Here is a 56350-nt window from a genome sequence, read left to right as displayed (position 1 = left end):
TAGGCGAAAAACAGGGTGAAGGTGCTGAGCCGCTCGAGAACCGCAATCTGACGCGGCGGCGGCGTCTGTTCCAGCATCGGTTCGACCTGCATGATGTTGTACCGGACAGCACCGCCGATCATCCAGGCGAAGGCGCAGAGACCAGCAATGCCAAGGATGGCAAAGCCGCCAAGCTCGCGCCCGAGCAACGGTGCGGAGACCAGAAAGCCGCTGCCGATGATCGAGGCCAGGGGCGCCACCATTGCCCGCCAGACATCCGAACGGCCGATCCCGGTGAACAGGATGACGGCAAACAGTGCCAGCGCGACGATGGCAAAAGAGATTTCTATCATTTCCAAAACGATATCGGTTGCAGATTGGCGGCGAAGAATAGCCATCCGATACCGATGGCGCCACGGGTGAACGACGCATACCGGACAAGCTGAAACGCCCAACTCCCTGGCCTCCGGAGTGACGGCCGGACGACAGATTCGTAAACAGTGTCGCAATTGAGAGAAGTTGTGACGCGAGACAGCCATTGAATTCCCGCACCTGCCCTTAAATCCGAAGAACAGCGCGATCAGGCGCCAACGGGATCTGAGGAGAGGGCGATGACCGCGAGCATGACGGATATCCAGACTCTGGTGCGGGGCTTCTCGGTTGAGACCACCCCCGGCTCCGCGGCCAAGGTGGATGATTTCGGCGCGCTGCTGCCCGCCGGAACCACGGTCAACGTAACGCAGCTCCCCGGCTCCTCCGTTTCCGACACCGTCGCGGTCTGCCGCCGGCTCCGGGCCGAGGGCATGGAGCCCGTCCCCCATATCGCCGCGCGCAGCATCGAAAGCAAAGCCGCACTTGCCAACTATCTTGAAAGCCTGACCGAAGAGGCTGCCGTGACCGAGGTTCTGGTCATCGGCGGCGGTGTCGACACGCCGGTCGGCCCTTACGCTGAGACCATGGATGTGTTGCGGAGCGGCCGCCTCGAAGCCGCCGGCATCCGCAAGGTCGGTGTGGCCGGTCATCCCGAAGGCTCCCCCGATATTTCCGTGGACGGTCTCGCTACCGCCCTCAGGGCAAAGAACGACTGGGCCGCAGAGACCGGGATCGAGACCTATATCGAGACCCAGTTCTGCTTCGATGCCGGCGCTATCCTGAAATGGGAAAAAAGCATCCGCGATGCCGGTAACGCGCTGCCGATCCATATCGGCGTGCCCGGCCTCGCCAGCCTGAAGACGCTGCTGAAATTCGCCCAGGTCTCCGGCATCGGCCCGTCCATGCGAGTGCTGACCCGGCAGACCCGGAACATCGCCCGCCTGCTCACCGTGCAGGCCCCGGACAAACTGCTGGTCGGCCTCGCCGACGGCATCCAGGCCGATCCGGACTGCCTGATCCGGCACCTGCATTTCTATCCGTTCGGCGGCCTCGCCAAGACCGTTTCCTGGGTTGATCAGGTTGTCGCCGGTGAGTTCAACCTCAACAGCAAGGGCGGGTTCGACACCGCCCCTTTGGCCGAAAAGACGGCCGCGGCTTCCTGACCCGTCTCATCAGCCGCATCAAGGGAGAAAAACCGGAATGACCGATACCGTCATCAGCTCGGCGACCAAGGAAATCGTGATCGGTTTCGAGCGTCCGTTCTGCGTCATCGGCGAGCGCATCAACCCGACCGGCCGCAAGCTGCTGGCGGCGGAAATGGCCGCTGGCGACTATAGCCGGGTCCGCTCCGACGCCCTCGCCCAGGTCGAGGCCGGCGCCAATATGCTGGACGTCAATGCGGGTATCCCGATGGCGGACGAGCCGGCGATCCTCGCCGAGTCCATCAAGCTGGTGCAGTCCCTCACCGACACGCCGCTCTCCATCGACAGCTCTATTGTCGAGGCGCTGGAAGCCGGCCTTGCCGTCTATCAGGGCAAGGCGCTGGTGAACTCGGTGACAGGCGAGGAAGAACGGCTCGAGGTCGTCCTCCCGCTGGTGAAGAAATACGGTGCCGCCGTGGTCGCCATCTCGAATGACGAGACCGGTATCTCAGAAGACCCGAACGTGCGCTACGAAGTGGCCAAGAAGATCGTCGAGCATGCCGCCGATTACGGCATCCCGCGCGAGGATATCGTGGTCGATCCGCTGATCATGCCGGTCGGCGCGATCAACCTCGCCGGCCGCTCCGCCTTTGACCTGATCGGCCGGCTCCGCACGGAGCTGAAGGTGAATACCACCTGCGGCGCCTCCAACATCTCTTTCGGCCTGCCGAACCGGCACGCCATGAACGCCGCCTTCCTCTCCATGGCGATCCATGCCGGCATGACGTCCGCCATCATGAACCCGCTGCATGCGGAGGAAATGGGCGCGGTGCTGGGTGCGGACGTAATGATGGGGCACGACCCGGAATGCCGCCGCTGGATCAAGCGTTTCCGCGAGCAACCGGCGGAAGGCGAAGCGGTCGGCGCACGTGGCGGCCGTGAGCGCCGCCGCCGCAGGGCCTAGACGGCACCATGAAAGTGACGCCATGAACGCACCGGCTGACGCGGCCTCGGATATCCGGCAGGACGACACCCCCGAGGACGTCTATGTCGTCTTCACGCCCTCCGGACGGCGCGGTTTCGTGCCGCCCGAAACCACCGTGCTCGACGCCGCCCGCTCCCTCGGCGTCGATCTCGATTCCGTCTGTGGCGGGCGCTCCATGTGCGGGCGCTGCCAGATCCAGCTTTCCGAGGGTGAGTTCGCCAAGTTCCAGATCACCTCGCGCGCCAGCAGCATCAGCGAGACGACCAAGTCCGAGCAGCGCTACGCCGAGAAGCGCGGCCTGAAACCTGGCCGCCGCCTTGGCTGCAATGCCAAGGTGCTGGCCAATTGCGTCATCGACATTCCGCCGGAAAGCCAGGTCCACCGGCAGGTCGTGCGCAAGCGGGCCGAAGTCCGGGATATCGAGATCCGGCCGGTCACCCACCTGCATTATGTCGATGTGCGCGAGCCCGACCTGCATGATCAGTCGAGCGACTTCCGCCGGCTGTGCGAGAGCCTGCGCGAGCAATGGCCGAACTGGGGCATCGCCGACGATGTGAGTTGCGATTACGCGGTCATGACCAGTCTGCAGAAAGCCCTGCGCGACGGCGCCTGGAAGGTCACCGTCGCGCTTCGGGGCAATGACCGGGTGGTCGGCGTCTGGCCGGGCTTCCGGGAGAAGATCTACGGCCTCGCCGTCGATATCGGCTCCACCACCATGTCCGGCCATCTCTGCGATCTGGCGACCGGCAAGGTGCTGTCGTCCGCCGGCACCATGAACCCGCAGATCCGCTTCGGCGAGGATCTGATGAGCCGGGTTTCCTACGTCATGATGAATCCCGGCGGCGACGAGGAAATGACCCGCGTCGTGCGCGAGGCTGTGAATTATCTGGCAACCCAGACGGCGGCCGAGATCGGCGCCGGATCGGACGAGATCGTCGATCTGGTGTTCGTCGGCAACCCGGTGATGCATCATTTGATGCTCGGCATCGATCCGACGGAGCTGGGCGGCGCGCCCTTCGCGCTGACCGTCGATACCGCTGTCGAGCTAACCGCGGCCGAGATGGATCTTTATCTGCATCCCGGCGCCCGGGTCTATGCCCTGCCCTGCATCGCCGGCCATGTCGGCGCGGACACCGCCGCCGTGGTGCTGTCCGAAACGCCCTACAAGCGGGACGAGGTCACCCTGATCGTCGATGTCGGCACCAATGCGGAGATCGTGCTCGGCAACCGGGACCGGCTGCTCGCCTGTTCCAGCCCGACCGGCCCGGCCTTCGAGGGCGCCCAGATCTCCAGCGGCCAGCGCGCCGCCCCCGGCGCCATCGAGCGGGTGCGGATCGATCCCGAGACGCTGGAGCCGCGCTTCCAGATCATCGGCACCGACCGCTGGTCGGACGAGGACGGCTTCGAGGAGACAGTCGCCGAACTCGGCATCAGCGGCGTCTGCGGCTCCGGCATTATCGAGGCCATCGGCGAGATGTTCCTGGCCGGCATGATCACCACTGACGGCATGATCGACGGCGCGCTGGCGGCAAAGTCAGACCGCGTCTTCCCGGACGGCCGCACCTTCTCCTACCGGATCAGCGACACGGTTTCGGTGACGCAAGGCGACGTGCGGGCCATCCAGCTCGCCAAGGCGGCGCTCTATGCAGGCTCCCGCCTGCTGATGGACCGGCTCGGGGTGGACAGCGTCGACCGGGTGGTGCTGGCCGGCGCCTTCGGCAGCCATATCGACCCGAAATACGCCATGGTCCTCGGCATGATCCCGGATTGCGAGCTGGAAAACGTCGTGTCGGTCGGCAACGCGGCGGGCACCGGCGCCCGCATCGCCCTGCTGAACGGTCAGGCCCGCAAGGAAATCGAGTGGGTCGTACGGACCATCGAAAAGGTCGAGACCGCCGTCGAGCCTCGCTTCCAGGAACATTTCGTCGGCGCCATGGCCCTGCCGCACAAGACGGACCCGTATCCGAAACTGTCAGCGGCAGTGAAGATGCCGGCGCCAAGGGTGGCGGTGAAATCGGGAGAAGAAGGCGGACGGCGGAGACGGCGGCGGGGGTAGGTTTGCACCGGCGGCGCTCCATCCCACACGGTCGTCATCCCGGCCGGAGAGCCGGGACCCAGCTTTCGTGGACTGTGACAGCGGCGATATAGATCCCGGATCAGGCCCAAGGCGAAGGATTGCGGTAGGCGAATTGAGTGGCTCGCGCCCTCAACTCAACACTAAATATCGGAAGAACACTCCAATATACTATTGCCCTAAGACTATTTTTTGAATTTAGCGTAGAGACGACACATTTTTTTCCAGTTACTTAAGACATCTGGCAGAGTATCATCGAATGACTTAATCACTTCATCATCAAAATCTTCAGGAAATTCTGCACCGTCAAGATCATCTGAAGAAATAACCACAGAAGTACCATTGATATTGGCGTTAAATTCATGATGACTAATAAAAATGCCGTCCCTGGTATTCTTTAAGACCGGCCCAATAATTTCAATTTCGTCTCCCGTAGCGAGTACTAACTTCATGTCAATTTCCTTCCTTCATGATCAGACGCGAGGCCATTAGAAAATTAATTCCAGACGCGTCTATGGATCCCATATTTCCGTAAATTAGTACACTTAGAAACACGAGACTCCCACTCCCCTAAGGTAAAATCGGATGCGATTAAGGGGACCAGGGAATTTTGGGGACACGCGACTCAATTCGCCCGTTAACTCCGCAGCCACGGGATCCTGGCCAGGCTCAGGCCTGCGTTGCCCAATTCCTCATTCTCCTCCTCAACAGTAATCCCGGCCGGAGAGCGGGGACCCGGCTTTTCATAGAGCCGTGACAGTGGTCATATGGATCCCAAACCAAGCCTAGGATGACGGATTTCGGTCAGCGAGTTGCGTATCATGCCCCCCTCATTCCCCAAACAGCGGAGAACCCCATGGACTTCAACGCCCTGCCCTTCGACTCCGATGCCATGTGCACAGGCCTCCGCCCGTGGATCGAATGCGAGAGCCCGACCCATGACGCGGCGGCGGTGGACCGGATGATCGACCTTGCGAGCTATGACCTCGCTTCCATGGGCGCCAGGATCGAGCGCATTCCCGGGCGCATGGGCCTCGGCGGCTGCGTGCGCGCCACCTTCCCGCACCCGAAGGCGGGGGCGCCGGGCATCCTGATCGCCGGTCACATGGATACGGTGCATCCCGTCGGCACGCTCGCCCACCTCCCCTACCGGCGTGAGGGCGGGAAGTGCTGGGGGCCCGGCATTCAGGACATGAAGGGCGGCAACTACCTGTCGCTGGAGGCTATCCGGCAACTGGCTGCGGCGCAGATCGAGACGCCGCTGCCCGTGACCGTGCTGTTCACCCCGGACGAGGAGATCGGCACGCCCGCGACCCGGGAGCTGATCGAGGCCACGGCGAAGAGCCAGAAATACGTGCTCGTCCCCGAGCCGGCCCGCCCCGATGGCGGCCTCGTCTGGGGCCGCTATGCCATTGCGCGCTTCAACCTGAGGACGACCGGCACCCCGATCCATGCGGGCGTCGATCCGCGCCTCGGGCGCTCAGCGGTGCGGGAAATGGCCCGGCGCATCCTTGAGATCGAGGAGATGAGCACCGATAGCTGCACCTTTTCAGTCGGCTGCGTGGTCTCGGACCAGCTCCACGTCAATTGCGTGCCCTCGGGCTGCGCGGCCGAGGCGCTGTCCATGGCCAAGCGGCAGAATGATCTGGATGCGGGCGTCGAGAAGATGCTGGCTCTGCACGATCCGGACGGAGACGTCGGTTTTAACGTCGCGCGCGGCGTCACGCGTCCGATGTGGGAGCCGAGCGCCGCCGACAAGGCCCTGTTCGAGCATGCAAAGAGCCTCGCCGCGGGTCTGGGATTCGAGATCACGGCCCATATGGCGGGCGGCGGCTCGGACGGCAATTTCACCGGCGCGATGGGCATCCCGACTCTCGACTCCCTCGGCGTGCGCGGCGCCGGACTGCATACGCTGGATGAGCATATCGAGATTGAGAGCCTCGCCGAGAGGGGCAAACTGATGGCCGGCCTGCTGGCCACGCTGACCTGAGAGCACTTTCCTCGATCGTCATCCCGGCTGCAGAGCCGGGACCTTGCCGAACATCGGGCCGTACCCGCCGAAAGGTCCCGGATCGGGGTCCGGGATGACGACGGAGGGAGGGTTCGGGGTGACGGACTTTTTGCCGCCACATGGAACCGTGCATTGACCCATGATGCTGGCGGGGCGGACAGTGCACCCCAAGCGGCACCCCATGACCCGCACAGCAACAACCAAAATCGAGTTCCAGGGAGATCCACGGCCATGGCCCATGCAATTGTTATCCACGAACACGGTGGTCCCGAAGTGATGCGCTTCGAGGAGATCGCTGTCGGGGATCCGGGGCCGGGCGAGGTGCGCCTGCGCCAGACCGTTGTCGGGCTGAACTATATCGACGTTTATCAGCGGTCCGGCAGCTATAAACTCGATCTGCCCGCCTCAATCGGCATGGAGGCCGCCGGGGTCGTCGAAGCCGTCGGCGCGGGTGTCGAGACCGTCAAGGTGGGTGATCGTGTCGGCTATGTCATGGGCACACCCGGCGCCTATGCCGAGGAACGGATCTACCCGGCCGAACGGCTGATCCCCCTGCGGGACGATATCAGCGACGCGCAGGCCGCGGGGTCCATGCTGAAGGGGCTGACGGTGTCCTACCTTGTGCGCCGCACCTTTCCGGTACAGGCAGGCCAGACCGTCCTGCTGCATGCCGCTGCCGGCGGTGTCGGAACGATTGCCTGCCAATGGCTGAAAAAGATCGGCGCCACGGTGATCGGGACCGTCGGTTCCGACGAGAAGGCGGAGATTGCCAGGGCGCATGGCTGCGATCATCCGATTGTCTATACGCGTGACGACTTCCAGGCCCGGGTGATGGATATCACCGGCGGCGAGGGCGTTTCGGTGGTCTATGACGGCGTCGGCGCCGCTGTCTATGAGGGCTCGCTCGGGTCTCTGGCCCGCTTCGGCACGCTGGTGCATTTCGGCGCCGCCTCCGGACCCGCACCGGCGGTCGAGCCGAAACTGCTGGCCGGCAAGGCACTCTACTTCACCCGTCCGGGTCTTGCCCCGCACACGGCGACGCGGGAGCTGACCCTCGATATTGCGGGCGCCTTGTTCGACAAGATCCGTGAAGGCGTGAAGATCGAGATCAACCAGACCTACGCCCTGAAGGACGCCGCCGAGGCCCACCGCGCGCTTGAGGCACGGGAGACGACGGGGTCGACGATTTTGACGGTTTGATCCTGCCGAATAGAGGGGTGCACGACTGAATTTCCAGGTGGCGGGGATAAATCTCGCGCCTCTCTCAATCTCCGTCATCCCGGCCCGAGAGCCGGGACCTAGGGGATCGTGGGGCGAGGACCTTCATCAGGAGATCCCGGATCAAGTCCGGGATGACGAATTGCGGCGGGCGAATAAAGTGTCATGTCCCCTTAGTTCGTTATTTCGCAAGGAGAGGATTAAATGCCGACAGGAAATCGCGACGTCACCTGGGAGATCGCTCATGTCGGGCTTTGCGTGCATGACAGGGGCGCGGCGGCACGCTTCTATGCGGACATAGTCGGCCTGCCACCGGCGCCGGACGCAGCCCCCCACTCCTTCTCCAACGGCTTTCAGAGCCTGTCGCTGTTCCAGCCCGATCCTGGGTTCGCGCTGGAACGGCACCTCCTGCATAACCCCCTCATGGAAAAATCCGCGACCATTGCCGTGCCAGACCTGAACGCGGTGCAAGGCACGTTGGACAGTGCGGGCATTTCCAGCTCCCGGATCGATGGGCTTTTCCCCGGCCTCGACCGGCAGCTCTTCTGTTACGACCCGTCGATGAATCTGATCGGTTTCACCGAGCGGAACGACATGCAGAGCGTGACCGATGCCGATGGCTGGATCCTGCATCATGTCAATCTTCAGGCGCACGACGTTCGGGCGACAGTTGGTTTCTTTACCAGGACGGCTGCAATGATCGAAGGCACCTGGAAAGCGCCGACGGACATGGGGAATTTCAGCATCGACCCGGACGAACTCGCGGTTCTTGATCTCGGCAGAGAGAACAGGGGCCTGCACGTCATCCGGCCGGACGCCGGGTTCGGTCAGCGCAACGGTTTCGCCCACAACCCCTCGATAGGCGGCCACCCTGCTTTCCGCGTCCAGGACATCCACGCCGTGATGCAGCGACTGCAGGAAGCCGGGATCGTTTATTCCGACGCGGGAACCTATGCGATGACCGGCTATCATCAGGTCTACGTCTACGACCCGTCGTTCAACCTGATCGAGATCAACCAGCGTCTGTGATGCGGCATCTGCGGACGGGAACAGGGATTCAGGTGACACACCGTCCATCAACCGGCCAGGCAAAACTCCGTGCCGTTCCCGCTTCCGGCAGACCCGCAACCGGGCGATACTCCCGCCCATCAGCGGCGAACAACCCGCTTCAACGCGAATGCCGGAAAAACGGCACTGACCGGGAGGAAACACACACATGACAGACGCGGTGATGGCGGTATGGGGCGACACGACGCCTGAATGCGATGCCGAGTTCAGCGAGTGGTACCACCGCGAGCATATTCCGGAGCGGGTCGGCATGCCGGGGTGGCGGAACGGGCGGCGGTATCGCAAGCTCGGCCGGGGCAAGCACAGGTATCTCGCGGCCTACGATGTCGAGGGCCTGGCCTGTTTCGACGATCCGGTCTATCGCCACGCGCTCGACAATCCGACGGAATGGACGTCCCGGATGATGCAGGAATTCCGTAATTTCGTGCGCGCGACCAACCGGGTGCGGTTCTGCAGCGGTGAGGTTCTCGGCTCGGTCGTCGCGACCGTGCGCTACGATCCGAGCACGGGGGATCCGGAGGCGATTGCCCGCTGGCTCGCCGGTGCCGCCCTGCATGACCTGCGCAATCGCGAAGGCATCACAAGGGTGCAGCACTGGCAGGCCGATATGGGCCGCTCGCTGGCCGGGACCGGCGAGCAGTCGATCCGCAAGAGCAAAGACGGCGAGGCGCCGTTCACAGCGGTGATCGAAGGCACCGACCGGGTCTTCGTCGAAGCCGCCCTCAAGGAAGCGGGGATCGTCGACGGCCTTGCCGAGCGCGGCGCGAAGCACGTGGATGCCGGGCTCTACGCGATGATGTTCGCGCTGCACGACTGACGGGGCTTTCTCCGGGAATTAGGGGAAGAAGGAAACTTGGGCGTTAAGTCGCCCGTCCCTTTAGTTCCTGTTTCTTCAATTCCGCATAGGCAGCCTGATGGGCCATCTCGTTGCTCTTCAAGCGAATTTCGAGAATCCACTCCTTATCGGTCCGCACAATCTTCTTGGTGCCGCTGCGCGGGATGATGATGTTGGTTTCAATGCAGAATCTTACAAAAGCCTCGACCACATGCTGCTGCTCAAGAATAAAGCTGTCATTGCGGATGTTCGGGCCAAACTTCATCTCTATGGCGATCAGAATGCTGCCATCCGGCTGCGCTTCAATCCCATGCACGGTGCCGGGCGGCAGAAGCTCCTTGTGGACTCGCCGGAAAGAATCGATCGCACCCTTCAGTTCGGCGTCGCTCAGGATGATCGTTCGGATTTCACGTGGCATTGGATCGGTTCTTCTGACTCTGACTGGTCGTCGGGAAGCCGAACTTAGGCCAGACTTCATTAATACGGAGTAAAAGGCCCGAATTTACCGATAACCATACCTCCGGTCAGATGACTGTGTGATCGCATTGCCCAGCCCTCGACCGCCGTCACACCCTCGTCTCTGGACCTCCTCCCACCAACACGCCTAGAGTCTCCTGGAAAAGCGATGCAGCCGTGCGGCCCTGTTGGCCGCACCAGATCTGGAGTGAGACGATGAAGCGTTTGGGAATCATTGTGGGGGCCGTTATCGCGGTCCTGTTGGTGGCGGTGGTTGCCGTCGTCGTCTTCGTGTTCGGCAATCTCGATTCCCTCGTCAAGGACGTGATCGAGGAGCAAGGCACGCGCGTCGCCGGGGTACCGGTCACCGTCTCCGGTGTGAAGATCGAGGTGCTGGACGGCCGGGCCGGGATCAACGGGCTGACGGTCGGTAATCCATCCGGCTTCAAGAGCGACAGCGCGATCTCGCTCGGCGGGATCAGTGTTGCTCTGGATACCGCGAGCGTCAGCCAGCCGGTGATCGTGATCAAGGAGATCTCCGTCGACGGGCCTGAGGTGACCTATGAGCTGATGCCCGGCGGCAACAATATCGGCACCATCGCGGACAACGTGAAGAAGAACAGCGGCGGTGGTGGTTCATCCAGCGCACCCTCCTCCGGTGAAAGCGGCGGCACAGACAAGAAGCTCATCATCGAAACCCTCAAAGTGCGCGGCGGCAAGGTGACAGTCGCCGCCTCCCTGCTCGATCAGGGCAAGGCACTGGAAGCAAGGCTGCCGGATATCACCCTCCGGAATATCGGCAAGGAGTCCGGCGGGGCGACACCGGAAGAAGTGGCTGCTGAAGTGATGGCCGCCCTGACCGACGCCGCCAGCCGGGCCGCCGCCAGCATCGGTGTCGGCAAGACCCTGGAAGCGCTGAAGCAGAACCTCGGCAAGATCAACGGCGGCAAGCTGCCAACCGATGTGGAAGGCGCCAAGAAGGCCGTCGACGATACGAAGAAGGTTATCGAAGACACCGGCAAGGAGCTGGAGAAGGCCGGCGAAGGGCTGAAGAAACTGTTCGGGAACTGAGTGGGGCGTCGGTTTGGCTGAACACGCCCCCAACCGTCATTCCCGCGCACGCGGGACCCCAGGGGAAGGTGGACGCAGCCCAATGATTGCCTAGGTCCCGGCTCTCCGGCCGGGATGACGACCAAGGAAATGAGAACGGTTGTTTTCCAGAACCGCGTTTCTCACCCAGCCGGAAAAACCCTCTGCGCCGCCTTGGTCAGGCCTTTCGCCACCGCCGTGAAAGGATCGGACGGGACGATCCGGGCGGCGGGGACGCAGCCGGTGATGACCCGGCGCATGTCGGGCAACAGGGTGGAGCCGCCGGTCAGTACAATATGGCCGACCTGCTCCGGACGCACTCCGGCCATGGCGAGGGTCTCCCCGGCAGCCTTGGCGACCTGCTGCTCCAGTGGTGCGAAATGATGCGCCAGGGCGGCCTGGTCCACCGTGATGGCTGGCAGATCTTCGATATCCGGGAAATCCAGCGTCGCCGCCTCACTGTCGCTAAGGGCGATCTTCACCCCTTCCACGGCATTCGCAAGCCGGTGGCCGAGCTGCCGTTCCAACAGCTCCAGCAACAGCTCGATCTTCTCCGGCTCGACCGCCTGGCGCATGACCGAACGAACATCCCGCTTCATCGCGTAGCTGTAGCAGAAATGGATCTTCTGCCAGGTGGCGAGATCGTTGTAGTAGCTGGGCGGGACCGGCAGCAGGACATCGGAGGTCAGCGCCTTCATCTCCGTGCCGTACCCGAAGGCGGGCATGACGGCCTTCAGCGACAGCCGCTTGTCGAGGTCCGTGCCGCCGATATGCACACCGTGATTGGCCAGGATCTCGAACCCGGCGACCTCTTTGGAAGCGCCGTCCACTGACCGGTGGGCCAGCGTGAAATCCGAGGTGCCGCCGCCGATATCGGCAACCAGCACATAATCCGCATTCGGCATGCTGTCTTCGGCGTCGATCAGGGCCGCGACCGGCTCATAGACGAACTGTACCGGGCCGAAACCTACTTCTTCCAGCACCTCGCGCAGCAAAGCCTCCGCCCGTCTGTCGCGCGTCTCGTCCTCGTCGACGAAGCGCACCGGCCGGCCGGCGACCAGTCCGGAAATCTCCCCGTCGGCCGCCTGCTCGACGCTCTTCTTCACCGCAGTCAGGAAGCTGGTCAGCAGGGAACGGAATGGCCAGGACCGGGCGCCCATCCGGGTCGCGTCATCGGCCAGGCTGGTGCCGAGGATGCTTTTGAGCGCCCGCAGGTAACGGCCCTCATACCCCTGCAGGAACCGCGCCTCGGCGTCATGCCCGCTGACCAGCACGCCCTCTTCCTCGTCATAGAACAGGGCCGTCGGGACGGACTGACCGCCATGCTCGAACCTGTGGAGATCGAGGGCGTTGCCGGACGCGTATCCGATGGCGGAATTCGAGGTGCCGAAATCCAGCCCGGCGACAATCGGTTTCATGGGATGCGGGCTCTCTCGGATTGGAAATACAGTTTCCCGTCTCAGCGGAGCCGACCTGTTTACAGCCACTCCCCCGTATGGGGTCAAGATGAAAGTGGCGTGGCAACGAAAGCGTCATATGGCGAGATCACTCAATACGTCATTCCGGCCGGAGAGCCGGGACCCAGATGATCATAGGGCCCTGCCTGCCTTCACTGGGTTCCCGCGTGGCGCGGGAATGACGAGGAGATAATCCCGGTCAGTTCCGAACGCGCTCCAGATCGGTCCAGCCGCCTCTGCGGTTTTCGACACTCACGCCGGTGACCTCGCCTGCATCGTTCGCCGTGAACACCGCCTCGCGCTCAAGATCCTCAATCAGAAACCTTGTGTCCGATTGTGCCAGCAGGCGGAACTGGCCGAGCCGCGGATCGGCGATCTCGAGACCGTCTTTCGTCTCCACCACATGGATCGTTGCCCGGCGCCCCTTATATGCGCCGGTAAACCGGGATTGTTGTTCCGGCCCCAGTTCGACCGTCGCGCCAGGAATAACCGGTTGCACCGCCGGGACCAGTTTCGGCGTGGCGGCGGGAGGGCCGGTACGGGCTTTCAGGATCGCGACCAGAACCTCGACGATATCCCCCGTCTCGACCCGATGGCCGTCTGCGGTATTCGCTTTATGCACCAGCACCAGCCGGGCGGCGGGTACCACGATGATAGTCTGCCCGCGGTTGCCCAGCGCTGCATAGGTGCCGAGTTCCTTGAGACGGCGGGCGAAGGTCCACCACATATAACCGTAGCCGCCGCCGCGCTCCCGCTGCACATGCGCGCGCGTGCTCTCCGCCACCCAGTCCGCCGGGATGAGTTGGCTGTCCCGCCAGCGGCCCTCGTTCAGGAACAGCAGCCCGAACCGGGCCATGTCCCGTGCGGTCAGGCGGTAAAGATAGGCCGGATGGTGCGAGACGTCAGGGTCCCCGCGGTAGAATGTGTGCCGGAGGGAGAAGTCCTGCATGCCGGTCGGCTGGGCCAGCCGGGTCTCGAAATCGCGGAACAGGTCGCTGCCGGTTTGCTGGTTGTAGATCGTGCCCAGCGCGTTGAAATCCCAGTTATTATAGTACCAGAAACTGCCCGGTGCGTGGCTGCCGCGCTCGGGACGGCCGCGCTTCATGCTTCTCGACTCATAGGCGGCGGGCAGATAGATGCCCGAGCGGGATTCCAGCAGGTCGGCGACGGTTGCGCTTTTCTCGGTTTCTGTCAGCGGTGTGATCTCGTCGATGCCGAGGGCTCCGACGCTGGCGGAAAGATCGATCTTCCCTTCCCCGACGGCGATGCCGTAAAGCGCGCTCATCAGCGACTTACGGACGGAATGCACATTCATCCGCCGGGCGGTCTGCCCCCATTCGGCCAGAACAGCGCCGTTATAGACCACGAAAAGCGCATCACCGCCGAGTTGAGAGCCAGCTTCCATGGCGGCATCCAGCGAGGCGGAAGACCAACCGGCTTCTTCAGGAGAGGCATAGCGCTGCCAGGTTTCCCCCGGGAATATCGGCGGTGAGGCCGCATTCCAGGCTGGCCAATCCACCGTCATGTCGCTGGCATGCGCGCTTGAGACCGCCGCGAAAGTTGCAAGCAGGCCAAGCGCGAGGGCTGCCTTTCGCATGCGTGATGTGAAAGCAGCCATCCCGTTCTCCCGCCCAAATTGAGTACCCGGATTGGACATGGGGAGTTTGGCTGGGGCTTCAATCAGTCCTGACGATTATTATACCTCCCACAACCGTCATTCCCGCGCACGCGGGAACCCGGAGATGGCACGCGCCGCACCATGATCGGTGGATCCCGACCTGCGTCGGGATGACGATGGTGGGGAATGACAGCGATGAAAACGCGAGAGGTTGCCACGCGGCTCCCCCCTGCGATCCGCTGAGTCCCGGCTCTCCGGCCGGAATGACGGTTCGGGAGGGTAGCAGGATTAACCGTTCCGGTAGGTGTAGCTGTAGCCGTTCAGCGCGGGCGCGCCGCCGAGATGGGCGTAGAGGACCTTCGAGCCTTCCGGAAAATAGCCCTTCTTCACCAGATCCATCATGCCCTGCATGGATTTGCCCTCGTAGACAGGGTCGGTGATCATCGCCTCGGTCTGGGCGGCGAAGCGGATGGCATCGTTGGTCTCCGCACTCGGCACGCCGTAGGCCGGATAGGCATAGTCTTCGAGGATGACGATCTCGTCGTCGCGGACCGTGCGGCCAAGCTCGACCAGCTCCGCCGTATTGTCGACGATCTCGCGGACCTGCTCCCGGGTCTGCACCGGCGTCGCCGAGGCATCGATACCGATCACCCGGTCCGCCCGGTCATCGGCCGCGAAGCCGACGATCATCCCGGCCTGGGTGGAGCCGGTGACGACGCAAACGACGATATAGTCGAACTTGATCCCCATTTCGGCTTCCTGGGCGCGGACTTCTTCGGCGAAACCGACATAACCAAGACCGCCGAACTTGTGCACCGAGGCGCCGGCCGGAATGCCGTAGGGCTTGCCGCCCGCGTCCCGGACATCCTGCATGGCGTCTTCCCAGCTCTGCCGGATACCGATATCGAAGCCCTCGTCGACGAGGCGGCTGTCTGCCCCCATCAGCCGGGTCATCAGGATGTTGCCGACCCGGTCATAAACGGCGTCCTCGTGCGGAACCCAGCTTTCCTGCACCAGCCTGCACTTCATCCCGAGCTTGGCGGCAACGGCGGCGACCATGCGGGTGTGGTTCGACTGCACGCCACCGATGGACACCAGCGTGTCCGCGTTCGAGGCGATGGCGTCGGGGACGATATATTCCAGTTTGCGCAGCTTGTTGCCGCCCATGGCGAGGCCGGAATTGCAATCGTCCCGCTTGGCATAGATCTCCACCTTGCCGCCGAGCGCCTCGGTCATGCGGGGCAGATGTTCGATCGGGGTCGGGCCGAAAGTGAGCGGGTAGCGCTCGAATTTCTGAAGGTTCATGGGCTGGCTCCTTGCGCTTGAAATGGCGCCGGAACGCTAGCAAAGAGACAACGGAAGGTGCTTCCGTTTTGCGATGGTTGATTTCGAGAAAGACGGCATGATTTCTAATGGATAATATTATTCTCTCAATCATGAGCATTAAAATGAGAGAAATGATCATGCCCGCAGAGCTCGACCGAACGGATCGCAATATCCTGCGCCATTTGCAACAGAATGGGCGATTGAGCAATGCGGAGCTCGCCTCCCTGACCAACACCAGCCCGGCCACCTGTCATCGCAGGACCCAGCGCCTGTTTGAGGACGGCTACATCTCTTCCGTCCGGGCCCTGATCGCACCGGAGAAGGTCGAGCGCGGCACACTGGTGATGGTCGGTGTGGTGCTGGATCGCTCGACGCCGGAGAGCTTCGGCGAATTCGAGGCGGCGGTAACCAAGCTGCCCTTCATTCTCGACTGCCATCTGGTAGCTGGCGATTTCGACTATTTCCTGAAGATCCGGGTCAGCGACATTGCCGACTTCAACAGCATGCATGGCTCCAAACTCATCGCTTTGCCCGGCGTCCGGCAGACCCGGACCTTTTTCGTGATGAAGGAAGTGACGGACAACGCGCCGCTACTGTTCTGAACACCATGGCATCTTCACTCACTTAGGTCGTCATCCCGGCCGGAGAGCCGGGACCCAGGCGATCATCGAGCAGGGCGTTCCATCCCTGGGTCCCGGGTCAAGCCCGGGATGACGATGTTGGGAGAGAGTTGCAGGAATATCCGGCACAAGAATTTGGTCCTACCGCCGCCCCATGCATAATGATCTCTCCGGCCCCTCCAGAGTACCCGCCCCCATGCTGCCAGACCGCTCAACCATCCTGCCCGAGCCAGATCTGCCGAACGGCGCGGGCCTGCTTGCTGACGGCGCGAAGCTGGCGGCGGACTGGGGCGTCGGCCCCTCCGCCTTCCTGAAAGAAGCCGGCACCACCTCGGAGCACGACTACAAGCTGCGCCGGATGGCCGAGGGCGCCATCATGCAGCATGCGCAGATCGGCTACCGCGATCCGGCGAAAAGCATCCGGGCCTATCGGGAGATCTGGGAGGCCTGCCGGCTGCGCGGGATCAATGTCGACCGCTACGGGCTCTGCCTCGACTGGTCCATGGCCCTGCCGCAAGCCGCGCGGGAGAAAGCGACGCGCGGCACCGGGATGATCCTGCGCGGGGTCGAGGATTTCGTGGACCTGGCCAACGCGGCACCGGTGGCGCCGCATTTCGGCGATTTCGTGCTCGGCTTTCCGGCCGCGCTGGAGAACACACAGGCGGCTCTGGCGGCGGGCAGCACCGCCATCGGCAATCTCGGCCAGTATTTCACCTTCCGCATTCCAGGCCATGACGACGATATCGCCGCGACGCGAGAGACCGTGCGCGCCCTCGGTCTAATCGCCGCCCAGCCTGTGCCGGTCCTAGTGCATTCCAACATCGATGACGGCTTCGGCGCCCATCTGACAGACCTCGCCTCCTGCCTTGGCCTGATCCTGATCGAGCGCGAGATCGGGCGGCTAGCCGGGGTGCCGGTCGTGCATTGCTACGGCCATCATTTCTCCGATCCGCTGGCCCGCCTCGCCTTCCAGCGGGCCCTTGCTCTCTCCGGGCCCGCTGCGCCGGGCTCGATGATCTACGGCAACACCACAAGCTACCGGGGCACGCCGGCAGAGAATGCCGCCAGCCTCTCCAGCTACCTGCTGGTCGACGCGCTCGGCCAGGCGACCCGGCCCACAGGCCACGCCATCAACCCGGTGCCCGTAACCGAGAACGAGCGCATTCCGGAAATCGACGAGGTGATCGAGGCTCAGCTTCATGCCGGACGGCTGAAGGAACATGCGCTGGACTGGCTTCCGCTTGTAGGGGAAGAGGAAGCAGGCGCCATTGCCGTCAAAATACTGGACGGCGGACGGGTCTTCGAGAAAGCCGTGCTGAAAGGGTTGGCTGAGGTCGGCATCGATACAAGCGATGTGTTCGAGCTGCTGCTGGCCCTCCGCCGTATCGGCGCCCGCACACTGGAAGCCGCCTTCGGACCCGGCACGCCCGATCCCGACATTATCGGCGGCCGCGCGCCGCTGGTGCCCGCGACTATCGTGTCGGAGATTGCGGAGATGGCCGAGGCGGCGCTGGCGGAGATGCCTGACGACGTGCCCACAACGCTATCTGGCAGCGGCCTGAAAGTGATGGTCGCAGCGGGAGACGTGCATGAGCACGGCAAGATGGTGGTGGAAGAGCTGGTCCGCCAGCTCGGCCTCACCGCGCTCGACGGCGGCGTCTCGACTGACCCGGAGGTGCTCGCCGCCCGCGCAGCGCAAACCCGGCCTGACGCCATCGCCATCAGTACCTATAACGGCGTCGCGCTGGGCTATTATCAGACACTGAAAGAGGCCCTGTCGGAACAGGGCCTCGATATCCCGGTACTCATGGGCGGGCGGCTGAACCAGATCCCGGAGGCGTCGAACTCCAGCCTGCCGGTCGATGTCGGTGCGGAGCTTGAAGAAGCAGGCGCCCTGCTCTGCCGTTCAGCGGCGGAAATGGGCCCCGCGCTGGTGCGGCTCCTGAGGACGTCCTAGCCGGCGCGCACTTCCGCGAGGAAGCCGTTGACCGCCTGGGTTAGCTCTCCCGCCTGCCCGCCGAGATGGTTCGCCTTATCCTTCACCCCGACGGAGACCGAGCGGGTTTCGGCGGAGGCGGAGACGACCTCGCCGATATTGACGGTGACATCCTGCACATTTGCCGAAGTGGATTCGACACTGCGCGCGATTTCGTTCGTCGCGGCCGACTGCTCCTCCGCGGCGGCGGCGATGGTCCCGGCGACCTGGTCGATATCGTTCACGGTGCCGGCCAGCGCCTCGATCGCCTCGACGGTGCTGCGCACCGCTTCCTGCACTTTCTGAATCTGACCGCCGATCTCGTCCGTCGCCTTGCCTGTCTGGGAAGCAAGAGACTTGACCTCGTTGGCCACCACCGCGAAACCCTTGCCCGCCTCGCCTGCGCGCGCCGCCTCGATGGTAGCGTTGAGTGCCAGCAGATTGGTCTGCTCGGCAATATCGGTGATCAGCCCGACGACCTCGCCGATCTTGTCCGCAGCCTCCGAGAGTTCTCGGACCTTACTGGAGGTCTCCTCCGCCCGCTGGGCGCCGTCCCGGGACATCCGGCTGGTATTCTGCAACTGCTCGGTAATCTCGCGGATTGAGGCCGCGAGTTCCTCGGCGGCTGCCGACACGGTCTGCACGCTGCTCTCACTCTCCCGCGCTGCGCTCTCGACGGTGCTGGCCCGCGAGGAGGCGTTATCCGCGACGCTCATCAGCGTGTCGGCGGTTGTGCCGAAGTCGGCGGCGGAGCCTGCCACAGCATCAACGATGCCCTTCACCTGATCCTCAAACTTCTGGGCCAGCGCGAGCACCGCCCGGCGCCGCTCCTCCTCGGCGCGGGCCTTGTTCGCCTCTTCCTCTTCTTTCAGCCGTTCCGCCTCGACCAAACCGTCCCGGCACTCGGCCATAGCGCGGGCCATGATCCCGATGTCGTCGGAACGGTCCAGGTTGGCGATCTTCGTCGTGAAATCCTTCTGGCTGAGACGACGGAGGACATCGATGGCGTTCTGTAGCGGTGCCGAGATCAGACGGCTTATGAAAAGCAGCAGAACGAGAAGAATGACGATACTTAGCGCCAGAAGCACTCCGGCCGAGATATAGGCATTATCGATGGCACGGTCGAAGCTCGCCCTGTCGACTGCCACCAGCGCGGTACCGATGACGGTGCCGGCAAAGTCTGTCACCGGCTTCGCAGCCAGTGCGTAGGAATGACCCTCGGCCTTGACGTTCAAATCGAACGCTTCCCCCTGAAGCCCCTCCTGCAGCAACGCAGGGTCGATCACAACGCCTTCAGGAAAGGTCGAGGCCAGCGGTTCCAATCCGCTCTCCCGAGAGACGAAAAGTGCTGCGTGCGCCTCATGCTTCTCCCGAAACGCGTCGAAGAAGCTTTGTCCGAAGGAGAGGCCGAACTCAACGGAGCCGATATGGCCCTCGGCGTCCGCAATCGGCGCGACTCCGCGCATGCCGAGGCCGGCGACCCCGACCTCAAGTCCCTTGGTCGAAACCTTCTCGTTATTGACCTTCAGTACCGTGTTTCGGAAGCCGGAGAGGTCATCGCCGAATTTTTCCGGCTTGTGAACCCGCAGGAAAGACGTCGCTGGCGGCAGATGAAACTGGAACTGGCGAACGCCATAGTCTGCCTTCAGTTCCTTGAACCCCGGAACGAAGATCCCAGAGAGCTTTTCTCGGTCGCCAGCGCGCATTGCCTCGATCACGTTCGATTGCAACGCGATCAGACGCGCCATCGAAAGGGCCCGCAGCCCTTCCTGCTCGATTTCCTGGGTCAGTGTCGTCGTGTTGGCCGTCAGCCGGTTCTTCAGTGCCGTATTCGTCAGCTCAAGAGAATTGTAGAGGCCGGACACAGTGGCAATCGCAATTGCGATCAACAAACCCGCTGCAACCAGCAGCGCGAGCTTGGTCTTTACCTGGAGCTTCCGAAACATTGCTTCATTCCATAAAAATTCCGCCGCATGAGCGGGAATTTAAAAGACCGGAATTAATCAACCATTAATATAAAAATTAAATCAGAATTTCTGAATGTAATGATGAAGCTTTACCGGAACCCCGAAACGTCTCACGTATGCGACCAGTTATCCGGATCGTCCGACTCGTTCGGTGAAAGGCCGATGATGTCCCCGGCCGTGCTGATCCCCAGCCCCAGAACCGTTCTGTTTGCGTAACAAAAGTAACTGACAACCTGGTTCACCTCCAGAATACGCCCGTCATCCAGACCGGCCGCGCGCAGGGCCTCGATTTCGGCCTCGTTCACCATGGCGGGATCGCGGGTCAGTTTTTCGGCATAGCGGCACATTTCCAGCTCGGCGCCGTCGAAGGCCTGCTCCGGCGCGTCGGCCTCGAAAGCCGCCCGGATAGCATCGGCGCGGGCATCGTCGGCCAGCAGACGCTTCATGCCCTGGAAATGGTGTTCAACGCAGTAGCCGCACTGATTGATCTGGCTGACATAAACGCCCAGTGCCTCCAGCATCCATTTCGGCACCTTGTTGCCTGTGTGGTGCAGGACGTACTTGTAGAGGTGCATGTGTCCTTCCATGGAATGGGGGCGCAGGCTGTGAGCCATCATGATGTTGTCGACATTGTCGTCCGGTCCCTTGACCCGGTCATAGAGCGTCTTCAGCCGGCCTGTTGCCTCTGCATAGGGCACGGTCGCGATCCAGGTCATGGGGTTCCTCCGGTTCGATTTTTTTTCGAAGTGCAGCTTCGGCGCCTCGGCACAAGCGGTCAAGGCATGCCGCATACAGCAGCCAATCGACCTCACGCGCCCGTGAGATGCGCTTACAGGAAAGATGCGCCATGTCACTCTGGACTATGTTTGGGGGACCGTGATGAACACCGTTTCGCTTGCCGACTGGCGCCGCCGGGTTGCCGAGCTTTATACCGATATCCGCCGGGCCGACGATCCGGAGACCGCCTGGGCGCTCTGGCGCGACACGCGCGATGCATTGTTCTGCGAGCATGAGCAATCCCCCATTAGCGAAGACCGCCGGGCGGACTACGGCGCGATCCCACTATTTGATTACGATCCCGAAATGCGTTTCGAGGTCGCGCTGGACGCCCCGGCAAACGAAGACGTGCTGGCAGGTGAAATCGGCAATGACGGGCACATCTCCCTACACCCCGCCGCGCGCACCCGCGGTCTTGCCTCGAAGCTGGGCCGCGAGCTGACCGTCTACTGGATCGAGGGCTATGGAGGCGGCACCTTCCTGCCCTTCACCGACGCCACCAGCGGGAAAGAGACTTACGGCGGCGGCCGCTACCTGCTGGACAGCATCAAGAGCGCCGATCTCGGCCAGACGCCGGACGGCAAGCTGATCCTTGATTTCAACTTCGCCTATCACCCGTCCTGCTATCACTCGCCGGACTGGGTCTGCCCCCTTGCCCCGCCGGAAAACCGCCTGCCGGAGCCGGTCCGCGCCGGGGAACGCATGGGCTGAACCTGCCTGCGCGATCGCCATTGACCCATTGAAAATGCGGGAAAATCAGAACCGCAATCATTTATTCACCGAATTGATATGATGGAGTCGCGGTTCTGATCCGCTGGCACGCTTACCCTCAATTCCGCTACGCAACCGGGATGAGGGTCAGCTCATGGCGACGATCGAACTTCGGCAGGTCCGCAAATCTTACGGCGAGACGCAGGTGGTACACGGGCTAGACGCCCGGTTTGAGCCGGGAGAGTTCGTCGTCATTGTCGGCCCGTCGGGCTGCGGCAAGTCCACACTGCTCAGGATGATCGCCGGGCTGGAAAGCATCACCGGCGGCGAGATAGATATTGCCGGAACCGTGGTCAATGAGCTGGCGCCACGCCAGCGCGATGTCGCCATGGTGTTCCAGAACTACGCGCTCTACCCGCACATGACCGTGTTCGACAACATGGCCTATTCCCTGAAGCTGGCGAAGCTGCCAAAGCCGGAGATCAAGGAGCGGGTCGGCAACACCGCTGAAATTCTCGGCCTGACCGAGATGCTGACACGGCGCCCGAGCCAGCTTTCCGGCGGCCAGCGCCAGCGCGTCGCCATGGGGCGGGCCATCGTCCGAGAGCCAAAGGTCTTCCTGTTCGACGAGCCGCTCTCCAACCTCGACGCCACACTGCGGGTGCAGATGCGGGTCGAGATCAAGCAGCTGCACCGCGAACTCGGTGCCACCAGCGTCTTCGTCACCCACGATCAGGTCGAGGCCATGACCATGGCCGACCGGCTGGTGGTGATGAATGGCGGGCTGGTCGAGCAGGTCGGCCGCCCGGTCGACGTCTATAACCGGCCGGCAACCCGGTTCGTCGCCAGCTTCATCGGCTCCCCCGCGATGAACTTCCTGCACGGTACGCTGAGCGAACACGGCGATAGCCATGCAGTGATTCTGAAAGACGGAACTGTCATCAATACCGGGCCGCTCGAAGGCGCGCGCGACGCGGAGAAGGTCACGCTGGGCCTGCGCCCCGAGCATCTGCGCCCGGTACCGCTTACGGGTGCCCATCTCGCCGGAAGCATTGTTCTGATCGAGGAGCTGGGCGCAAGCCGTCTGGTCCATCTCGATACCGCCAATGGCCGCTTGGTCAGCAACGTGGCGGTGGAAGACGCTGGCGACTGGCAGATGGGCGACGATATCGGCCTCGCCATCGCCCCGAAACACACACATTTGTTCGACCGCGTCAGCGGTTTCCGCCTTGATCGTCCCGAGGTTCAGGAAACCGCAACCGAAGAGAGCATCGCCGCCGCATAGAGTCCCCGAACTGACACGCTATGGACTCCAGCTCTTCAAATTCCCTCAACCACAGATACACGGCGCTCTGCGATCTTCATTCTGGGACACGCTCTGTGCGCCCTCGGATTCCAAGGAGATAGAGTCATGAAGCGGAATAAATTCTGGGTCGCCGGCCTGCTGGCCGCGGCCGTTACCTTCGGCGCCACGGATGCGTCCGCCGAGAAGATCAAGATCAACTGGTGGCACGCCATGAGCGGCGGCCTCGGCGAGGGCGTGGACGAGATCGTCAAGCGCTTCAACGAAAGCCAGGACAAGTATGAAGTGGTCGCCACCTGGAAGGGCCGGTACCGGCACCTGATGACCCAGACCATCGCCGCCATCCGGGCGGACGAGCAGCCGCACTTCTTCCAGAATAACGAGACCGGCGTGATCACCCTGATGCTCTCGGGCGCCATCATTCCGGCGGAAGACCTGCTGGCGAAAAACGGCGTGATGCTGGACAAGAGCGAGTATCTGGCGCCGGTGGTGAACACCTATACCGACCCGAACGGCAAGCTGCTGGCGATGCCTTTCAACAGCTCGACCCCAATCCTCTATGTGAACAAGGATCTGCATGACGCAGCCGGCCTCGGCGCGCTGCCGAAGACCTATCAGGAAATGGAAGAGCAGATCCGCAAGCTGCAAGCTTCCGATGTCACGGTCCCGCGTGGCGGCAAGGCCTGCGGGTATGCCTTCTATGCCGGCATGTGGGCCGACATGGAAAACCCGATGGCCCAGCAGAAGCAGTTCTATGCCAGCAAGAATAACGGTGTGGACGGTCTTGGCGCGCGTCTCGTTTTCGACAATGAGGATGGCTGGGCGTTCAACCACATGACCCGCCTGAAACGCTGGCTCGACGAGGGCCTCGCGGAGTTCGGCGCGGAATCCCAAACCGATTGGGGTAGCGGGGCGCTGAAAGACTTCCAGGCTGGCAACTGCCTGTTCCACATCCGCTCCACCGCCAGCCATGCCCGGATGGAGAGCAACAAGTTCAACTGGACCGCCGCCCACCTGCCGTATGAAGCCGGCACCACGCCCGTGAACACCACCATCGGCGGCGCCGCGCTGTACGTCCTCAAAGGCTTTTCCGACGAGGAATATGCCGGCGTGACCGAGTTCTTCAAATCTCTGACCTCGGTCGAGATCCAGAAGTACTGGCACAAGAAGACCGGCTACGTGCCGATCACCAAGCAGGCCTACAACGAGCTGAAGTCCGACGGGTACTACAACGAGTACCCGACCAAAGAATTGGCCGTGATCCAGCTTCTGCGCGGTGGCGATACACCGCATCCGGCAGCCCGCGTGCCGCGGCTCGGAAATTTCGACAACATTCACGTCGCGATCGAGAGCGAGCTGCGCAAGGTCTGGGCCAACGAGCAGACCGTGAAGCAGGCCTTCGCCAACGCCGTGCGCCGGGGTGACGAGATCCTGCGCCGGTTCGAGAAGCAGAACTCGCGTCAGGCCGAGGCGACCTACCCGATGCTGGTGGAATAACCGCCGACACCAAGTCCCGGGGCGGCCTCCATGGCCGCCCCGGTCCCTTCTTCCAATTATCCGGATAAGAGACCATGAGACGGGTCACATTCGACGGCCATTGGCTGCCCTATCTGCTGCTCTTCCCGCAGCTTCTGATCCTGGTCTGGTTTTTCTTCTGGCCGGCCGGACAGGCGCTCTACCAGGCCTTCACCCTCTCCTCGCCTTTCGGCGGATATGCGGAGTGGGTCGGGTTCGAGAACTTCGTCGATATGGTGACCCAGCCGGAATATCACAAAGCCATCCGGGTAACGGTCGTCTTCAGTCTTGCGACCACCGCTCTCTCGCTCGGTCTCGGCTTGCTCTTCGCCCTCTTCGCCGACCGGGTGCTGCGCGCGACCGACTTCTACCGGACCCTGCTGATCTGGCCCTATGCCGTGGCCCCCGCCATCGCCGGTGCGCTCTGGAGCTTTACGCTGGACCCGCATTCCGGTGTCGTCGCCTTCGCGCTGAAACAGCTCTTCAACTGGGGCTGGAACCCGGAACTCAGCAGCTTCGACGCTATGGTGCTGGTGGTCTTCGCCGCCGCCTGGAAGCAGGTCGCCTACAATTTCGTCTTCTTCCTCGCCGGCCTGCAGTCGATTCCGCGCGCGGTCATCGAATCCGCCGCCATGGACGGGGCCGGGCCGTTGCGCCGGGTGCGCGACATCATCCTGCCGCTGCTCTCGCCGACCACCTTCTTCCTGGTGGTGCTGAACATCGTCTACGCCTTCTTCGACACCTTCGGGATCATTCACGTGACCACCGGCGGCGGGCCCGGCGATGCTACCACAATCCTCGTCTACAAGGTGTTCCAGGACGGTTTCATCGGCCTCGACCTCAGTGCCTCTGCGGCCCAGTCGATCATCCTGATGATCGTCGTCATGGGGCTGACCATTTTCCAGTTCCGCTTCCTTGAGCGGCGCGTCCATTACGCGGATTGAGCCGATGACCGAACGCACCCCGATCCTCGACATCCTGACCCATGTCTTCCTGATCCTCGGCATACTGGTCACCGGCTTCCCGATCTATGTCGCCCTGGTCGCGGCCACACTGACGCCGGAACAGGTAAACGGCTTGCCTATGCCGCTCTTTTTCGGAGATCAGTTCCTGGTGAACATCCAGGAAGCCTGGAGCCGAGCCGATCTTGGCCTGCAATTGTTCAATTCGGCAGTGCAGGCCATCGGCATCACGGTCGGCAAAGTGGCAATCTCCATCATCTCCGCCTTCGCCATCGTCTATTTCGACTTCCGCTTCAAGATGACCGCCTTCTGGATCATCTTCATGTCGCTGATGCTGCCGATCGAGGTCCGCATCGTGCCGACTTACGAGGTGGCGGCGAACGCGCTGACCCCGTTTCTCTGGCTCGGTGAGCTGTTGCGGCTGGACGATCTCGCCTCCTGGATCACGGGCGAAAAGGTGCGCTTTGACATCAAGGTCAGCCTGCTGAATTCCTATGCCGGGCTGATTTTCCCGCTGATCGCGTCGGCAACCGCCACCTTCCTGTTCCGCCAGTTCTTCATGACCATCCCGAACGAGATGACGGAAGCGGCGAAGATCGACGGAGCCGGGCCAATGCGGTTCCTGCTGGATATCCTGCTGCCGCTCTCGCGTACCAACATCGCCGCGCTCTGCGTCATCCTCTTTATCTATGGCTGGAACCAGTATCTCTGGCCGCTGCTGGTGACCACCGACCCGTCCTATTCGACGGTCGTGATCGGCATTGCCAAGCTGATGCCGCAGCCGGAAGCGGTGCCGGAATGGAACCTCGCCATGACCGCCGCACTCATCGCCATGGCACCTCCGGTGCTGGTGGTGGTGTTCCTGCAACGACTGTTCGTGCGCGGATTGGTCGAGAGCGAGAAATAACGGCCGAGACTTCCCAGCCGTCCCGCAGGGCGGATTTCGCCTTGCCAGGCGCCCCCCGCCATTGTGCAGTTCATGAAAACCGGTGGGGGGATTTCGATGGCGGCGATGACGGCGGTGGTGCTGGGCGCGAGTGGGATGCTAGGCGGCGCGATCTGCCGCCAACTGATCGAGGACGGCCAAAAGGTTATCGGTGTCAGCCGCAGACCGCCCCGCGAGCCGCTGCCGATCCCCTATCTCTCGATGGATCTGCTCGATCCGGCGGATTGCCGGGCCAAGGCAGCGGAACTCTCCGACATCACGCATATCTTCTATGCCGGACGCGCCCCGCACGGCGAAGGCGGTAACGAGTCCGTTGAAGACAATCTCGCCATGCTGGTCAACGCGGTCGACGCCATCTCTGCCGCCGCGCCGGGCTTGCGCCATGTCAATCTGATGCACGGCACCAAATATTACGGCAATCATCTCGGCCCCTATAAAACACCCGCCGAGGAAGACGATCCCCGGCCCGGCGTGCCGAACTTCTATTACGATCAGCAGGACTGGATATCCGGACTCGATGTGCCGTGGAGCTGGAGCGTCGTGCGGCCGCCGCTGGTCTTCGGCTTCACCCCCGGCAAGCCGCGCAACCTGGTCTCGGTGATCGCCGCCTATGCCGAGATCATGCGGGAACTCGGCCGCCCTTTCAGTTTTCCGGGAACGGAGACGGCTTACGACTGCCTCGCCGAGTGCGCGCATGCCCACCACATCGCCCGCGCAGCCGTCTGGATGGCTGGCACACCCGCCGCCGCCAACCAGGCCTTCAACATCACCAACGGCGACATCTTCCGCTGGAGCACTTTATGGCCGCGGTTCGCCGCCTATTTCGGCCTTGAAGTCGGCCCGCCGCTTGGCATTTCCCTGGCCGAGACCATGCCGGAACATGCCCCGGTCTGGGACCGCATCGTCGCCAAGCACGATCTCGTCCCAACGCCCTACAGCGACATCGCCCTGTGGGACTATGGCGATTACGTCTTCGCGCCGACTTACGACATCATCGCTGATACGACCAAGGCACGGCTCGCAGGCTTCCATGATGTGATCAAGTCGGACCAGATGTTCACCGACCTGTTCGACAGCTATCGGACGGCGCGCCTGATCCCCTGATCCGGTGAAAGACTGACAAACGGGAGGAATGCATGACCGATGCGGATCGCGCCCGCTTCGCCGACATTGAGGCGATCAAGCGGCTGAAGGCGCAATATTGCCGCTATATCGACACCAAGCAGTGGGAGCGGCTCGCGGGGCTGTTCGTCTCCGGAACCGTGTTCGAGGGGTTCGGCTCCGCGCCGACCGGGTCCGACGAGCGTGCCTTCGTCGCGGGCATTTCCACGCGCATGAAAGATGCCGTCTCGGTCCACCATGTGCACAATCCGGAAATCACCTTCTACGGCCCGGACCGGGCGCGCGGCATCTGGGCGATGATGGACCTCGTCGAACTCGGCCCCGGTATTCCTTTGAAAGAGTTTCCAGGCGGACGCGGGTACCGCGGCTACGGTCACTATGAAGAGGAATATCTCCGGGCGGACGGCATCTGGAGGTTCAGCTTCCTCCGCCTGACCCGGCTGCGCCTCGACCCGATGGCAGCGGACCACCCGCCGATCCGGCACGACCTGCTAGCCCATTCTCCAGACTGGCTGGACGGCTGAAACACCGCACTCAGGCGTTGCCGCCATTCGCGATCAACGCTTTCAGCTTCGCGCCGTCATATTCCCTCTCAAGCGCCTCAGCCGCCGCCTGCGCCTCTGCTTCGAGATCGTCCCCGCACTCCACCGGATCGGCCCGGCGCCAGCCCTCAAGATAAGCGCCCTCGTCTTCCGAGCCGTCCCTCATGGCCGCCATGTCGATGGCGTGGATAAAGCGCACGGGCAGCTCGACCTTCGCCTGCTCGCGCTTGCGGCCCCGGCCGCGTTCGGCGATGACCTGGGCCGGGATGTCGCGCCAATAGACGATGATGAGATGGGCCATGCCGGCTCTCCGTTAGTTTGTCCGGCCGTTACTGTCCGGCATGCACGGGATGTGCGGTTTCAATGAAGCTCTGCAGCTCGCCATAGCCGCGATAGCGATACTCGAAGGCGAGGCCGAGCCGCTCGGCGGCCTGCTCCGCCTTTACCTTCAGGCGCGGGTCTTCTGTCTGGGCGATATAGACCAGCGCCGTGTAATTGCCGAAATACATGTCGCGCAGTTCCGGGAAACGGTCGAGTCCGAGGCCCTTGACGATCAGCCGGTCGAAATGCCGGACCAGGTAATCGGTCAGGAAAAAGCAGGCAGGATCTTCGTTGGTCAGTGCCGTAAACGCGTCCGTGCCCATGAAGAACTGGTAGCAGTGCGGCCCGGCGATGCGCTCGACGCCAAACTCCTCGATCACTTGATCGACCTCTCCGCCGGTTCCGCAATCGCCATAGGCGACGAAAACCCTCTCATAGCCATGCGCCGCTTGGAGCTTGCGCCGCAAACCGGGAGCGATCTTTTCCGGATGATTGTGCCAGATGGCCGGCAGGCAGGTGATATCGAGCGCGTCCCAGCCGGTGCTCTCTTTCAGAGCGACCAGTTCCCGGCCAAGAGCACCGCAGGCAACCACAAGCGCCCGCGGTCTCTCAGGACTTGTCGAGGCGGCCATCGCCGCCCCCGCTCACTCGACGCCCATGGCCGCCGAGTTGGAGCGTTCCCGCTCGGCGATCATCTTCTTCGCGGTCTCGACCGCAACGGCGGCATCGCGGCAATAGGCATCGGCGCCGACACTCTCGGCAAAGGCCTCGTTCAGCGGCGCGCCGCCGACCAGGACGATGTAATCGTCGCGGATACCCTTTTCCTTCATCGTGTCGATGACGACCTTCATGTAAGGCATGGTCGTGGTCAGCAGAGCCGACATTCCGAGAATGTCCGGCTTGTGCTCCTCGATCGCAGCCAGATAATTCTCGACCGGGTTGTTGATCCCGATATCGATCACCTCATAGCCCGCGCCCTCCATCATCATGGAGACGAGGTTCTTGCCGATATCGTGGATATCGCCCTTCACCGTGCCGATCACCATCTTGCCCATGCGCGGCGCACCGGTCTCGGCGAGCAGCGGGCGCAGGATAACCATCCCGGCCTTCATGGAGTTGGCGGCCATCAGCACTTCCGGCACGAACAGGATGCCGTCGCGGAAATCGATACCGACGATGCGCATGCCCTCGACCAGGGCTTCGGTCAGAACCTTGTAAGGTGTCCAGCCGCGCCCCAGCAGGATGTTGACGCCCTCTTCGACCTCGTCTTTCAGACCGTCATAGAGATCGTCGTGCATCTGCTGCACGAGTTCTTCATCGTCCAGTTCGGACAGAACGATATCGTCTTCCTCGGCCATGCCGCCTCCACAAGAAAAGCGCTTGAATTCTTTTTGCTATCACAACACTTACGCGGGACGCGTCTGAACTCCATACCCCGGGCGACATCAAGTATCGGCAGCACGACGAAAAATCGACAATCGAAAGCCGGCCACATTCGTCGCAGGGTTGCAATTGCGCTAGTAATTCTCCCTTCTAGGAAATCTTGGAGGCTGCCATGCTGCTCGTCACAGCCGTAGACGGACCGGAAACCGCGGAAGTCGGCTCTGTTGCCCATTATGAGGCGTCAGCGTTCAACCAGCCCAACCCCGAACCGGCGGATCTGGCGCGGATCAACTGGGAGGTCCAGTGCGACGGTGTCCGCGTCTCCCGTTCCATGGCCGCCGGCCCGGCACTCGATGTCGCCATCGCGCCGGAATATGCGGGGCGCACCCTGCTTGCCATGCCATTCGCCAACAGCCCGACCGAACGGGTCTCCGCCAAAACGGCCGTTTCCGGCCCGGAGCAGCAGATTACCGAGCCGGCGACCGTATCCATCAGTACCGACGGACAGCGCTATTCGGCGCAGATCAATGACGGGCCCACATTCTTTGTCGGCAGCGACGTCCGCTTCCAGAGCCTCCGGGGCCTGATGAACACCACCCCCGGCACCGACATCTACACGCCTGAGGCCTACCGGGAAAACTTCGGGATCTGGGCCGATCTTATCGCCCCGACAGTGATGTGCGAGAGCAAGGGCAGCTTCCACTGCCTCAACACCTATGACCGTGCCGCCTTCACCTTCGGCTTCATGCAGGATGCCGCTCACGAGCCCGATGAAAACTTCGTCCTGCTGCTACGCCGGTTCCTGTTGCTCAAAGACGCACAATTCTATTTCCCCGACCTGATCCTGCAAAACGGCCACATCTTCCAGAAAACACCCGGCGGCAGTGTCCAGCTCGAAAACGACGCCAGCAGCCAGGGCCTGATGAATTATCTCAACCCGGACCCCGATGCCGTCGGCCAGCAGGAGGCCGAGGTCGCAGCGAAGTTCGTGCACTGGGCGGAGAACAATCCAGAGCATCGCAAAACCCAGGTTTCTTTCACCATCGAGCAGCAGCGGCAGAAATATGCGAGCTATGCCCAGCGTTACAATCTCGACGGAGCGAAGGATTCCGTCTGTATCGTAGTCGCCGATATCCGCCATCAGGGACGCGCCAAAAGCAGCGTGATCGAAGACGCTCTCAAGGCTTCCGACCCCCTGAACGCCCTGCTCGATATCGGCAGCACGACATACGCGTCCCGCATCGAGACATTGCGTCAGGAGATCGAAAAGATGACGGCGGCCGGATTTCTCGGCAAACACGTCTATAGCCTGGAGAAACAGGATTTCGTGGCCGTCTGACGTCAGGCCACGGCGTCCAGCCGAACCTCCCCGTCATGCAGAAAGCAGCTCTTGGTGAAGAGGGTCAGGTCCACCGGGTTTGGCAGGCGGACATCGGACAGGTCCGGCAGCGGCTTTTCTCCCGGATCGTAAGCCCGGTCGATCTGCGAGATCAGGACGACGATATGGCCGGCCGTCTGCGCAAAAGCCTTCAGCGCAGCCACCTGCTCGGCAAGTTCGGGATTCCGCCGCCTCTGGTCCAGCAACTGCAGATAATCGACCACAGCGATGCTGTGCGGTGGCGCGGCGCCCATTTCGGAGATGATGTGCTCCGCGCAAATGCCGTCGGACGTATCCAGCGTGACGCTGGAAGAGATCTCCCCCGGCTCGATGCCGAGCGCACGGACACGGTCGATGACGTCCGTGTCGCTGTAATCCAGCGTGAAGAAGAAACCGTGCCGCCCGGCCTTCGCCGCTTCAGCCAGCAATTCGAGCCCGAGCAAGGTCTTGCCATGACCCGGCCGCGCACCCAGCAGAACGAGATCGCCGGGTGCGAGCTGCGCCAGCATCTCTCCGGCCGGACTCCCGGTGGATGCATTGGCGGCCAGATGGCCCCAGCTCTTGTAGCCTTCGCTGGCCGCGATACGGTCGAGCGCCTTGTTGAGCGGAATGCCAGCCTCGCGGGACAGCAGACGGGCCTGGCGTTTGAGACGGAAAACAGGATGAGAGAACCTCATCGGGAACCTCCTGATGCGAGCGTCTGTCGCAATCCCTCCTTATGCGCATGCCCGAACAGTGGGTTCGAAAAGCTCAAAGCCCAACATGTCGGATGCTTTCCCTGCGGAGGGGGGAGGCTCGGGCGTGCCTAGCGACGAGTCTAGGCAGCGCACGGGCAAAACTCAAGCGCGCTTCAGACTTCCGGGCGAAGCGTATGGGCATGGTTCAGCGGCCCGTGGCCGTGGCCATAGCCCGGCGCGGTCAGGATCGCCATGCGCACATAATCCCGCGCCCGGCTGACGGCATCCTCGACGGAAAGCCCCTGTGCAATGCCAGCGGCGATCGCCGAGGCCGTAGTGCAGCCCGTGCCATGGGTATGAACGGTATCGATTCGCGCGCTCCGGAACTCGACAGGCTTCGCATCTGCGGAAACCAGAATATCGACCAACTCGTCGCCATCCATATGCCCGCCCTTCATCAGAACGTACTTCGGGCCAAGTTTGAGAAGGGTTTCGCCGACCCGGAGCATGTCGTCACGGTTCGCGATCTTCTTTGCCGTCAGCAACTCCGCCTCCGGAATGTTCGGGGTCAGGATGGTTGCCCGCGCCACCATCCGATGCTTCATCGCGTTCAGCGCCTGGGGTTCCAGCAATGGATGTCCGCCCTTGGCCACCATGACAGGATCGACCACAAGCGGGATATCCGGTGCCTGTTCTTCCAGCGCCTTGTGCACGGTCTCGATCACCGGGATCGAGTGCAGCATGCCCGTCTTGATACAGTCCGCGCCAAGGTCCTTCAGCACGAGCTCTATCTGCTTGGCGATGAATTCCTCATGCACATCGTAAACGTCGTGAACGCCTTCGGTGTTCTGCGCGGTCAGAGCGGTGATCGCCGTCATGGCAAAACCGCCGAGACAGGTGACCGCCTTGATATCGGCCTGGATGCCCGCGCCGCCACCGGAATCGGACCCGGCGCAGATCAGCACCCGGCCCTGCATCGGGTGTAAGTCGCCGGTCTCTGTCATATCAGCCTGCGGCACGTTCGATCTCCCGTACGATATCGTCCACGACATTGGCGACGAGCTTTTCGTCCGCGCCTTCGGCCATGACCCGGATCAGAGGCTCGGTGCCTGATTTGCGGATCAGGACCCGTCCCGTCCCGGCCAGACGCGCCTCGCCCTCACGGATAGCCGTCTTCACGGACTCGCCTTCCAGCGGCGGTGCACCCGTGTAGCGCACATTCTTCAGCAACTGCGGCAAGGGAGTGAAAACCGAGGCAACCTCGCTCATCGGCTTTTCGGACGAGATCAGCACGGCCAGCACCTGGAGTGCAGCAATCAGCCCGTCTCCCGTGGTCGCGTGATCGCTCATGATCATGTGGCCGGACTGCTCACCGCCAAGATTGAAGCCGCCGGACTGCATATGCTCCAGCACATAGCGATCGCCCACCTTGGTGCGGTGCATGGCAACGCCGATGCCCTCAAGGTATTGCTCCAGCCCGAGATTGCTCATCACGGTGGTGACCAACGCCTTGCCGCGCAGCAGCCCCGCTTCCGCCCAGGAGGCCGCGATCAGCCCCATGATCTGGTCTCCGTCGATGATCCGCCCGTGCTCGTCCGCCATGATCAGCCGGTCGGCGTCACCGTCGAGGGCGATACCGAGATGCGCACCGGTTTCCGTCACCGCATTACACATGGCATCCGGTGCTGTAGCACCACAGCCGGCATTGATATTCGTACCGTTCGGAGTGACGCCGATCTCGATGACCTCGGCACCAAGCTCGAACAATACGCGCGGGGCGACCTTGTAGGCGGCGCCGTTGGCGCAATCGACGACAAGCTTCAAACCGTCGAGCCGCATGCCCTTCGGGAAGGTGTTCTTGGCGATCTCGATATAGCGGCCCTGGGCATCCTCCAGCCGCCGGACCTTGCCGAGTCGGTCGGCCGATGCCCTGTCCTCGGCGCCCAGCGTATCGATCCGGTTCTCGATCTCGTGCTCGACCTCGTCCGACAGCTTGAAGCCGTCCGGACCAAACAGCTTGATGCCGTTATCCTGATAGGGATTGTGCGAGGCGGAGAGCATGACACCGAGATCGGCGCGCAGGGAGCGGGTCAGGCTCGCCACGGCCGGGGTGGGAAGCGGGCCAAGCAGCACCACATCCATCCCGATCGAGGTGAACCCCGCCACCATCGCCGGCTCCAGCATGTAACCGGAGAGCCGCGTGTCCTTGCCGATCACCGCCAACGGCCGGTGTCCGGTCTTTGGACTGCCGTTGCTGTTCACGAAGTGACGGCCAGCCGCCATGGCCACGCGAAGCGCTGTCTCGGCTGTCATCGGCTCGGCATTTGCGGTGCCTCTGATGCCGTCGGTTCCGAAGAGATTTCTGGTCATGAAGTTCCAAGCAATATCAGAATGACTGGAGCGAGCACCGCAGCTTACCGCCGAGCGGCGATTCCCGCCCAGACTTTTAGCGCCTGCACGGTCTCGGCAACATCGTGCACCCGGAGGATCTGGACGCCCTGCTCCACACCGGCAAGGGCAATGGCGAGCGAGCCCGGCACTCGTTCCTTCGCCGGCTCGTCCCGGCTGATATTGGCGATCATCTTCTTGCGCGACGCGCCGAGAAGAACGGTGCAGCCAAACCCGTGCAACAGGCCAAGCCGGGCCAGCACTTCAAGGTTCTGGTCCGTGTTCTTGGCGAATCCGATACCGGGGTCAACGACGATACGCTCACGCGGGATGCCGGCCTGCTCGGCCTCAAATACCCGTTGCTCCAGCTCCTCAAGCATCTGCAGAGGGGTGAAATCGTACTGAGCCTCGCTCTGCATGGTCTGCGGCTGACCCCGCATATGCATCAGCATTACCGGGACCTTGGCGTCCGCGACAATGCGGCGGCTCATAGGATCAGCCAGCCCGGTCACATCGTTGACGATATCCGCCCCGGCATCGAGCGCCGCCCGCATTACGTCCGGACGCCGCGTGTCGACGCTGATCACCGGCCGCTTCGCCCCGGCCCGGTGACGGATACCCTCGATCACGGGGACAACCCGGCGTAGTTCTTCCTCGACCGGCACCGGATCGGCACCGGGCCGGGTGGATTCCCCGCCGATATCCAGAATATCCGCGCCCTGCATCAGCAGCTCAAAGGCATGGTTGACTGCATCGCCGGTCGCCGCGAAGTCGCCGCCGTCGGAAAAACTGTCCGGCGTCACATTGACGATGCCCATGACCAGGGGACGGTCAGCCGGCAATCCGGCAAACAGCGGGCGCGGCGCAGAGATCAGATCGATTTGCTGATCGAACAGAGCGCCAATTCCTTCGCCCGCGGCCCAGGTAACGGCCGTATCGAGCGGCGCGGGGCCCAGTAGGTGAATGGCATCGGCGGAGCGGGCAATAATCTCGACGGCGGAGAACGCGGCGGGGCCACCGGCCAGAGGACGGGCAAGCCCGGCCTTCAAGAGCCGGTCCGCCATCTCTCCCCAGACGATACCGGTCGGTGCAAGGTGAATGCTGGCGCCGGACGGCAAAAGGCCGCGCATGAGCGCGGCCTCTTTCAAAATGTCGGTCATGAATTACTCGCCGGGCTGCGGATCGGGCTCAAGGCCCCCACCGGTCTTACCGGTATCTTCCTTGCCGCCGGTCGGCACCGATGAACGGCGTCCGGCACCGGGCTTCGGTCCGTCTTCCTTGTTATTCTTCACCAGACTTTCGCCAGCGAGCAGGGCTTTGATCTCGTCACCAGAGAGGGTCTCGTATTCGAGCAGTCCCTTGGCCAGCGTTTCCAGCTCGTTGTAATTATCTTCCAGGATCTTGCGAGCGTCTTTATAGGCGCCATCCACGATCCGGCGGATTTCCTCATCGATCACCTTGGCGGTCGCATCGGAAACGTTCTTCTGCTGGGTCACGGAATGACCGAGGAAAACCTCCTGCTGATCCTGCGAATAGGCCAGGAAGCCGAGTTTGTCGCTGAGGCCCCACTCGGTGACCATGCGGCGGGCCATGTCGGAGACCATCCGGATATCGGAGGAGGCACCGGTCGTAACCCGTTCTTCCCCGAACACAAGTTCCTCGGCAAGACGGCCGCCACAGGCTACCTGCAGGTCCGCATAGAGCTTTGCACGAGAAAGCGAGATCCGGTCGCCTTCCGGCAGACGCATGACCATGCCGAGGGCGCGGCCGCGCGGGATGATCGTCGCCTTGTGGATCGGGTCGCTGTCCGGGCAATGCAGCGCAACCACGGCGTGGCCGGCTTCATGATAGGCGGTCAGCGCCTTTTCTTCGTCGGTCATGACCATGGAGCGGCGTTCCGCGCCCATCATGACCTTGTCCTTGGCTTCCTCGAACTCGGCCATGCCGACCACGCGCTTGCCCTTACGGGCCGCCAGCAGGGCGCCTTCGTTCACCAGGTTCGCAAGATCCGCACCGGAGAAGCCCGGTGTACCGCGCGCAATAACCTTGGCGTCCACGTCCGGACCCAGCGGCACCTTGCGCATATGAACTTTCAGGATGCGCTCGCGGCCCAGGATGTCCGGGTTCGGCACCACGACCTGACGGTCGAAGCGGCCGGGACGCAGCAGAGCCGGGTCAAGCACGTCCGGACGGTTGGTGGCGGCGATCAGGATGACACCCTCGTTCGCCTCGAAACCGTCCATCTCGACCAGCAACTGGTTCAGGGTCTGCTCACGCTCGTCATTGCCGCCGCCGAGACCGGCGCCGCGATGACGGCCGACCGCATCGATTTCATCAATGAAGATGATGCATGGCGCGTTCTTCTTGCCCTGCTCGAACATGTCGCGGACACGGCTGGCGCCGACGCCAACGAACATCTCGACGAAGTCGGAACCGGAAATGGTGAAGAACGGCACATTGGCTTCGCCGGCGATGGCGCGGGCCAGCAGCGTCTTACCGGTACCCGGAGGGCCCACCAGCAGACAGCCCTTGGGAATCTTGCCGCCGAGACGCTGGAAGCGCTGCGGGTCCTTCAGGAACTCGACGATCTCTTCAAGCTCGGTCTTGGCTTCGTCGATACCGGCGACATCGTCGAAGGTGACCCGTCCGACTTTCTCTGTGAGCAGCCGGGCGCGGCTCTTGCCGAAGCCCATGGCCTTGCCGCCACCGCCCTGCATCTGGCGCATGAAGAAGATCCAGACACCGATGAAAAGCAGCATCGGGAACCAGGAGATCAGGATACCGAGTAGGCCGGACATGCCCTCTTCCGGCGGCGCTGCGGCAATCCGCACGCCCCCTTCCTTGAGCCGGTCCACAAGGCCGGGATCGTTCGGAGCGTAGGTCGCAAAGGTGCGCCCATCGCTGAAGTGTCCCTTGATGGTATTGCCCTGGATCACGACGTCGGTCACCCGACCGGATTCAACCGAGCTAAGGAAATCCGAAAACGCGAAATTCGGATATCCACCAGGTTTGTTCGAACTTTGGAATAGATTGAACAGCGCCACGAGGAGGACGCCTACGATAATCCAGAGTGCGAGATTCTTGCCGAAATTGTTCACGCCGATTATGCCTCGGTAGGGTTCTTATTCAGCCGGACGCCCATTCTTAGTCGTTCATCGCGGCCCTGTCATCCCTGCTTGCCCGGAAAGCGTCGGCTACCCATGGCACGGCGGGACGAAATTCAATTTGGAACAGGCCGGCTTCCAGGGGCCGCTGACTTGTCCATGTCTCGGAAAGGTGGGGGGCAAACAGACGCCCGTCAAGGTCAGTTAAAGCAGGAAGTGATGCGCGGATGCTGACCGGGAGCGCCTTTGAAGCCTTCACGACTGTCCCTGTCAGCCGCAATCGGCGCTCGCCCTTGCCTGTCAGCATGTGAATCCAGACCGGTTGCGCCCCCGACCAGGTGACGTCGAAACGCCCGTCCCAGCGGCTCAAACGCTGGCCGCACAACATTTCCGGGCCGGTCTTCCGCGGTGTCTCCCTGGCAATCCAGAGCCTGTCATCCCGGCCGCGCCAGACAAGGCAGCCTCCGAGTGTGACCTGATCGCTGGTGCCGTCATCCAGCCACGTCAAAAAACGCGTCATATTTTCTGCGCGCGGCGGATAATCCAGCCCACCGATCGATTGCAGCAATCCGGAGAGAAGCTTGGTACGCAGCGGCAGCGGCAAACTCAGCACAGCGGAAAGATCGAGCGCGGCAAAACCGCGCGGGTCCAGCTCACCGGAAGCCGTCAGGAAATCGGCCAGTCGTTTTTCGCTCCAGTCCCGCAAGCGCCCGAATGCCTGCGCGAGACGATCGAGACGGCCCGCGTCCAGACCAGCTTCCGTCATAGCGTTCGCCTGCCGACGGATCCGGACCCGTTCGAAACGTCGGTCACGATTGCTCGGGTCCTCGACCCAGACTTGCGCCTCAGCGAGACAATTGGCGCGAAGCCGGGCCGGCGGCAGGGAAAGCAACGGACGCAGAACGGGGATGCTTCCATGCATCTGCCTGGGCCGGATGCCGGCCAGCCCGTCAGGCCCGCTCCCCCGCGCCAGACGCATCGCCATGGTTTCGGCCTGATCCTGCACATGATGGGCGAGGAAAAGCCCGCTCGCGCCCAAGGACGCCGCACAGTCGGTCAAGAGCTTGAACCTTGCGGAACGGGCCGCTGCCTGCAGGCCGGTGCCTGGTTTCGCACCCTGCCATTTGAGGATCTTATGCTCGATCCCGCGCGCGGCGAGCCAAGCCGATACCCGCCCGGCCTCCTCCGCGGAGTCCGGACGCAGCGCGTGATCGACAGTTACGGCAAGGAGGCGGTGTCCATGGGCATGACACCAGCGCGCCAGCAGGAGACAAAGCGCCATGCTGTCCGCACCGCCAGACACTCCGGCGAGAAAAACAGAAGGCGGGGCCGAGGCAAGATCCGGGTCGGCGCGTTGCAGAAGCGCCTCGAATTCACAGTCCGAAACCGGCTTGACGTCGGACAGTCGCTGTCTCCCGTGATCCAAGGCCGGATCAGCAGCCGATCCGTTGCCGTTCCGTCTCCATCCGGCGTTTGATATTGGCGGAAGCGTTCGGGAAGTCGGTTTTTAACTGATCGAAGGTGACGCAGGCATCTTCCTTCCGGTCCATCCGGGCGAGAGAGAAGCCGAGCTTCAGCAGATTATCCGCGGTCTTGGAGCTGCCCGGATAATCCGTATAGCCCGTGGCGAAGGTTTTGGCCGCATTGGCAAAATCCTTGCGCACGTAATAGGTCTCGCCGAGCCAGTACATTGCATTTCCGGCCAGCGGATTCTTCGGGTGGCGCTCCAGGAATGCGCTCAGCGCCTGTTCCGCGGAAGCGAAATCCTGCTTCTGCAGATAGGTGAAGGCGTGCTTGTACTGCTCTTCGGGAGTGCCTTCGGGCAGGATCTGCTGCGGGCCGGCCGAAGGCGTGCTGGCAACGGTTTCGGGGGCACTCGCAGGCGCGGGGACCTGTCCGGCTTCTGCGGCAGGGGCCGGCGCAGCATCAAGAGCCTTGGCCTCCGACTCCTTGAGATATCCCAGAACGCCCTGCCCCTGTCCCGCGACCGGAGCCTCTGCCGGCGCCGGCTCGGCTACGGGACGATTGAGGCTGCCCTGCACGGCGGAGTCAGGCTGCGTAGCAACGCCGCCCCGTTCAAGAGCCTGGAGCCTGAAATCGATATCGCGCACCAGCCGGTCAAGACGGCCGGAATTCTGCTCCACCTTGAACTCGACTTCCTCGATCTTGCCGGTGAGAGAGCGGATCAGGGTTTCGAGCTGTTGCAGCCGGACTTCCACCCGGGCGGCATAGCTCGTATCGAAACCGGCGCTCTGATTGCCCGCAGTGGCCGAGGTCGTTGACGTGCCAGAGGTGATCGGTGCCGGGGTGACTGGCGTCGCCGTGATCCCCGTGCCGCCACCGCGATAGAGCTGGCGCTGCAGGTCCTGCATCTCGCGCTCCATCCGGTCGAGACGGTTCAGCAGGTTCTGGACGTCCTGCGCGGCCGCGGGCAGTGCCGCCGCCGAGATAAACATCAGGGCCACAGCACCGGCAAACAAACGCGCGCCGCCAAATACGAACCGGCTCGTCATCTCTCGAACTCCCAGTCTCACAATCGTCACGACCGTTAAATCTAACCTGCCAATCGAGCAGGAATAAGGCATGTCCGCCAACGGAGCGCCGTCAATTCCTCTGCCACAAATGACAACGCGCCGGTCTGGCTAACCAGACCGGCGCGGTCTAACTCAGGCGGTCAGGCCGAAGCCTTAGTTGATGGTGGTCACACCACGACGGTTCTGGGCCCAGGCTTCCTCATTGCTGCCGAAAGCAACCGGGCGCTCCTTGCCGTAGCTGATGGTGTTGACGCGGCCGGCATCGATGCCAAGCGCAATCAGGTAATCTTTTGCCGCACTGGCACGGCGCTCGCCGAGGCCCAGGTTGTATTCCCGGGTGCCGCGCTCATCGCAATGTCCTTCGATGGTCACGGTCGCGCTCGGGTACTTGCGCAGCCAGAATGCCTGACGCTCAAGCGTCGTGCGGGCTTCTGGTGTCAGGTCGTACTTGTCGAACCCGAAGAAGACCCGGTCGCCAACCTCGGCGACGAACTCTTCGCGCGACCCCGGAGCAGCGGTAACAGCCCCGGTAGAGGCCGACGATGTCGAGGGCTGGTTCGCAGCCGGTACAGTCGATCCCGCGCCGCCCGACTGGGACGCCGTTTCCTGGTCGGTCGAGCACGCGGCGACGAGCAGACCCGCAGCCACGATGGAAAGAAACTTCATTGTCATTCTTTAACCCCCACAGAAGTGAGCCTTCGATCCAAGTTTTCGGTCGTGCCCCTTAGACTCTAACCGGACGCGCCAATCCTTTGTGTTCTCTAACAGATTTCTACGCATGGCGATAGCCGCTCATTACCGGAGAAGGCTTGTCGCGCGAAATATATTTCTATGACACTAAGGAATCAAGGGCGACCATGCGGGATCGGAAGCATCCACGGGAGTGACAATCTCGCGCTCGTTATATCCAGTGAGGTCAACGGAGTAGAGTTTGGTCTTGCCGCCTCGACCGGAAGAATCCGACGGGAACTGCTTGAAATATATCAAAACACGCCCGTTTGGCGCCCAAGTCGGAGCCTCCACGAGATAGCCTTGGGAGAGCAGCCGCTCGCCGGTTCCGTCAGGCCGCATGACCCCGATATAGAACTGACCGCCAACTATTTTCGTGAAGGCGATCAGGTCCCCGCGCGGAGACCAGACAGGCGTCGCATAACGTCCTTTGCCAAAGCTGATTCGCCGCACATTGCTGCCGTTCGCATCCATCACATAGATCTGCTGACTGCCGCCACGGTCGGAGTTGAAGGTAACCTGACCGCCATCCGGCGCGAAGGTCGGCGATGTATCGATCGACGGGCTGTCTGTCAGGCGCCGGACGCGGCGGGTGGCAAGATCCATCGTGTAAATGTCGGTGATACCGTTTCGGGCCATGCTCATGATCACCCGGTTGCCGTCTGGCGAGAAACGCGGCGCGAAGGTCATGCCCGGGAAATCGCCCAGCACTTCCTGCTGACCGGTTTCGATGTTGAAGATATAGACCCGCGGCTTGTCGTTATAATACGCGAGATAGGTGATTTCCTGGAGTGTCGGCGAGAAGCGTGGTGTCAGCACGAGGTCCTTGCCGTCCGTCAGAAAACGGTGGTTCGCACCGTCCTGATCCATGATCGCCAGCCGCTTGGTCCGCCGATCCGGAGGGCCGCTTTCGGCAATATAGACGACACGGGTATCGAAATAGCCGGATTCACCTGTCATGCGCTGATAGATCGCGTCGGAGATGATGTGGGCGACCCGGCGCCAATTCGCCGGGACCGTGGTGTAGGCATTCGCCACCATCTGTTGCTCGGCGAAGACGTCCCAGAGGCGGAACTCGACCTTCACCGCGCCACTCGCCTCGAAACTCACCGCGCCGTGCACCAGTGCCTGCGCATTGATCAGGCGCCAGTCGCCAAACCGGGGCAATGCGCTGAGAGACACATTGCGCTGGATAAAGGCGGCGTTGTCGATCGGGGCGAACAGGCCGGAACGCTCAAGGTTGGCGGCAATCACGGCCGCAATATCCCGGCCGATCTGCGCACTCTCGGCATTGTTGCCAGTAAATTCGGAGACCGCCACAGGCAGCGGGTCGACCTTGCCCTGGGTGATGTCGATCCTCAACTCGGCACGGGATGAGCCTGTTGCAAGAAGCACCAGCAGCAGAGCCGGCAACACCCATCGCCAAAGCATTGCGACAGGCGAAATCTCCATAGTGCGGGACAGTCCAGCGAACCTCATGATCGGCCTCTCAAGTCGGTCGTGATCGCGGATCTTCACAGCAGATCCCTCGGATTGAAAGTCATGGTGATGTTTTTCCATGACTCGTATTTTTCAGGCGGCAACGGAAGTTTGCCACAGCTCAACACTGCGCGCCGGGCGCTTTCAGCGGCGCTCCGGAAGAAACCATCCCGGGACAGCCGTGTCTGGTCGACAATCCGCGCGTCGCGCACGGTGCCGTCAGCCCCCATCTGCAAGGCGATCTCAATATAGAGGTCTTCCGCATCCTTCGCGCCAGCGGGCACGTTCCAGCATTGCGCGATCTGCCGGCGCACCGCGTCGATCTCGCTGATGGAGACCTTGTTCTCCGGATCGAACGCCTTGTCGGATCGGCTGCGGGCGGGAGCCTGCAATTTGGCCAGCACATCCTTCAAGGGATCGGCCTTCTTCTTCTTCGGCGTCTCCTCTTCCGGTTTGGCCTGAGGCTGTGGTTCGACCTTCTCAAGCGTCTTCAGCAGGCGCGAGAAATCGAGCTTCTTGTCGTCTTTTTTCGGCTTCTTCTTCGCCTCTTCCGGCTTCGGCTCCGGCGCGCGCGGCTTGGGCCGCGGTTTCGGCGCCGGCGCTGGGGCTTGAGCAACCTTCTCCGGCTCCGGAGCCTTCTCGGGCGCGGGCTTCGGGGCCGGGGCCGGTTCCGGCTCTGGCACTTCGGCAACCGGCTTCGGCGCAGGCTCTGGTGTAGGGGCCGGCGGAGGCGGGGGCGGAGGAGCAGCCGCCTTCGGTGGTGGCGGTGGGGCAGGTTTCGGCGCTTCCGGCTCCGGCTCCTCGGGCTTCGGCTCTTCCGCTTTCTCGGGCTCGACCGCCGCCGTCGGCGTGTTGGTCACTTCCGAGATATCCACCATGTCGACGATCACCAGCTGCTCAGGAAGAATATCGTCGTTCCTGAGTTCGGGCAGGCCGAACCAGGCAAAGGCGAACACCGCAACATGGATGCCGATGGATATGGAGAGCCCGGTGCGCATGGCGTCAGCGCGTCCCCTTGCTGTCCGGGATTTCGGCCAGGAGCGCGACCTTCTTGAAGCCGGCGGAGCTGATCAGTCCCATGACCTCCATCACCGTACCGTACTGGATGCTCTTGTCGCCGCGCACAAAGATCCGCACGTCCGGGCGCTGCCCGGTGACGGCATTCAGCCTCGGCACCAGGTTTTCCCGGGGGACTTCGGTCTCCTGCAGGAAGATCACACCGTCCGCATTGACCGAAACGACGAGCGGTTCGACCTCGTCGGTCAGCTGCGCAGCCTTGGTCTTCGGGAGATCCACCGGGACGCCGACCGTCAGCAACGGCGCGGTCACCATGAAGACAATCAACAACACCAGCATGACGTCGACCAGCGGGGTCACGTTGATTTCGCTCAGCGGACGATAGCGCCCCCGCGCCCCGCGCCCAGATCCAATCATTGAAGCGGCCATGGCTCAGCCCCCCTCGTCAAGCTGACGGGACAGGATGGAAGCGAATTCGCTGGAGAATGTTTCCAGCCGCCCCGCATACCGGCCGAGATCGTTAGAAATCTTGTTGTAGGCAATCACGGCGGGAATCGCCGCGATCAGGCCGAGAGCCGTTGCGAACAGGGCCTCCGCGATACCGGGAGCCACCACTGCGAGCGAGGTATTCTTGGTCGCGGCGATGGACTGGAAGCTGTTCATGATCCCCCAGACGGTGCCGAACAATCCGACAAAGGGGGCGACCGAGCCAACCGAGGCAAGGAAGGTCATGTGTTTTTCGAGCCGGTCCATCTCACGGGAAATGGAGAGCTGCATCACCTGCTCGATACGCTGGCGCAGGCTGGCCCGGATGTCCGAGCCTTTCGAGGTCAGCCCCTTGGCGGCAGACCGGCGCCATTCCCGCATCGCCGCCGTGAACACGCCGGTCATCGGATCGCCCGGTTGCCCGCCGATACGGTCATAGAGATCCTCGAGCGAGCCGCCGGACCAGAATGATTCCTCGAACTGCGCGGCGGCTTTCGAGAGCCTTCGCATCTTCAGGCTCTTGTCGACGATGATCGCCCAGCTCCAGACCGAAGCGCCGATCAGGATGAGCATCACGGTCTTCACGATCCAGTCCGCGGTCATGAACAAACCCCAGATGCTCATGTCCGTGGCGGCTGTGCCTCCAAGTGTCACGGTATCGACTAGTGTCTGATCCATTTAGATACTCTTCTCCGACGTCTGTCCTGTGGCTTGAGCGGCGGTCATCGCGATCCCGCTCCGTCGTGCCGGTCCAGTTTCGATTTGACCGATTTCGGCACCCGCACCGGGCGCCCCTTCCGGTCCAGGCAGGCGATGGTGCTGTCCACCTTCACCAGATGGCTGTCCGCTCCCGCTTTCGCGATGGTCTGCTCAACCTCGAAGGACGCACCCTTGATTCCGGCAATCCGGGTCTGGATCTCCAAAGCGTCGTCGAGCCGGGCTGGCAGGCGAAAATCGATGACGCTGCGGCGGACCACGAAATAAACGCCCTCCTCATCGGAAAGTTCCGATTGGGAGACACCGACATCGCGGAGATATTCGGTGCGGCCACGTTCGGCAAATCGCAGATAGTTCGCGTGATAGACGACACCGCCGGCATCCGTGTCCTCGTAATAAACACGGGCGCGCAGCACATGGGTGCCATCCGCCATGAACCCCGTCACCGCTGGCTGCAGCTGCCGCTCAGACATCCGCGTCCTCGGAATTGTTGTCGAGAAGGGTCATTTGCGCCGCTTCGGCAGGTGTCCTGTTCGGCATGGCCAGGCCGAGATACCGGTAGCCGGATTCAGACAGCAGCCGGCCGCGCGGCGTGCGCTGGAGCAAGCCCTGTTGCAGCAGATAAGGCTCGATCACTTCCTCGATCACGTCGCGCTGCTCGGCCAGTGCCGCCGCGAGGGTTTCCGCCCCGACCGGGCCACCGCCGTAATTATCGGCAATGCAGCGCAGGTAACGCCGGTCCATGGCATCCAGCCCGCGCTCGTCGATATCGAGGCGATTGAGGGCACCGTCCGCCGCCTTCTGGTCGATTTCATCCACACCCGCAACCGCCGCGAAATCCCGCACCCGGCGCAGCAGGCGCCCGGCCACACGCGGGGTCCCGCGCGAGCGGCTGGCGACTTCCGCCGCGCCTTCAGGAAGCAGGTTCATGCCGAGCAGGGAAGCGCCACGCATGACGATGCTCTGCAGCTCCTCAGGCGTGTAGAATTGCAGGCGCAGAGGAATGCCGAAGCGTTCGCGCAAAGGCGTCGTGATCAGCCCGGACCGTGTCGTCGCCGCCACCAGGGTAAAGGGCGGCAAGTCGATCCGGATAGACCGGGCGGCCGGGCCTTCACCGATAATGAGGTCGAGCTGAAAATCCTCCATAGCCGGATAGAGCACTTCCTCTACGGCAGGATTAAGGCGGTGTATCTCATCGATGAAGAGAACATCGCGCGCCTGCAAATTGGTCAGCAGCGCCGCGAGATCTCCAGCCTTGGCGATCACCGGGCCCGACGTGGCGCGAAAATTCACCCCGAGCTCTCGGGCGACAATCTGGGCCAGTGTCGTCTTGCCGAGACCGGGCGGGCCGAAGAACAGCGTGTGGTCCATCGCCTCCTCGCGCGCCTTCGCGGCCTCGATAAAGACTTTCAGGTTTTCCCGGCTTTGTTTCTGTCCGACGAAATCATCGAGCGTGACCGGTCGCAGCGCCCGCTCAGGCGTGTCCTCGGTCGACCGCTCACCGTCGACGATCCGGCCCTCTTCGCCATCGTCCCAATCGCTCACGAAGCAAGCTCCTTCAGCCCGCCGGTGATCAACTGATTGAGGTCTGCGTCGGGCCCTATCGCTTTGACGGCAGCATGAACGGCGCCATAGGCAATGCTGCGGTCATAGCCGAGATTCACCAGGGCGGAGATTGCATCCGCGACAGCAGCAGGCTCTCCCGCCGGCGCCGTCTTGCCGCCCGCAGGTGCCGGCATCGCGGAATCGGCGCCGAGCGAGATATTCACCGCCTTGTCTTTCAATTCGTTCACGATCCGGCCCGCAAGCTTCGGGCCGACGCCGTCTGCGCGGGTCAGCATCTTGGCGTCACCCGCAGCGACCGACCGCAGGATCTCGTCCGGCGCCAGCGCGGACAGGATGGAGAGAGCCGCCTTGGCGCCCACACCCTGCACCGTCTGCAGAATCCGGAACGTGTCCTGCTCTGCCTTGTCGGCAAACCCGTAGAGATGGATGTGATCTTCGCGGACGTGAGTCTCGACATGAACGGAGACGTCCCCGCCCTTGTCCCCCAGTTTCGCGAGCGTCCGGCTGGACGCGAAAATCAGGTACCCGACACCGCCGACATCTATCACGGCGCTGCCGTCACCGAAAGAATCGAGGATACCCCGCAATTTGGCGATCACTGGCCCATCTCCTTACGCAGAGCCGCCTGGATCGCGCGCTCATATCCACCGGTTGCCGATTCTTGCTTGATCCGGGATACGCCCACCGTCTCGCCGAAGGCATGGCGGCTCTGGGCGAAATGCGCGTGGCAGATCGCCACCGCGAGCGCGTCCGCCGCATCCGCGGAATCAAAAACCGCTTCAGGCAGCAGCTTCGACACCATGATCTGCACCTGGTCCTTGTTGGCATGACCGGCCCCGACCACGGTTTTCTTCACCCGGTTCGGCGCATACTCGGTAACCCGGAGGCCTTGCTTGGCGGGAGCCAGAATGACGGCGCCACGAGCCAGTCCGAGTTTCAGAGTCGATTCCGGGTTCTTGTTGACGAAAGTTTCCTCGACCGCAGCCTCACCGGGGCTGTAACGGCCGAGAATTTCCAGAACACCGTCATGCAATTCGAGGAGACGTTCCGCGATGGACCGGGATGAAGTGGACTTCAGGGTTCCGTTGGCGACGTGGCGCAGCCGGTGACCGTCCACATCGACCACACCCCAGCCGGTAAAGCGGAGTCCCGGGTCGAGACCGAGAAGCCTCATCGCGATTGCCTCTCCCCAATGGGCTTTTGACCAGCACCTGACATAGGCGTCAGGCGGCTGCCGTCAGTTTCCGCATGACATCGTCCGGGATCTCGAAGTTCGCAGAGACAGACTGAACGTCGTCGAGATCTTCCAGCGCGCCAAGCAGCTTCATGATGGTCTCGGCATGAGTTTCGTCCACCGGCACCGTGTTCTGCGGCTTCCAGGACAGTTCAGCCTCTTCAGGGGCGCCGAACTGCTCGGAGAGCGCTTCGCGAACCGTGCTCAGATCGTCAGGCGCACAGGTGATGACATGCCCGTCTTCGGAGGATTCGACATTCTCGGCACCGGCTTCCAGAGCGGCCTCGAACATGGCATCGGCCTCCGCCTTGTCGGCCGGATAAGAGATCTGGCCGACACGGTCGAACATGAAGCTGACCGAGTTGGTCTCACCAAGGGTCCCGCCATATTTGGAGAACGTGGAGCGGACCTCGGAAGCGGTTCGATTGCGGTTGTCGGTCAATGCCTCGACGATCATGGCGACACCGCCGGAGGCATAACCCTCGTAGCGGATGTCCTCGTAATTGTCGTCAGCACCACCGCCTTCGGCCTTTTTCAGTACCCGGTCGATATTGTCCTTCGGCATATTGGCCTCGCGGGCCGCCTGAATGGCCGACCGCAGGCGCGGATTGGCACTTGCATCGGTACTCGCTTTCGCCGCGACCGCGATCTCACGGATCAGCCGGGTGAACAGCTTGGCGCGCTTTTTGTCCTGCGCGCCCTTGCGGTACATGATGTTCTTAAATTGGGAATGCCCTGCCATTTCCTTACAATCCTCGTGGAGCCCAGGCTCATTCGAAATGCCGAACGGAGCGCAACACAGCGCACCGAGCGGCCCGGAGGCCGGATCAATCGGCGAATCGGGCTTCAAGTCAAGAGCAACGGGCAAACTTATTTGCCGCCACGCCGCAGTTTCCTGCCGATCGCAACCGAACACAGCCTAGTCAAAACCAAGTTGATCTATACCAGATATTGTATGAATACGCACCAGAAGAGGCGGTTTTCCGGGCTTGGGTGGGATTTGCACGATGCCCAAATGCATAAACTGCATCGCCACCCTGAATTGAGAAGCAAGCAATCCGACTATAGCTTTACCCATCGGAAGTCGATTAAACTCCGGTAAGGATAACAAATTATTAAGATTCTACGGATTTCGGCATGCCGGGACCGGGGAAGTCGTGGTGAATGTCTCAAAGTTCGACCAACGAAGCACGCTACCAGCGTCTCTCGGTGATGATTGTCGAAGACAGCCAGCCCATGCGGGAAGTGCTGCGGGCGATGCTGCAGTCAGTCGGCGTCAAGAACATCATCGATGCCCGTGATGGACAGCATGCGATCCGGAAACTCAGCGAATATCAGGTGGATCTGATCATCACCGACTGGGTGATGGAAGAGATGGACGGCATCGAGTTGACCCGCTGGATCCGGAACGATCCAGTCAGCCCGGATGAATTCCTGCCGATCATCATGGTCAGCGGTCACACCGAATCCAACCGGATCGAGATGGCCCGCGATGCCGGCGTGACCGAGTTCATTGCCAAGCCCCTCACAGGCGTTGGCCTGATCCAGCGGCTTGTTGCCGTGGTGGAATACCCCCGCCCCTTCGTTCGCACCGATGATTATTTCGGACCCGACCGTCGCCGAAAGGTAGAATCCTTCACCGGAGAAGAACGGCGCGCCGCCGAATTGCGCGACCGGGATGCACGCAGCGCTTAACCGACCAGAAACAGACCGGACAAACCGGCTTACGAGAGGATAGCAATGGCCCAGCCCCCGAAAGGTACGTACGAGGTCATTCATCAGCCCAACAAGCTGAAAGATCTGGTCGGCGGACCCGCGCGCATGGATGAACGGCTGATCGCAAAGGCCGAAGCCGCGCTGGCGGACGCCGTCTCCAAGATCGATCTCGCGGAAACCGCCAAGGACAGCATCGTCAAACTGGACGAGGCCGTTGAGAGACTGCAGGCGGAAGGCGCCGAGCCCGCCGGCCCCGAACGCACGATCTATACGGTGATGCACGATCTGCGATCCCAGGGGGCCAGTTTCGGCTACCCCATGGTCGAGAAGATCGCGACCTCGATGAACCGCTACCTGGAGCTGGGCGAGCCCGGACAGCGCGGGCACAATGACGCGGATGCCATCAAGGCCCATGTCGATGCCCTGAAAGCCGTGGTCGCAACGAAAATGAAAGGCGAGGCTGGCGCCATCGGCCAGCAGATCGTCGCCGGGCTCTACAAGATTTCCCGCACCAAGAGCAAATAAGCGACAGCCTTATTCGAGGCGGAGCTTCTCCATCTCGGCGCGCATCTGCTCCGGGATCGGCACCGGCGTCTGCGTTGCCCGGTCGACATAGACATGCACGAAATGACCGAGCGCGGCGATTTCATCGTCGCCTTCACGGAACAGTGCGGTTGCGTAGGTGACGCTCGACCGGCCGAGGCGGTCTACCCGGATACCGGCATCGATGCGATCCGGGAAAACCAGTGATTTCTTGAACTGGCAACGTGTCTCCACCACCAGCCCGACGACAGGGCTGTTGTGGATATCCAGCCCGGCTTCACGGATCAGGTGCGTGTTCACGGCGGTATCGAAATAGGAATAATACTGGACGTTGTTGACGTGCCCGTAGACGTCATTGTCCATCCAGCGCGTCGGAATCTCCAGCCACCAGCGGAACCGCTCCCGGGTCTCGGTCTCTCCCTCCGCGCTCACCGAAGCGCTCCGAAAAAGTCAGCCAGCACATCCAGCGTCTCGTCCGGCTGTTCGATCATCATCATGTGACCCGCTTTCGGCAGAATAACCGCTCGGACATCCGGCAGAGCATCCACCAGCGGCCGGGACAGCTTGGCCGGGGTCATCTTGTCGTCGGAGCCGGAAAGTACCAACGCCGGACATGACACTGCCGCCGCAGCTTCCAACGCCCCGTCATAGGCATCGCAGGCGGCAAGGTCGGTCGCCAGCACCGCATAGTCGCCAGCCTCCAGCAAGCGCATGCTGGCGCCGCAGACCCAGGCGCCCGGCGCCCTGTGGCCACCTATCTGCGCACGCTTGCCGACACCCCAGCCGACCATGGTCTCGAACGCCATGTGATTACCCGTGCGGGCCGCGTTCAGCAGGTCTGGATGCACTTTCATTTCCGGCACGGAGCCCAGCAGAGCGAGCGCTTTCGCACGAGCCCCCAAACGGGCCGCGACCTCAATCCCGATGAGCGAGCCCATGGAATGCCCCATGACCATCACCTCTCCGGCGCCGACCGCATCCAGCGCGGCCAGGCACCAGTCGGCAAAGGCGGGGATATTCTCCGGCACCGTCCCGCCGCTGCGGCTGTGCCCCGGCAGATCGACAGCCAGAACGGAAAAGCCGTGATGCGCGAAGTACCGCGCCTGCATGGACCAGACCGTGTGATCCATCCCGGCACCATGCAGCATCAGGATCGTTGTCTTGCCGCCGTCAAATGGACGCCCACCGGTCGCCGCGAACGCCTCATGCCCTCCTACATCGAACTTCATCTGCTTACCCCGCCTTGCGCGTCGTTGCGGCGCGCAGCGCCTGTTTCAGGTCGCCGATCAGATCGTCCACATCCTCAAGCCCGACCGAAAGCCGGACCAGATCCTCGGACAGCCCCGCCGCCTTCATCATCTCCGCATCCATCTGCTGGTGCGTGGTGCTGGCCGGATGGATGACCAGCGACTTTGCATCGCCGACATTGGCAAGGTGGGACCAGACGCCAAGCCGGTCGATGAAGGTCCGGCCTGCCTCGCGGCCGCCCTTGATCCCGAAAGCGATCATCGAGCCCGCGCCCTTCGGCATCATCCGCGCCGCCAGCTCCTTGTCCGGGTGGCTGTCCAGTTCCGGATAAAGCACCCATTCCACCGCCTCCGATGCTTCAAGGAAGGCAGCAACCTTGCGGGCGTTGGCGACATGCCGGTCCATCCGCAGCGGCAGCGTCTCGATCCCCTGCATCAGATGAAAGGCATTGGTCGGCGACATGCAGGCGCCGAAATCGCGCAAGCCCTCGGCCCGCGCCCGCATGCACAGGGCCTGGGGTCCGAATTCCTCGGCGAAATCGAGGCCGTGATAACCGGCATAGGGTTCCGTCAGGGTTGGGAACTTTCCGGAGGCTTCCCAGTCGAACCGGCCGCCATCGACCAGCACGCCGCCGATGGCCACACCATGCCCGCCGAGCCACTTGGTGGCGGAATGCATGATGAGATCGGCACCGTGATCGAACGGCCGGCAGAGATAGGGCGTCGTGAAGGTCGAATCGATCATCAACGGGATACCCGCTTCATGCGCGACTTCAGCCAGCGCGGCGATATCCAGCACCTCTAGCCCCGGATTTCCGATGGTCTCGGCGAAGACCAGGCGGGTCTCCGGCCGAATCGCCTTGCGGAAGCCATCGATGTCGCGCGGATGCACCTTGGTCGTCTCGATGCCGAAGCGCGGCAGGGTGTGGCTGAAAAGGTTATGACTGCCGCCATAAAGCGCACTGGAGGCAACGATATGCGAGCCCGCGCCCATCAGTGTGACGATGGCGAGATGCAGGGCAGCGTGACCGCTGGCCGTTGCCACCGCGCCGACACCGCCTTCAAGCGCGGCCATGCGCTCTTCCAGTACCGCGACCGTCGGATTCGAAATCCGCGAATAGATGTGCCCGGCCCGTTCCAGGTTGAACAGCGAGGCCGCGTGTTCGGAGTCCCGGAACACATAGGATGTGGTCTGGTAAATCGGCACCGCGCGGGCGCCTGTATCGCTGTCCGGCTGCTGTCCGGCATGCAGCGCGAGCGTGTCGAAACCGAAGAGATTTCCGTCTGAAGTCATGTTCTGCCCCTCCATCCTGCACTGTGGCCAGGTTCGGCGCGATCTTTAACGGATGGAGGGTTGGACGCAAGCGCGATGGCGGTCTTGCAGCGATATTTGCGGGTGCGGGGCCCCACACTACGGAGCCACCCGAACCGATGGTTCAGAATCGAAGGACCGCGCCGAAGCGCGGCCCTTCACGTATTCTTTTTTAGAGTTTGAGCACCCTGTTCAACTTGCCCGAGGCAGACGGTAAAGCCCCCACCAGAAATGTCAAGTCGGAGTCAGCGGGGCGACAAAAATGTGACAACGAACGGTGCGAACGAACATTTCAATATCGCCCTAAAAGGCTCATGGCAACGGCAGAATCATATGCTGCATCGGTACGCTAACGCCTTGAACGATAAGTCCTTCCGGCTCCACTCCCCAGACTGAAAACCCGAGACTGTCATAAAGCGAACGAGCCGGACCAGCCTGCTCCGAGACACTCAAGTGTATGTCCGTGACACCGTCGAGTGTACCCGCATGAGCTATCACAATTTCCATCAAGGCGCGGCCCGCGCCGAGCTCTCTCGCAACCGGAGCGACGTACATGCTCCATACATGAACCTTATGCCGTGTTTTCTGTTTCTGCTCCCGGTACAGCCCCGCCATTCCGCACAGACGATCGGTAAAGGCTCCGAAGACGACATCGCCGTTCCGCCGGGCGAACAACTGACGCGCATCTTCTTCAGTCCGCAGGAAATCATCTTCGGGGGCCGCGGCAAAAGATGTTGGATCCCCGGTCAACGCTTCCCGTCTCAGGGCAAGGAACGCAGCTTCGTCGCCCTGGCCGAGCGCACGGACAGAAAAGGCTGTTTCCCCAGCTAAGGTCACGGCGCAGCGTCATCCTTCCAGCGCCGGACCGTACCGCTATCGATATCGAAGAGATCCAGCACCCGGCCGAGGGAATGGTCCACCATATCCGCAATAGAGTCAGGCTTCGCATAGAAGGCCGGAACCGGCGGCGCGATGATCGCCCCCATGTCGGAAAGGGTCAGCATGTTCCGCAGATGGCCGGAGTGCAGCGGTGTTTCCCGCACCATGCAGACCAGACGGCGGCGCTCCTTCAGGATCACATCAGCCGCGCGCGACAACAGCGTGTCGGTGACGCCCGTCGCGATCTCCGCCAGTGTCTTCACCGAGCATGGGGCAATGATCATGCCCATTGTCCGGAACGATCCGGAGGCGATGGCGGCACCGATATCCTTGTTGGCATGCACCACATCGGCCAGCTTCTCGACATCCCTGACCTTGAAGGTCGTTTCATGCGCCAGCGTGATTTCCGCTGCCCGGCTCATGATCAGGTGAGTCTCGATTTTTTGCTCGTCCGGCAGAGCCCTGAGCATTTCAAGCAACCGGATGCCGTAGACAACTCCCGAGGCCCCGCTGATCCCGATTATCAGCTTGTTTTTTTGAGGATTTCTCATGAAAAAAATTTACCTCGGGAATCCAGCACGTTGGGAGTTTTAACCAAAAAATCGCGCAACATGCCCGAAGCGGACTCATTGCACAAGCCCCTAAAGATACCTATTCTCTGAATTGTAACGTTTGAAAGTTCACGATCAAAAAAGGAGAGCATAGGCATGGCCCAGGCACAGCGGATTGAATCGCTGAAACAACGCCACGAGACCTTGGAGCGAAACCTTGATCAGGAACGTACCAGACCCATGCCGGACAGCGCTGCTGTCGCAGAAATAAAACGGAAGAAACTTGCGATTAAAGATGAGATGGAGAATCTCAGGCCCTAGCCGGGCAATCCCGTTACTTCACCGCTTTTATCAGAAAGCCATTCGCACCCGCCGGATTTTCGGCGGGTGTTTGTTTTTCCGCTCCAATAATCGCTAGACAGCCATCCAGCCGCCATCAAGCGTCAGCGTGGTTCCGGTCATATTGTCGGCGGCACTGCTGCACAAGAACAGCGCGGCACCCGCAAGCTGCTCGACCGTGGTGAACCTTCCAGACGGCTGCTGGTCAATCAGCAGGTCATAGGTTGCCTGCTCGATACTTGTTCCGTCCCTTTTCGCCCGGTCTTCAATCTGCACTTCGACCAGCGGTGTTTTCACCCAGCCGGGGCAGATCGCATTGCAGGTCACACCGCTCCGGGCGTTCTCCAGGCCGGTCACCTTGGTCAGACCGACGACACCGTGCTTGGCCGCCACATAGGCCGACTTGCGGACCGACCCGCCGAGACCCGCATTGGACGCGATATTGACGATACGCCCCCATCCACGCCGCTTCATGCCCGGCAGGGCCGCGCGCGTCGCATGAAACGGGGCCGAGAGGTTGATCGCGATCAGTGCGTCCCAGCGCTCGACCGGAAAGGACTCGATCGTCTCGGTGTACTGAACCCCCGCATTGTTCACGAGGATGTCGACGGAACCGAATTGCCCCTCGGCGGTCCGAACAAGATCTTCGATCTCGTCCGGATTACCCATGTCCGCGCCATGGTAGATCACCGGAACACCATGCTCCGCTGCCAGAGCCGCCCGTCCCTTCTCGATCTCCGCAGCATCGCCCAGGCCGTTCAGCACGATATTCGCGCCCTCGGCGGCGAAGCCTTCGGCCAAGGCCGCGCCGATCCCGCTGGTCGAGCCGGTTACGAGAACTGTCTTGCCTTTCACGGAGGCCCTTTCCAGAAGCAGAGCGATATTACGCAAATATCGGCAGTGAGAGGGAAGCCGGAGAAGACGTTACTGTGCGGTCCAGCCGCCATCGAGCGTGACAGTCGTGCCCGTCATGTTGCTGGCGGCATCGCCGCACAGGAACACGGCAGCGCCGGCGAGCTGCTCGACCGTGGTGAACTGTCCGGAAGGCTGCTTTTCCAGCAGCAGCGCCTCGGTCTCGTCCTCGACGCTGGTGCCGTTTGCCTCGGCACGCGCCTCGATCTGGGCGACGACCAGCGGTGTCTTCACCCAACCGGGGCAGATCGCGTTACAGGTCACACCGCTCTGGGCATTTTCCAGCGCGGCCACCTTGGTCAGACCGACGATGCCGTGCTTGGCCGCGACATAAGCCGACTTGTTCACCGAGGCGACAAGGCCGTGCGCCGAGGCCACGTTGATGATCCGGCCCCAGCCGCGCTTCTGCATCCCGGGCAGAGCGGCCCGCATGCCATGGAAAGCAGCGGAAAGATTGATCGCGATCACCGCATTCCAACGGTCCACGGGGAATTCCTCGATCGGCGCGGTATGCTGGATGCCCGCATTGTTCACGAGGATGTCGACGGAACCGAACTGTCCCTCGGCTGTCCGGATCAGATCCTCGATCTCCTCCGGCTTGGTCATGTCGGCGCCATGGTAGATCACCGGGACGCCATGCTCCGCTTCCAGAGCCGCGCGTCCTTTCTCGATCTCGGCCGCTTCGCCCAGGCCATTGATGACGATGTTTGCACCTTCGGCCGCGAATGCCGCCGCCATGGCCGCGCCGATGCCGCTGGTCGATCCAGTGATGACCGCTGTTTTGCCCTTCATGCCCCTGCCCCCGTGTCCATTCGTTTTGTCCTGCCTCGTCCGATACAGAGAATAATGCTGCACCGCAAGGTCCGGCAGGTCGACGATTAGCGCTTGAAAAGAGACTCAGCGGCAGAGGAAACAGACTGCTTTTCGGCAATCATCGCTTCCGCGCGCTGAATTTCGGTCTTCATGTTCTCGATGTAGTCCTGAAGGTCCTCGATATTCCAGGTCGAAAGATCGACCGGCTTGCGGGTCACGTTCTTCGGTTCAAGATCTTCGAATGTCATCTGCCCTCTCCCGATATCCGGTTTCGCCGCGATCCATCTTGAAGCACCGTGCATTTTGCCGACGACTTATGATTGGATCGTTCCGTATCTTGCTCTATATAACCATCATTCAGAACAATTCAGACAACCAAGAAAGAACGGATCCGCAATCCGAATGGTATGCGGATAACGCGCTTCAAAGGAGATATCATGGCGAATCCGCTGATGCCGAAAGCGACGGCCGTTTGGCTGATCGACAATACGGCGTTGTCGTTCGAACAGATCGCCGATTTCTGCGGCCTGCACGCCCTCGAAGTTCAAGCCATCGCCGACGGCGAGGTCAGCTCCGGTATTCAGGGCATTGATCCGCTGCAGAACGGACAGTTGGCCCGGGGCGAGATCGAGAAAGCCCAGGAAGACCCGTCCTATCGGATGAAGATGCTGGTCAGCACGCTGCCGCAGCCGAAAGCCCGCTCCAAGGGACCGAAATATGTTCCGGTCTCCAAGCGCGGCGACAAGCCGGACGCAATCGCCTGGCTGGTCAAGCACCATCCGGAGCTGAAGGATGCCCAGGTCGCCAAGCTCGTCGGCACGACCAAGGACACGATCGACAAGGTCCGTGACCGCACGCACTGGAACTCCCAGAACATTACGGCACGCCACCCGGTCCTGCTTGGTCTCTGCTCGCAGACCGACCTGGATCAGGCCGTGACCAAGGCCGGCGGCAC

58 protein-coding genes (1 of these 58 cut by a window edge) are annotated in these 56350 nt (G+C 62.2%); 22 read left to right on the top strand and 36 right to left on the bottom strand.

Annotated features, from left to right (window positions below; all coding sequences use genetic code 11):
• A protein-coding gene (locus tag IG629_RS19775; protein ID WP_193173634.1) for an APC family permease crosses the window boundary here: on the bottom strand, nt 1–332 show its beginning. 871 nt of this gene lie to the left of the window's left edge; only the first 332 of its 1203 coding nucleotides appear in the window; the start codon lies at nt 330–332; its stop codon lies off the left edge, out of view.
• 258 nt (nt 333–590) lie between these two features.
• On the opposite strand from IG629_RS19775, the gene IG629_RS19770 reads away from it, so the two are divergent.
• From IG629_RS19770 to IG629_RS19760, 3 genes are read left to right on the top strand one after another with little or no spacing between them, the layout of a single operon-like run.
• Nucleotides 591–1514 carry a methylenetetrahydrofolate reductase gene (locus IG629_RS19770; RefSeq protein WP_193173633.1) on the top strand — a complete coding sequence of 308 codons (924 nt, stop codon included), beginning with the start codon at nt 591–593 and terminating at the stop codon, nt 1512–1514.
• A 37-nt stretch (nt 1515–1551) separates the two neighbouring features.
• Nucleotides 1552–2457: a methyltetrahydrofolate cobalamin methyltransferase gene (locus IG629_RS19765; RefSeq protein ID WP_193173632.1), complete on the top strand. Its 906-nt coding sequence runs from the start codon at nt 1552–1554 to the stop codon at nt 2455–2457.
• 22 nt (nt 2458–2479) lie between these two features.
• Entirely contained in the window at nt 2480–4534 is a 2055-nt protein-coding gene (locus IG629_RS19760; protein WP_193173631.1) for an ASKHA domain-containing protein, read from the top strand.
• Between the two features lie 203 nt (nt 4535–4737).
• Here IG629_RS19760 and IG629_RS19755 read toward each other — a convergent pair whose 3' ends face one another.
• On the bottom strand, nt 4738–5004 hold the full coding sequence (locus IG629_RS19755; RefSeq protein ID WP_193173630.1) for a hypothetical protein: 267 nt from the start codon (nt 5002–5004) through the stop codon (nt 4738–4740).
• A gap of 338 nt (nt 5005–5342) precedes the next feature.
• On the opposite strand from IG629_RS19755, the gene IG629_RS19750 reads away from it, so the two are divergent.
• From IG629_RS19750 to IG629_RS19735, 4 genes are all read left to right on the top strand, one after another.
• Nucleotides 5343–6542, top strand: coding sequence for a M20/M25/M40 family metallo-hydrolase (locus IG629_RS19750; RefSeq protein WP_404923913.1), 1200 nt, complete (start codon nt 5343–5345; stop codon nt 6540–6542).
• Between the two features lie 252 nt (nt 6543–6794).
• Nucleotides 6795–7763, top strand: a complete 969-nt coding sequence (locus IG629_RS19745) for a quinone oxidoreductase family protein (RefSeq protein WP_193173628.1) — start codon at nt 6795–6797, stop codon at nt 7761–7763.
• Between the two features lie 222 nt (nt 7764–7985).
• Nucleotides 7986–8810: a VOC family protein gene (locus tag IG629_RS19740; protein WP_193173627.1), complete on the top strand. Its 825-nt coding sequence runs from the start codon at nt 7986–7988 to the stop codon at nt 8808–8810.
• A gap of 187 nt (nt 8811–8997) precedes the next feature.
• Nucleotides 8998–9666 (top strand): DUF4286 family protein, encoded by a 669-nt coding sequence (locus IG629_RS19735; RefSeq protein WP_193173626.1) that lies wholly within the window; start codon nt 8998–9000, stop codon nt 9664–9666.
• A gap of 43 nt (nt 9667–9709) precedes the next feature.
• On the opposite strand, the gene IG629_RS19730 is transcribed toward IG629_RS19735, so the two are convergent.
• Nucleotides 9710–10102: a hypothetical protein gene (locus IG629_RS19730; protein WP_193173625.1), complete on the bottom strand. Its 393-nt coding sequence runs from the start codon at nt 10100–10102 to the stop codon at nt 9710–9712.
• Nucleotides 10103–10356: 254 nt separating this feature from the next.
• On the opposite strand from IG629_RS19730, the gene IG629_RS19725 reads away from it, so the two are divergent.
• Complete coding sequence (locus tag IG629_RS19725) at nt 10357–11211, top strand: DUF748 domain-containing protein (RefSeq protein WP_193173624.1); 855 nt, start codon at nt 10357–10359, stop codon at nt 11209–11211.
• A gap of 161 nt (nt 11212–11372) precedes the next feature.
• Here the strand turns inward: IG629_RS19725 and IG629_RS19720 are convergent, their stop codons facing one another.
• The 3 genes from IG629_RS19720 to IG629_RS19710 all read right to left on the bottom strand — a co-directional run bounded on the left by IG629_RS19720 (nt 11373) and on the right by IG629_RS19710 (nt 15609).
• Nucleotides 11373–12647 (bottom strand): Hsp70 family protein, encoded by a 1275-nt coding sequence (locus IG629_RS19720; RefSeq protein WP_193173623.1) that lies wholly within the window; start codon nt 12645–12647, stop codon nt 11373–11375.
• A gap of 238 nt (nt 12648–12885) precedes the next feature.
• On the bottom strand, nt 12886–14304 hold the full coding sequence (locus tag IG629_RS19715; protein WP_193173622.1) for a serine hydrolase domain-containing protein: 1419 nt from the start codon (nt 14302–14304) through the stop codon (nt 12886–12888).
• A gap of 288 nt (nt 14305–14592) precedes the next feature.
• Nucleotides 14593–15609: a 1-aminocyclopropane-1-carboxylate deaminase gene (locus IG629_RS19710; RefSeq protein ID WP_193173621.1), complete on the bottom strand. Its 1017-nt coding sequence runs from the start codon at nt 15607–15609 to the stop codon at nt 14593–14595.
• Between the two features lie 158 nt (nt 15610–15767).
• Between IG629_RS19710 and IG629_RS19705 the strand changes: the two genes are divergently transcribed.
• Both IG629_RS19705 and IG629_RS19700 read left to right on the top strand, forming a co-directional pair.
• Nucleotides 15768–16232 carry an Lrp/AsnC family transcriptional regulator gene (locus IG629_RS19705; protein WP_193173620.1) on the top strand — a complete coding sequence of 155 codons (465 nt, stop codon included), beginning with the start codon at nt 15768–15770 and terminating at the stop codon, nt 16230–16232.
• Nucleotides 16233–16446: 214 nt separating this feature from the next.
• On the top strand, nt 16447–18207 hold the full coding sequence (locus tag IG629_RS19700; protein ID WP_193173619.1) for a cobalamin-dependent protein: 1761 nt from the start codon (nt 16447–16449) through the stop codon (nt 18205–18207).
• Here the strand turns inward: IG629_RS19700 and IG629_RS19695 are convergent.
• The gene (locus IG629_RS19695; RefSeq protein ID WP_193173618.1) at nt 18204–20171 is read right to left on the bottom strand and encodes a methyl-accepting chemotaxis protein; all 1968 of its coding nucleotides are present in this window, start codon (nt 20169–20171) and stop codon (nt 18204–18206) included. The two genes, IG629_RS19700 and IG629_RS19695, sit on opposite strands and share 4 nt — an antisense overlap.
• Nucleotides 20172–20302: 131 nt before the next feature.
• A complete protein-coding gene (locus IG629_RS19690; protein ID WP_193173617.1) occupies nt 20303–20908 on the bottom strand; it encodes a carboxymuconolactone decarboxylase family protein in 606 nt (201 codons plus the stop codon).
• Nucleotides 20909–21071: 163 nt separating this feature from the next.
• Between IG629_RS19690 and IG629_RS19685 the strand changes: the two genes are divergently transcribed.
• The 7 genes from IG629_RS19685 to IG629_RS19655 all read left to right on the top strand — a co-directional run bounded on the left by IG629_RS19685 (nt 21072) and on the right by IG629_RS19655 (nt 28052).
• Nucleotides 21072–21680: a DUF1684 domain-containing protein gene (locus IG629_RS19685; RefSeq protein ID WP_193173616.1), complete on the top strand. Its 609-nt coding sequence runs from the start codon at nt 21072–21074 to the stop codon at nt 21678–21680.
• A gap of 154 nt (nt 21681–21834) precedes the next feature.
• Complete coding sequence (locus tag IG629_RS19680) at nt 21835–22965, top strand: ABC transporter ATP-binding protein (protein WP_193173615.1); 1131 nt, start codon at nt 21835–21837, stop codon at nt 22963–22965.
• Between the two features lie 126 nt (nt 22966–23091).
• Complete coding sequence (locus IG629_RS19675; RefSeq protein ID WP_193173614.1) at nt 23092–24480, top strand: extracellular solute-binding protein; 1389 nt, start codon at nt 23092–23094, stop codon at nt 24478–24480.
• Between the two features lie 74 nt (nt 24481–24554).
• Nucleotides 24555–25442, top strand: a complete 888-nt coding sequence (gene ugpA / locus IG629_RS19670) for a sn-glycerol-3-phosphate ABC transporter permease UgpA (RefSeq protein ID WP_193173613.1) — start codon at nt 24555–24557, stop codon at nt 25440–25442.
• A 4-nt stretch (nt 25443–25446) separates the two neighbouring features.
• On the top strand, nt 25447–26367 hold the full coding sequence (locus tag IG629_RS19665) for an ABC transporter permease subunit (protein ID WP_193173612.1): 921 nt from the start codon (nt 25447–25449) through the stop codon (nt 26365–26367).
• Between the two features lie 96 nt (nt 26368–26463).
• Complete coding sequence (locus tag IG629_RS19660) at nt 26464–27510, top strand: SDR family oxidoreductase (RefSeq protein WP_226886951.1); 1047 nt, start codon at nt 26464–26466, stop codon at nt 27508–27510.
• Between the two features lie 32 nt (nt 27511–27542).
• Nucleotides 27543–28052, top strand: coding sequence for a nuclear transport factor 2 family protein (locus IG629_RS19655; RefSeq protein ID WP_193173611.1), 510 nt, complete (start codon nt 27543–27545; stop codon nt 28050–28052).
• Nucleotides 28053–28062: 10 nt separating this feature from the next.
• Here the strand turns inward: IG629_RS19655 and IG629_RS19650 are convergent, their stop codons facing one another.
• Genes IG629_RS19650 through IG629_RS19640 form a run of 3 tightly spaced genes read right to left on the bottom strand, consistent with a single transcriptional unit; the run spans nt 28063 to nt 29749 of the window.
• Nucleotides 28063–28371, bottom strand: a complete 309-nt coding sequence (locus IG629_RS19650) for a virulence factor (protein ID WP_193173610.1) — start codon at nt 28369–28371, stop codon at nt 28063–28065.
• 28 nt (nt 28372–28399) lie between these two features.
• Nucleotides 28400–29023: a DUF1638 domain-containing protein gene (locus tag IG629_RS19645; protein WP_193173609.1), complete on the bottom strand. Its 624-nt coding sequence runs from the start codon at nt 29021–29023 to the stop codon at nt 28400–28402.
• Between the two features lie 12 nt (nt 29024–29035).
• Nucleotides 29036–29749, bottom strand: a complete 714-nt coding sequence (locus IG629_RS19640) for a corrinoid protein (protein WP_193173608.1) — start codon at nt 29747–29749, stop codon at nt 29036–29038.
• A 197-nt stretch (nt 29750–29946) separates the two neighbouring features.
• Here IG629_RS19640 and IG629_RS19635 point away from each other — a divergent pair, with 197 nt between their 5' ends.
• Nucleotides 29947–31113 carry a hypothetical protein gene (locus IG629_RS19635; protein WP_193173607.1) on the top strand — a complete coding sequence of 389 codons (1167 nt, stop codon included), beginning with the start codon at nt 29947–29949 and terminating at the stop codon, nt 31111–31113.
• Nucleotides 31114–31115: 2 nt separating this feature from the next.
• Here IG629_RS19635 and IG629_RS19630 read toward each other — a convergent pair whose 3' ends face one another.
• From IG629_RS19630 to IG629_RS19550, 17 genes are all read right to left on the bottom strand, one after another.
• The gene (locus tag IG629_RS19630; protein ID WP_193173606.1) at nt 31116–31829 is read right to left on the bottom strand and encodes a DNA helicase; all 714 of its coding nucleotides are present in this window, start codon (nt 31827–31829) and stop codon (nt 31116–31118) included.
• A gap of 173 nt (nt 31830–32002) precedes the next feature.
• Nucleotides 32003–32806: a bifunctional hydroxymethylpyrimidine kinase/phosphomethylpyrimidine kinase gene (gene thiD / locus IG629_RS19625; RefSeq protein WP_193173640.1), complete on the bottom strand. Its 804-nt coding sequence runs from the start codon at nt 32804–32806 to the stop codon at nt 32003–32005.
• 28 nt (nt 32807–32834) lie between these two features.
• Nucleotides 32835–34199 carry a phosphoglucosamine mutase gene (glmM, locus tag IG629_RS19620; RefSeq protein WP_193173605.1) on the bottom strand — a complete coding sequence of 455 codons (1365 nt, stop codon included), beginning with the start codon at nt 34197–34199 and terminating at the stop codon, nt 32835–32837.
• Between the two features lie 44 nt (nt 34200–34243).
• On the bottom strand, nt 34244–35377 hold the full coding sequence (folP, locus tag IG629_RS19615) for a dihydropteroate synthase (RefSeq protein ID WP_193173604.1): 1134 nt from the start codon (nt 35375–35377) through the stop codon (nt 34244–34246).
• 3 nt (nt 35378–35380) lie between these two features.
• Nucleotides 35381–37315 (bottom strand): ATP-dependent zinc metalloprotease FtsH, encoded by a 1935-nt coding sequence (gene ftsH, locus IG629_RS19610; protein WP_193173603.1) that lies wholly within the window; start codon nt 37313–37315, stop codon nt 35381–35383.
• Nucleotides 37316–37361: 46 nt separating this feature from the next.
• Nucleotides 37362–38747: a tRNA lysidine(34) synthetase TilS gene (tilS, locus tag IG629_RS19605; protein ID WP_193173602.1), complete on the bottom strand. Its 1386-nt coding sequence runs from the start codon at nt 38745–38747 to the stop codon at nt 37362–37364.
• Nucleotides 38748–38754: 7 nt separating this feature from the next.
• On the bottom strand, nt 38755–39834 hold the full coding sequence (ybgF, locus tag IG629_RS19600) for a tol-pal system protein YbgF (RefSeq protein ID WP_193173601.1): 1080 nt from the start codon (nt 39832–39834) through the stop codon (nt 38755–38757).
• Between the two features lie 174 nt (nt 39835–40008).
• Nucleotides 40009–40527: a peptidoglycan-associated lipoprotein Pal gene (pal, locus tag IG629_RS19595; protein ID WP_193173600.1), complete on the bottom strand. Its 519-nt coding sequence runs from the start codon at nt 40525–40527 to the stop codon at nt 40009–40011.
• Nucleotides 40528–40692: 165 nt separating this feature from the next.
• Complete coding sequence (gene tolB, locus IG629_RS19590) at nt 40693–42015, bottom strand: Tol-Pal system beta propeller repeat protein TolB (protein WP_404923915.1); 1323 nt, start codon at nt 42013–42015, stop codon at nt 40693–40695.
• Nucleotides 42016–42098: 83 nt separating this feature from the next.
• Nucleotides 42099–43061, bottom strand: a complete 963-nt coding sequence (locus tag IG629_RS19585; RefSeq protein WP_193173599.1) for a cell envelope integrity protein TolA — start codon at nt 43059–43061, stop codon at nt 42099–42101.
• A 4-nt stretch (nt 43062–43065) separates the two neighbouring features.
• On the bottom strand, nt 43066–43509 hold the full coding sequence (tolR, locus tag IG629_RS19580) for a protein TolR (protein ID WP_193173598.1): 444 nt from the start codon (nt 43507–43509) through the stop codon (nt 43066–43068).
• Between the two features lie 3 nt (nt 43510–43512).
• On the bottom strand, nt 43513–44244 hold the full coding sequence (gene tolQ, locus IG629_RS19575) for a protein TolQ (protein ID WP_193173597.1): 732 nt from the start codon (nt 44242–44244) through the stop codon (nt 43513–43515).
• A gap of 44 nt (nt 44245–44288) precedes the next feature.
• Nucleotides 44289–44756, bottom strand: a complete 468-nt coding sequence (ybgC, locus tag IG629_RS19570; protein WP_319025134.1) for a tol-pal system-associated acyl-CoA thioesterase — start codon at nt 44754–44756, stop codon at nt 44289–44291.
• A complete protein-coding gene (ruvB, locus tag IG629_RS19565; protein WP_404923914.1) occupies nt 44749–45795 on the bottom strand; it encodes a Holliday junction branch migration DNA helicase RuvB in 1047 nt (348 codons plus the stop codon). Before ruvB ends, ybgC begins: the two co-directional genes overlap by 8 nt.
• A gap of 29 nt (nt 45796–45824) precedes the next feature.
• A complete protein-coding gene (gene ruvA / locus IG629_RS19560; RefSeq protein WP_193173595.1) occupies nt 45825–46448 on the bottom strand; it encodes a Holliday junction branch migration protein RuvA in 624 nt (207 codons plus the stop codon).
• On the bottom strand, nt 46445–47023 hold the full coding sequence (gene ruvC, locus IG629_RS19555; RefSeq protein ID WP_193173594.1) for a crossover junction endodeoxyribonuclease RuvC: 579 nt from the start codon (nt 47021–47023) through the stop codon (nt 46445–46447). The genes ruvA and ruvC overlap by 4 nt, the downstream gene beginning before the upstream one ends.
• Before the next feature lie 49 nt (nt 47024–47072).
• Nucleotides 47073–47825, bottom strand: a complete 753-nt coding sequence (locus IG629_RS19550; RefSeq protein WP_193173593.1) for a YebC/PmpR family DNA-binding transcriptional regulator — start codon at nt 47823–47825, stop codon at nt 47073–47075.
• Nucleotides 47826–48247: 422 nt separating this feature from the next.
• Between IG629_RS19550 and IG629_RS19545 the strand changes: the two genes are divergently transcribed.
• Nucleotides 48248–48778, top strand: a complete 531-nt coding sequence (locus tag IG629_RS19545; RefSeq protein ID WP_226886950.1) for a response regulator — start codon at nt 48248–48250, stop codon at nt 48776–48778.
• A gap of 45 nt (nt 48779–48823) precedes the next feature.
• The gene (locus tag IG629_RS19540) at nt 48824–49324 is read left to right on the top strand and encodes a hypothetical protein (protein ID WP_193173592.1); all 501 of its coding nucleotides are present in this window, start codon (nt 48824–48826) and stop codon (nt 49322–49324) included.
• A gap of 9 nt (nt 49325–49333) precedes the next feature.
• Here IG629_RS19540 and IG629_RS19535 read toward each other — a convergent pair whose 3' ends face one another.
• The 5 genes from IG629_RS19535 to IG629_RS19515 form a co-directional block, all read right to left on the bottom strand.
• Entirely contained in the window at nt 49334–49774 is a 441-nt protein-coding gene (locus IG629_RS19535; protein ID WP_193173591.1) for an acyl-CoA thioesterase, read from the bottom strand.
• On the bottom strand, nt 49771–50571 hold the full coding sequence (locus IG629_RS19530; RefSeq protein WP_193173590.1) for an alpha/beta fold hydrolase: 801 nt from the start codon (nt 50569–50571) through the stop codon (nt 49771–49773). Before IG629_RS19530 ends, IG629_RS19535 begins: the two co-directional genes overlap by 4 nt.
• Before the next feature lie 4 nt (nt 50572–50575).
• Entirely contained in the window at nt 50576–51883 is a 1308-nt protein-coding gene (locus IG629_RS19525) for an O-acetylhomoserine aminocarboxypropyltransferase (RefSeq protein WP_193173589.1), read from the bottom strand.
• A gap of 330 nt (nt 51884–52213) precedes the next feature.
• Nucleotides 52214–52738, bottom strand: coding sequence for a GNAT family N-acetyltransferase (locus IG629_RS23025; protein WP_404923912.1), 525 nt, complete (start codon nt 52736–52738; stop codon nt 52214–52216).
• The gene (locus IG629_RS19515; RefSeq protein ID WP_193173587.1) at nt 52735–53331 is read right to left on the bottom strand and encodes a UbiX family flavin prenyltransferase; all 597 of its coding nucleotides are present in this window, start codon (nt 53329–53331) and stop codon (nt 52735–52737) included. Before IG629_RS19515 ends, IG629_RS23025 begins: the two co-directional genes overlap by 4 nt.
• A gap of 156 nt (nt 53332–53487) precedes the next feature.
• Between IG629_RS19515 and IG629_RS19510 the strand changes: the two genes are divergently transcribed.
• Nucleotides 53488–53652 carry a YdcH family protein gene (locus tag IG629_RS19510; RefSeq protein WP_084608349.1) on the top strand — a complete coding sequence of 55 codons (165 nt, stop codon included), beginning with the start codon at nt 53488–53490 and terminating at the stop codon, nt 53650–53652.
• Between the two features lie 93 nt (nt 53653–53745).
• On the opposite strand, the gene IG629_RS19505 is transcribed toward IG629_RS19510, so the two are convergent.
• From IG629_RS19505 to IG629_RS19495, 3 genes are all read right to left on the bottom strand, one after another.
• Nucleotides 53746–54525, bottom strand: coding sequence for a 3-hydroxybutyrate dehydrogenase (locus IG629_RS19505; RefSeq protein WP_319025133.1), 780 nt, complete (start codon nt 54523–54525; stop codon nt 53746–53748).
• Nucleotides 54526–54594: 69 nt separating this feature from the next.
• Nucleotides 54595–55374, bottom strand: coding sequence for a 3-hydroxybutyrate dehydrogenase (locus IG629_RS19500; RefSeq protein WP_193173586.1), 780 nt, complete (start codon nt 55372–55374; stop codon nt 54595–54597).
• Between the two features lie 86 nt (nt 55375–55460).
• Nucleotides 55461–55643 (bottom strand): DUF1192 domain-containing protein, encoded by a 183-nt coding sequence (locus IG629_RS19495; RefSeq protein ID WP_193173585.1) that lies wholly within the window; start codon nt 55641–55643, stop codon nt 55461–55463.
• A gap of 189 nt (nt 55644–55832) precedes the next feature.
• Here IG629_RS19495 and IG629_RS19490 point away from each other — a divergent pair.
• The coding region (locus IG629_RS19490) for a DUF1013 domain-containing protein (protein ID WP_193173584.1) at nt 55833–56350 on the top strand (518 nt) is incomplete at its 3' end.

Source organism: Nisaea nitritireducens, assembly GCF_014904795.1.
GTDB lineage: Bacteria > Pseudomonadota > Alphaproteobacteria > Thalassobaculales > Thalassobaculaceae > Nisaea > Nisaea nitritireducens.
This window is presented reverse-complemented; position numbering and strand designations above follow the sequence as displayed.

What these genes read in the sequence shown, in the direction of transcription:
- IG629_RS19770 (WP_193173633.1), top strand. Translation starts at nt 591, where the DNA reads ATGACCGCGAGCATGACGGATATCCAGACTCTGGTGCGGGGCTTCTCG.
- IG629_RS19765 (WP_193173632.1), top strand. Translation starts at nt 1,552, where the DNA reads ATGACCGATACCGTCATCAGCTCGGCGACCAAGGAAATCGTGATCGGT.
- IG629_RS19760 (WP_193173631.1), top strand. Translation starts at nt 2,480, where the DNA reads ATGAACGCACCGGCTGACGCGGCCTCGGATATCCGGCAGGACGACACC.
- IG629_RS19755 (WP_193173630.1), bottom strand. Translation starts at nt 5,004, where the DNA reads ATGAAGTTAGTACTCGCTACGGGAGACGAAATTGAAATTATTGGGCCG.
- IG629_RS19750 (WP_404923913.1), top strand. Translation starts at nt 5,343, where the DNA reads ATGACGGATTTCGGTCAGCGAGTTGCGTATCATGCCCCCCTCATTCCC.
- IG629_RS19745 (WP_193173628.1), top strand. Translation starts at nt 6,795, where the DNA reads ATGGCCCATGCAATTGTTATCCACGAACACGGTGGTCCCGAAGTGATG.
- IG629_RS19740 (WP_193173627.1), top strand. Translation starts at nt 7,986, where the DNA reads ATGCCGACAGGAAATCGCGACGTCACCTGGGAGATCGCTCATGTCGGG.
- IG629_RS19735 (WP_193173626.1), top strand. Translation starts at nt 8,998, where the DNA reads ATGACAGACGCGGTGATGGCGGTATGGGGCGACACGACGCCTGAATGC.
- IG629_RS19730 (WP_193173625.1), bottom strand. Translation starts at nt 10,102, where the DNA reads ATGCCACGTGAAATCCGAACGATCATCCTGAGCGACGCCGAACTGAAG.
- IG629_RS19725 (WP_193173624.1), top strand. Translation starts at nt 10,357, where the DNA reads ATGAAGCGTTTGGGAATCATTGTGGGGGCCGTTATCGCGGTCCTGTTG.
- IG629_RS19720 (WP_193173623.1), bottom strand. Translation starts at nt 12,647, where the DNA reads ATGAAACCGATTGTCGCCGGGCTGGATTTCGGCACCTCGAATTCCGCC.
- IG629_RS19715 (WP_193173622.1), bottom strand. Translation starts at nt 14,304, where the DNA reads ATGGCTGCTTTCACATCACGCATGCGAAAGGCAGCCCTCGCGCTTGGC.
- IG629_RS19710 (WP_193173621.1), bottom strand. Translation starts at nt 15,609, where the DNA reads ATGAACCTTCAGAAATTCGAGCGCTACCCGCTCACTTTCGGCCCGACC.
- IG629_RS19705 (WP_193173620.1), top strand. Translation starts at nt 15,768, where the DNA reads ATGCCCGCAGAGCTCGACCGAACGGATCGCAATATCCTGCGCCATTTG.
- IG629_RS19700 (WP_193173619.1), top strand. Translation starts at nt 16,447, where the DNA reads ATGCTGCCAGACCGCTCAACCATCCTGCCCGAGCCAGATCTGCCGAAC.
- IG629_RS19695 (WP_193173618.1), bottom strand. Translation starts at nt 20,171, where the DNA reads ATGTTTCGGAAGCTCCAGGTAAAGACCAAGCTCGCGCTGCTGGTTGCA.
- IG629_RS19690 (WP_193173617.1), bottom strand. Translation starts at nt 20,908, where the DNA reads ATGACCTGGATCGCGACCGTGCCCTATGCAGAGGCAACAGGCCGGCTG.
- IG629_RS19685 (WP_193173616.1), top strand. Translation starts at nt 21,072, where the DNA reads ATGAACACCGTTTCGCTTGCCGACTGGCGCCGCCGGGTTGCCGAGCTT.
- IG629_RS19680 (WP_193173615.1), top strand. Translation starts at nt 21,835, where the DNA reads ATGGCGACGATCGAACTTCGGCAGGTCCGCAAATCTTACGGCGAGACG.
- IG629_RS19675 (WP_193173614.1), top strand. Translation starts at nt 23,092, where the DNA reads ATGAAGCGGAATAAATTCTGGGTCGCCGGCCTGCTGGCCGCGGCCGTT.
- ugpA (WP_193173613.1), top strand. Translation starts at nt 24,555, where the DNA reads ATGAGACGGGTCACATTCGACGGCCATTGGCTGCCCTATCTGCTGCTC.
- IG629_RS19665 (WP_193173612.1), top strand. Translation starts at nt 25,447, where the DNA reads ATGACCGAACGCACCCCGATCCTCGACATCCTGACCCATGTCTTCCTG.
- IG629_RS19660 (WP_226886951.1), top strand. Translation starts at nt 26,464, where the DNA reads ATGGCGGCGATGACGGCGGTGGTGCTGGGCGCGAGTGGGATGCTAGGC.
- IG629_RS19655 (WP_193173611.1), top strand. Translation starts at nt 27,543, where the DNA reads ATGACCGATGCGGATCGCGCCCGCTTCGCCGACATTGAGGCGATCAAG.
- IG629_RS19650 (WP_193173610.1), bottom strand. Translation starts at nt 28,371, where the DNA reads ATGGCCCATCTCATCATCGTCTATTGGCGCGACATCCCGGCCCAGGTC.
- IG629_RS19645 (WP_193173609.1), bottom strand. Translation starts at nt 29,023, where the DNA reads ATGGCCGCCTCGACAAGTCCTGAGAGACCGCGGGCGCTTGTGGTTGCC.
- IG629_RS19640 (WP_193173608.1), bottom strand. Translation starts at nt 29,749, where the DNA reads ATGGCCGAGGAAGACGATATCGTTCTGTCCGAACTGGACGATGAAGAA.
- IG629_RS19635 (WP_193173607.1), top strand. Translation starts at nt 29,947, where the DNA reads ATGCTGCTCGTCACAGCCGTAGACGGACCGGAAACCGCGGAAGTCGGC.
- IG629_RS19630 (WP_193173606.1), bottom strand. Translation starts at nt 31,829, where the DNA reads ATGAGGTTCTCTCATCCTGTTTTCCGTCTCAAACGCCAGGCCCGTCTG.
- thiD (WP_193173640.1), bottom strand. Translation starts at nt 32,806, where the DNA reads ATGCAGGGCCGGGTGCTGATCTGCGCCGGGTCCGATTCCGGTGGCGGC.
- glmM (WP_193173605.1), bottom strand. Translation starts at nt 34,199, where the DNA reads ATGACCAGAAATCTCTTCGGAACCGACGGCATCAGAGGCACCGCAAAT.
- folP (WP_193173604.1), bottom strand. Translation starts at nt 35,377, where the DNA reads ATGACCGACATTTTGAAAGAGGCCGCGCTCATGCGCGGCCTTTTGCCG.
- ybgF (WP_193173601.1), bottom strand. Translation starts at nt 39,834, where the DNA reads ATGACGAGCCGGTTCGTATTTGGCGGCGCGCGTTTGTTTGCCGGTGCT.
- pal (WP_193173600.1), bottom strand. Translation starts at nt 40,527, where the DNA reads ATGACAATGAAGTTTCTTTCCATCGTGGCTGCGGGTCTGCTCGTCGCC.
- tolB (WP_404923915.1), bottom strand. Translation starts at nt 42,015, where the DNA reads ATGCTTTGGCGATGGGTGTTGCCGGCTCTGCTGCTGGTGCTTCTTGCA.
- IG629_RS19585 (WP_193173599.1), bottom strand. Translation starts at nt 43,061, where the DNA reads ATGCGCACCGGGCTCTCCATATCCATCGGCATCCATGTTGCGGTGTTC.
- tolR (WP_193173598.1), bottom strand. Translation starts at nt 43,509, where the DNA reads ATGGCCGCTTCAATGATTGGATCTGGGCGCGGGGCGCGGGGGCGCTAT.
- tolQ (WP_193173597.1), bottom strand. Translation starts at nt 44,244, where the DNA reads ATGGATCAGACACTAGTCGATACCGTGACACTTGGAGGCACAGCCGCC.
- ybgC (WP_319025134.1), bottom strand. Translation starts at nt 44,756, where the DNA reads ATGTCTGAGCGGCAGCTGCAGCCAGCGGTGACGGGGTTCATGGCGGAT.
- ruvC (WP_193173594.1), bottom strand. Translation starts at nt 47,023, where the DNA reads ATGAGGCTTCTCGGTCTCGACCCGGGACTCCGCTTTACCGGCTGGGGT.
- IG629_RS19550 (WP_193173593.1), bottom strand. Translation starts at nt 47,825, where the DNA reads ATGGCAGGGCATTCCCAATTTAAGAACATCATGTACCGCAAGGGCGCG.
- IG629_RS19545 (WP_226886950.1), top strand. Translation starts at nt 48,248, where the DNA reads ATGTCTCAAAGTTCGACCAACGAAGCACGCTACCAGCGTCTCTCGGTG.
- IG629_RS19540 (WP_193173592.1), top strand. Translation starts at nt 48,824, where the DNA reads ATGGCCCAGCCCCCGAAAGGTACGTACGAGGTCATTCATCAGCCCAAC.
- IG629_RS19530 (WP_193173590.1), bottom strand. Translation starts at nt 50,571, where the DNA reads ATGAAGTTCGATGTAGGAGGGCATGAGGCGTTCGCGGCGACCGGTGGG.
- IG629_RS19525 (WP_193173589.1), bottom strand. Translation starts at nt 51,883, where the DNA reads ATGACTTCAGACGGAAATCTCTTCGGTTTCGACACGCTCGCGCTGCAT.
- IG629_RS19515 (WP_193173587.1), bottom strand. Translation starts at nt 53,331, where the DNA reads ATGAGAAATCCTCAAAAAAACAAGCTGATAATCGGGATCAGCGGGGCC.
- IG629_RS19510 (WP_084608349.1), top strand. Translation starts at nt 53,488, where the DNA reads ATGGCCCAGGCACAGCGGATTGAATCGCTGAAACAACGCCACGAGACC.
- IG629_RS19500 (WP_193173586.1), bottom strand. Translation starts at nt 55,374, where the DNA reads ATGAAGGGCAAAACAGCGGTCATCACTGGATCGACCAGCGGCATCGGC.
- IG629_RS19495 (WP_193173585.1), bottom strand. Translation starts at nt 55,643, where the DNA reads ATGACATTCGAAGATCTTGAACCGAAGAACGTGACCCGCAAGCCGGTC.